The sequence below is a fragment of the Buttiauxella gaviniae ATCC 51604 genome (assembly GCF_001654835.1).
Classification (GTDB): domain Bacteria; phylum Pseudomonadota; class Gammaproteobacteria; order Enterobacterales; family Enterobacteriaceae; genus Buttiauxella; species Buttiauxella gaviniae.
The window spans coordinates 115344-172877 of record NZ_LXEP01000029.1 but is presented as its reverse complement, the minus strand read 5'-3'; the positions used below and the strand labels follow the sequence as shown (position 1 = coordinate 172877).

Below are 57534 nucleotides of genomic sequence, written 5' to 3'. Positions count from 1 at the left end.
AGGGAGGTAATTGAAAGGCTCATAAGCGGCTCCAGAGGACGATTCTCGCTAACTTAGCCCTTGATAGTCAAAAAGACAATTCAATTGTCAAAAAGACTAATATTATAATTGTCATTTTGACAATGAAAAGTTAAAAAAAACAAATATATTCATATTAATCAATATTATAAAAAGTTGGCACGCCATTTGTAATAACTCAAATACGAGCACCGTTTTTTCATTCTTTTTGAGGTACTGACAAATGGCAATTCAGGTTAAAAACAACATTCAATGGGTTGGTCAACGTGACTGGGAAGTGCGTGATTTTCACGGCACCGAATACAAAACGCTGAAAGGCAGTAGCTACAACAGCTATCTGATCCGTGAAGAGAAAACGGTACTCATCGACACTGTTGACCATAAATTCAGCCGTGAGTTTGTGCAGAACCTGGCTGCCGAAATTGACCTGAATAGCCTCGATTACATCATCATCAATCACGCTGAAGAAGCCCATGCGGGCGCGCTGACGGAATTGATGTCACGCATTCCCAACACACCGATTTACTGTACCGCCAACGGCGTGGACTCCATCAACGGCCACCACCATCACCCGGAGTGGAATTTCCACGTAGTGAAAACTGGCGATAGCCTGGACATCGGCAACGGCAAGCAACTGATTTTCGTTGAAACACCTATGCTGCACTGGCCTGACAGCATGATGACTTACATGACCGGCGACGCAGTGCTATTTAGTAACGATGCTTTTGGCCAACACTATTGTGATGAGCATCTGTTTAACGATGAAGTCGATCAGGCCGAGCTATTTGAACAATGCCAGCGCTACTACGCCAACATTCTGACCCCGTTTAGCCGCCTGGTCACTCCCAAAATCACCGAAATTCTCGGCTTCAATCTGCCGGTAGATATGATTGCGACGTCTCACGGTGTGGTATGGCGCGATAACCCAACACAAATCGTGGAGTTGTACTTAAAGTGGGCGGCTGATTATCAAGAAGATCGCATCACGATTTTCTACGACACCATGTCCAACAACACCCGTATGATGGCGGATGCTATTGCCCAAGGGATCAACGAAGTCGATCCGCGCGTGGCGGTGAAAATTTTCAACGTTGCCCGCCATGATAAAAACGAGATCCTCACTAATGTGTTCCGCTCCAAGGGAGTGCTGGCAGGAACATCCACGATGAATAACGTGATGATGCCGAAAATTGCAGGCCTGGTTGAGGAGATGACCGGCCTGCGTTTTCGGAATAAACGCGCCAGCGCATTCGGTTCCCATGGCTGGAGTGGTGGTGCTGTAGACCGACTCTCTACCCGCTTACAGGATGCCGGTTTTGAAATGTCACTAAGCCTAAAAGCGAAATGGCGCCCGGATATCGATGCGCTCGCAATCTGTCGTGAACACGGTCGCGAAATTGCCCGCCAGTGGGCGTTAACGCCGCTCGCTTCTGCGCCCTTTGTAGCACCGCAAGAAAGCATGGTTGAAAAGCCAGCCTGCGCCGATTTAGGCCCACAAATGCAATGCAGTGTTTGTCAGTGGATTTACGACCCACAAACCGGCGAACCGATGCAGGATGTCGCGCCAGGAACGCCGTGGAGCGAAGTGCCGGACAGCTTCCTGTGCCCTGAATGCTCGCTTGGGAAAGACGTATTTGATGTGCTGGCAACGGAGGCAAAATGAAGCATGGCATTGTGATTATCGGTTCGGGCTTTGCCGCCCGCCAGCTGGTGAAAAATATCCGCAAACATGACGCGCAGGTACCTGTGCGCATGATTGCCGCCGACAGCATGGACGAATACAACAAGCCCGATCTCAGCCATGTTATCAGCCTGAATCAGCGAGCTTGCGACCTCACGCGGCAACATGCCGGTGAATTTGCTGAACAGTTTGACCTGACGCTAAACGCCAACAGTTGGGTGTCAGGTATCGACACTCGCGAACGCCTGGTGAAATGCGGTGACCAGCAATGGCAGTACGACAAACTGGTGCTGGCAACGGGTTCCCGCGCCCTCCTGCCGCCAATTGAAGGCAAAGAGCTGATGCTGACGCTCAACAGCCAGCAGGAATATCTGGCCTGTGAATCAACGCTGCGCGAGGCTAAACGCGTGATGATTCTGGGCGGCGGTTTGATTGGCACCGAGCTGGCGATGGATTTTTGCCGCGCTGGGAAGCAGGTGATTCTGGTGGATAACGCCGCCAGCCTGCTCGCCTCGTTGATGCCTGCGGAGGTTAGCAGCCGTTTGCAGCAGCGCCTGAACCAAATGGGCGTCGAACTGTTGTTTAATCAGCGGCTTGAATCACTCAGCCAAACACCACAGGGAATTCATGCGGCATTGAGCAACGGGCGAATAGTCACCGTGGATGCCGTGGTAGCGGCGATTGGCCTGCGTCCAAACGTCGACCTGGCGCAGCACGCCGGGCTGGCGGTAAACCGTGGGATTCAGGTGAACCGCCAGTTGCAGACATCTGACGCGAATATTTATGCCCTCGGTGATTGCGCTGAAATCGACGGCAAAGTGCTGCCGTTCCTGCAACCGATTCAGTTCAGCGCCATGACGCTTGCCAAAAATCTGCTGGGAGCCGCCGACGGCCTGAATCTCCCCGCGATGCTGGTAAAAGTGAAAACGCCGGAGTTGCCGCTACATCTGGCGGGTGAAACGCAACGCCATGATTTGGCCTGGCAAATCAGCACCGAGCAGCAGGGTCTGATTGCCAAAGGCTATGACGAAGCACAGCAGTTACGGGCGTTTATTGTCAGCGAAGCGCACATGAAAATGGCGTTTGGATTGTTACGGGAATTGCAGGTTTAGCGGATGTTCATGCGGGTGGCGCTAGATATGATGTCAGCGCCGCCCGCGTGACGTTACTCGTCAAGAATTGGCGCAAAGCCACCATAGATCATACGTTTGCCATCAAATGGCATCGACTCGCCAAACTCTTTCATCCTTGGGTCAGACATCATCCTGGCATTGGCGGCATCCCGCACTTCTTTTGATGGATACTCAATCCAGCTAAACACCACTTCTTCGCTCTCTTCGGCTTTCACCGCCATGCGAAAATCAGTGAGTTTACCGTCAGGCACATCATCAGCCCAACACTCCACGACGCGTAGCGCGCCAAACTCTTTAAATAACGGTGCCGCTTTTGCGGCTAACTGCTTATACGCTTCTTTATTGGCTGCGGGAACCGCAACAACGAAACCATCAACATAACTCATTGTGAACCTCCACGGTGTGGGGAATACGGGTAGATAATTTCCACCCGTGATGATTACGATTGATAAGTTTAGTCGTTAAGAATGAACACTACCTGTTCATAATTTGAGCAGCATCTCATATTGGGTAATGGGATCCTGACGGTAGCCACTGCTCAGATAAAGCGGTGCCAGTTGCTCAGGAATAGCTGTTGCGGTGAATAATCCAGGGAAACGTTCACGTAATAGCGTAAGCAATTTTTTCGCCTGCCCTTTGCCACGTGCCATCGGGTCAACATAGAGCATCCGTAATCTGGGCTTAGGGGTTGTGGCAACCATTGCGTATGCAATGTCATTGAGAACGAATGCCTTGCCCGGTAATTTATATAGCGTTTCAGGTGCGCTTAACCACGGCAGATTCAGGCTTTCGTCCATCATCATTTTTTTCGCCATCACTAGCGGGTCGATTTCCTGCAATTCGCCGGTTTCTGTAAACTGCGGCGACTGAATGGTATCAAACCCGACCAATGTCTGCTGGCGAACAAACCCCATACGTTCATACAGTGACACTCCACTCTCGTTGCCAACAATAACTTCCAGCCAAAAGTTACGGTCACCACGCGCTCGCGCACCATCAATTAACTCGTGCATGAACTGTTTGCCAAATCCCTGCCCACGCAATTCAGGACGAATCGCGAATGCAGCAAGGCGACAGCTCTGCCCACGGCGCGTGATGAGCGCCAGCGCTTTTGGCTCACCATTTTGCGTCCAGACTCGGCTGTCATTGAGACTGAGATCTTCAGCGCTAAAACGTGAAGCAAAAGTTTCACCATCAATAGTGAAAGGGACCAGATACCCTTCAAAACAGTGGGAAAGAATTTCAGCCAACTGATGGCTATTCCAGTGCGCCGCCGCGTTGCTGATTACCTTGCTATTCATCGCTACCTCATCCAATGGGGGTTTGGCTTCAACATTAGGGTACGACGGTCGGTTCAACCAGGTTTTTTTGTGCTCTGGATGCAATACGGAACCATGGTAAACAGAGTTGGATAAGCGGGCCGATTGCCAGCGCGTACAACACCGTACCCACGCCAAATGTGCCTCCCATCAGCCAACCGGCCAGTAAAACCGTCAACTCAATCGCTGTTCGCACACTACGCACAGACCAGCCAGTACGGGCATTGATTCCAGTCATCAAGCCATCACGCGGGCCAGAGCCAAAACCCGCGCCGATGTACATTCCGGTCGCGATGGCATTCACCAAAATAGCGGCAAAGAGCAAGATGCTTCGTGCCACCAATGACTCAATCGGCGGCATTAATGCTAATGCCGCATCTGCGGCAAGCCCCAAAACAATCACGTTGCTTATCGTGCCCAATCCCGGTTTCTGCCGCAGCGGAATCCACAGCAACAACACCAATGCCCCGACACCTATCATCACCATGCCAATGTTGAGGGAGAAGATTTGGGCCACTCCTAAGTGGAATACGTTCCAGGGGTCAGCACCTAAATTGGCACGGACGAACATAGCCGTGGACACACCGTACAGCACCAGCCCGATGTAAAGTTGCAGCAAGCGACGAGCGATCATTATCTTCACCTCAGAGATCTTTTGTGGCTTTACTATTATGGAAAATGGTTACTATATTAAGGTCCAGTTAATACAAAGTGGATTGCTATGGCACAGCGCAGAACGGGCTCATCATCACTGGTGAAATTGCTGGGAAACTGGCATCAGGATTTACCGCGTACCCCGGTTTATCGGCAACTGGCAGATGGGCTGCGGTTATTGATTCTGGATGGACGACTGCCACTTGATGGCCGCCTACCAGGGGAGCGTGAGCTGGCAACGGCCCTGGGAATTAGCCGAACTACAGTGGCAACTGCGCTGGCACAACTACGTGATGAGGGATATTTGGCAAGCCGCCAGGGTTCAGGTTCCGTCACTATGTTGCCAGAAGGCACGCAAACCGTTTCGCCATTACCTGGGCGTGCCACCACACTGGATCTTTCGACCGCAGCACTGTCTGCCGGGCCGGAAATTCATCAAGCTTATGCTAATGCATTGATTGCATTACCAGAACACTTGGGTAGCACTGGGTACAACCAACAAGGCTTGCCTGAATTACGTCATGTCATTGCACAACGCTATGCCGATCGCGGGCTGCCAACGGATGCCGATCAGATTATGATAGTGAATGGTGCGCTAAGTGGTTTTGGCCTGGTTTTACGCCTGCTAACTGGCCCAGGCGACCGCGTAGTTCTTGATCACCCCACCTACCCCATGGCACTCACAGCAATAAAAGGCGCTTCATGCCACGCCGTTCCCGTAAGCCTGACTGAATATGGCTGGGATACTGATGGGTTAGCCGCAACCATTGCGCAAACATCACCCCGACTCGCCTATTTGCTGGCTGATTTTCATAACCCAACCGGGCACTGCATGGATGTTGCAACGCGTTCAGCCATAGCTGATATCGCTGCAAGGACACGTACCACCATTGTGGTCGATGAAACCATGGTAGACCTGTGGTATGACAATCCACCACCGCCTCCATTGGCCGCTTTCGACGCGTCAGATCGGATCATCACGCTGGGGTCTGCCGGGAAAAGTTTCTGGGGAGGCTTGCGATTGGGTTGGATTCGCGCCAGCTCTCGCACCATAGCCTCACTGATCCAAATTCGCGATTCGTTAGATTTGGGCTCGCCGATACTCGAACAGCTAGCCGCCATCAATCTGTTTAATGAGGCCGAAAACTTCCAGCCGCAACGCCGCGAAATGCTACGCCAGCAACGTGATGCCTGTGCGGAGGTCGTTAAAGAATTATTCCCGGACTGGAAAATGACGGTAATACCGCAAGGCGGTTTATCCTGGTGGATTGAACTGCCTAAACCACTGGCTACGGTTTTTGCGGCCAGCGCTGAGGGTATCGGTATCCGGATTGGCGCAGGGCCACGTTTTGGCGTTGAAGGTGCGTTTGAGCGTTATTTACGGCTACCGTTCACGCTGGAGACTACGCAAATGCGTGCCGCTCTCGAAAGGTTAAAACCGCTTTGGGATAATATGGCGCAGACTAGAAATGAGAGTTTGAAAAGATCTGTTGTTTAATTTTTCAAATTAACGGTTCACATTACTAAAATGTGAACCTTTTTCCCTTTAAAAGATGATTAATAACCATCCGGCAAATCCTTATCAATGGATATCAGCTTGCCACCTTTCATCGTGATATATCCACCTTCTTTTAAATCGGCCAACACTCGGAATACATGAGTACGGGATAACTTAGTGCGACTTATAATAAAACTTGCCAAACCTTCGGTTTCATTTGGAAAAGCGAGGGAACGGTAGAGATAACGGTAAAGCATAGGTTTAATGGTTTGGTAGCTGGTCAGTTGTTTTCTTTCCGCATGCAGATCAAGTGAAAAAATAGTCATAAAAATCAAAATACTTGAGAGAGCCTGCATGCTCTCAGCGTTCTGAAAGAAAATCTCATCAAATTTCTCATAAGAGATTTCAACGACTTTCACGGACGTCATGCACTTATATTCAAAAATCAACATTGGGCAATACCGCTCCATCAAACCAATGGGCATATAGTCAATGGCATTACCAATAGTGAGTTCGCTTTCTGCATGTAAAATGGCCACTGAGCCTTCAACAGGAACGTAAATAAAGCCGGGCGTTATGGCTAATTCATCTGTCGCGGCAAAAATGAGCTCTTTGCCATTGCTGCGGACATCATTAACCTGACTCTCTATATCCAGAGATTTATAACAACGATGAATATTTTCAAAACTGGCGCTCATAACACATCCAATATATATCATTAATTGTTATAGTGTAGCGCTATCAATAGAAAATGTCTGTACACAATGAAGAGAGTAATTTCGTCAATATATCAAAACAAATCGTAGTCCCATATGGCACTACTTCCAGGTTAATTCATCCATTAAAATTTCCTGTGTTAATCCACAGGTTATTTAAATTACCGAAAAATATCTTCTATCTTTTAGAATTTATTAATTTCAGAGGTTGAATTAATGAGATTGAATCTAATAGCCAAAAGCCTGATTGCTGCGGGGTTACTGACGACACTGTCAGTTAACGCAGCAACTCCAGCGTCCACTAACGATGCAACATCTGCAACAAAACAAGCCAATGAAGCGCTTTATCAGCAGCTCCCGTTCTCTGATCACACCGATTTCGTGAATGCTCATAAAGGCTTTATCGCTGCACTGCCGCAGGATGTGATAAAGGGCGAGCAAGGCAATGTTATCTGGAATCCACAGCAATACGCCTTTATTAAAGAGGGTGACAAAGCGCCAGCGACGGTTAATCCAAGCCTGTGGCGTCAGTCCCAGTTGATTAATATCAGCGGTCTGTTTGAAGTGACCGACGGTGTTTATCAGATTCGTAATCTCGACCTTTCTAATATGACCATCATTGAAGGTAAAACCGGGATTACCGTTGTCGACCCACTGGTTTCTGCTGAAACCGCGAAAGCCGGTTTGGAACTGTATTACAAAAATCGCGGCAAAAAACCTGTTGTGGCGGTGATTTTCACCCACAGCCACGTTGACCACTACGGCGGCGTGCGCGGTGTGGTTGATGAAGCCGATGTCAAAGCGGGCAAAGTGAAACTGTATGCTCCGCAAGGCTTTATGGGCTCTGCCGTCGACGAAAACATTATGGCGGGTAACGCCATGAGCCGCCGCGCAAGTTACATGTACGGCAACTTGCTACCTGCCAATTCTAAAGGCCAGGTGGGCGCGGGTCTGGGCACCACGACCTCTGCGGGTACAGTGACATTGTTGGCTCCAACCAACTACATCACGCATACCGGACAGGAAGAAGTGATCGATGGCCTGACTTACGACTTTATGATGGCTCCGGGTTCTGAAGCGCCGTCGGAAATGCTGTGGTACGTCAAAGAGAAGAAAATGATCGAAGCAGCGGAGGATGTCACTCACACGCTGCATAACACCTATTCTCTGCGCGGCGCGAAAATCCGTGATCCACTGGCATGGTCGAAATACATTAATGCCGCGATTGACCGCTGGGGCAGCGATGCCGAAATTATTATCGCCCAGCACCACTGGCCGACCTGGGGTCAGAATAACGTCGTCAACCTGATGAAAGGCCAGCGCGATATGTATCGTTTCATCAACGATCAGACGTTGCGCATGGCAAACGAAGGTCTGACGCGCGATGAAATCGCCGCGAACTTCAAACTGCCACCGAAACTGGCGAAAACCTGGGCGAGTCGAGGTTATTACGGTTCGGTCAGTCACGATGTGAAAGCCACCTACGTGTTCTATCTCGGCTGGTTCGATGGCAACCCGGCAACCCTGGATGAACTGCCGCCGGAAGAATCCGCGAAAAAATTCGTTGAATACATGGGCGGTGCGGACAGCATTCTGCAAAAAGCGAAATCTGATTACAGCCAGGGAAATTACCGTTGGGTGGCCCAGGTCGTGAGCAAAGTGGTATTTGCTGATCCAACCAACAAAGCGGCCCGCAACCTGGAAGCCGATGCGCTGGAACAGATGGGGTATCAGGCGGAATCCGGCCCATGGCGTAACTTCTATCTGACAGGCGCGCAGGAATTGCGTAATGGCGTGATTAAAGGCCCTACGCCAAATACCGCCAGCCCGGATACCGTTCGTGCGATGACGCCAGAAATGTTCTTCGATTACATGGCTGTTCATGTCAACGGTGAGAAAGCGGCGAATGCCCACGCGGTGCTGAACTTCGACTTTGGCAACCAGGGCGGTAAATACAAGCTGGAACTGGAAAACGGAGTGCTTAACCACACGCCAAATTCAGAAGCCAGCAACGCTGACGCAACGATTAATCTTTCCCGCGATACGCTCAACCGTATTATTTTGAAAGAAGAAACATTGCAGCAGGCGAAAGACAAAGGTGACGTAAAAATCACTGGTGATGCAGGCAAACTGGATGAGGTGCTTGGTTATATGGACAAGTTTAACTTCTGGTTCAACATCGTTACGCCATAAGCCATACACATAGATACGCTTTAACCCAGATGCTCTGTGACGCAAGTTGCAGGGCGTTTTTTGTTTTGTATTTTTTGAGTGTGAGCGAAGTAGAACAGAGAAAGGCATAAGCATGTTGAAGTTTACATGCGCCAGAATTGGGTGGGGGCCCTGCCAGCTACATCCCGGCACACACGTCATCTGCTGCGGCTGCTTCCTTCCGGACCTGACCGAATTCACAAATTAGTGTTGCGGGAGAACCAACAGGGCCCCCATTGAGAGCGCTAGTTACCTAACGCGCTGGCGCATTATCCATGTTGCCCTATGCAATTGCAAGCAAGGCGCGGTCATGTGTTGCTTTCTTGCGCACCCGCTGTTTTTCTTCCCTGTTTGATAACCGCCGATTATCCTAAACCCTGGCTGTTTTGGAGTTTGCTATGGACAACGATTCATTCCCACACCGGGTTTACCAAATTATCGCCGCTATTCCGGAAGGGTTTGTCACAACATACGGTGACGTAGCACGCCTGGCCGGATCACCACGTGCAGCAAGGCAAGTGGGAGGCGTACTCAAACGGTTACCCGAAGGTAGTAAACTGCCCTGGCACCGAGTGGTCAATCGTCATGGACAGATATCTCTGACTGGCCCGGATTTGCAACGCCAACGGCAAGCCCTGCTTTCAGAAGGCATTATGGTTTCTGGAGATGGGTATATAAATATGGAACGTTATCGCTGGAATTACTAAAGAGCGCCTCCGTAGAGGCGCTTAAACATCACAATCAGAACTGCGTTGGTGCAGGAACCGCTGAAGAAGGGTTCACCTGAGTCGGTGATGTTGAAGGCACTGTTGTTACCGCCCCGCCATTCGTCTGAACTGGAACCGCTGTTTGCTGAACAGGAACCAGTGTCAGATCCACTTTTGTCCCACCCTGATTAACAGCCGGTTGAATGGTATCGGTGATAAACATCAGTTTATCGTTCACGGTAATAGCCGCACTCAGGATAATGCGCGCGTTCGGCTGTATATCAGCCGGGTTATACGGCAGCACAAAACTGAATGGCGACTGTTTCCCTTCGGTACGCACCGCTTTTTGCGCTAACACTTTTGACGGAGCATCCGCCAAAGAGGCATCAGACAACGTAACAGTGAGTACCGCATCAGGCGGCAATGCAACTTTTTGACGAATCCAGACCGTACCGGAAACGTTAGGCTGTCTAATATCAGACTGCGCCGTTGCCGCTGCCGATGAGGTCGTTGCAGCAGGTGCAGGCGTTGGGATATCGGCACTTTTCTGCGCGCATCCCGCCATTGCAACAGCAATGGCTAAACCACTTAACGTGTGCACAAGTTTCATTGATTTGTTCTCCTTATTATCAATGCACCAGCAGGCCGTAGGCCCACGAGTAATGAGTGGTTAAACATGCTTATCACGCTAAGTGTGGCACATATAACTGATTTTTGCCCAAAACCGAAACACATCATCAGGTCGGGCCACTACGTGGCGAATGTTGGAAACCTGTTATAATCAGGCCAATTGCACGATTTTAATTTTTTATTGAGGACACTTTATGAGTCAGGCGCTCAGCAATTTGTTGGCATTACTCAATCTGGAAAAGATTGAAGAAGGTATTTTTCGTGGCCAGAGCGAGGACTTAGGTTTACGTCAGGTGTTCGGTGGACAAGTCGTTGGCCAGGCGTTATATGCCGCTAAAGAAACCGTGCCGGTTGACCGTCTTGTGCACTCATTCCACAGTTACTTTTTGCGCCCAGGCGATAGCCAAAAACCGATTGTTTATGATGTGGAAACCCTGCGTGACGGCAATAGCTTCAGCGCCCGTCGTGTTGCAGCGATTCAGAATGGCAAACCTATTTTTTATATGACGGCCTCTTTCCAGGCACCGGAGCCAGGTTTTGAGCACCAAAAAACCATGCCTGCGGCCCCTGCCCCGGAAAACCTGAAATCAGAAACTGAAATTGCGATGGCGTTTGAAAAGCTGCTGCCGCAAACGCTCAAAGAGAAGTTTTTGTGTGAAAAGCCGCTAGAGATTCGCCCGGTGGTGTTCCATAACCCAATGCAGGGCCACGTTGCTGAACCTGTACGCCAGGTGTGGATGCGGGCTAATGGCCAAATGCCAGCCGATTTGCGCATCCACCAATCTTTGCTGGGTTACGCTTCTGATTTTAACTTCCTGCCGGTTGCCCTCCAGCCCCACGGCGTCGGTTTCCTGGAGCCGGGTATGCAGGTTGCCACAATCGATCACTCAATGTGGTTCCATCGTCCGTTCGATATGAATGACTGGTTACTGTATAGCGTGGAAAGTACGTCCGCTTCGAGCGCACGTGGATTTGTACGCGGTGAGTTTTATTCACGCGATGGCGTTCTTGTGGCGTCAACGGTGCAGGAAGGCGTGATGCGCAAGCGCGGTTGAGATTGTGCCAGTTGACGCTTCGCTTAACCGACTTACGGTTTAGTCCGGGTTAATCCTGAAAGCATAAAAAAAGCGGAGCCTGTGCTCCGCTTTTTTATTTCATGTCTTACTTATGCGTTGTAAGCATTTTCACCGTGGCTGTTAACGTCCAGACCTTCGCGCTCATGCTCTTCAGGTACACGCAGGCCCACAGTCAGGTCGGCAACTTTGAAGCCGATGAATGCAACTACCGCAGACCACAGAATCGTCACACCGATACTTTCTAACTGCACCAGCACTTGATGGCCCATAGTCACACCTTCTGCGTAACCCACACCGCCAAGGGATGGAGCGGCGAAGATACCCGTCATGATGCAACCAACGATACCGCACACGCCGTGGACCCCGAACACATCGCAAGGGTCATCTACACGCAGCCATTTTTTCAGCAACGTCACGCCCCACAAGCCAGCCAGACCAGCAACGATACCGATAATCAATGCACCGCCGACACCAACATAACCACAGGCAGGAGTGATACCAACCAGACCTGCGATAGCACCGGAACACGCACCCAGCAAAGAAGGTTTGCCACGCAATGCCCACTCGCCAAATACCCAACCAAGAACCGCAGCTGCTGTTGCAACAACAGTATTCACAAAGGCCAATGCAGCAATTTCGTTAGCAGCACTTGCAGAGCCTGCGTTGAAGCCGAACCAACCGAAATAGAGAATTGCTGTACCGGTAAATACCATCGGCAGGTTATGCGGTTTGAATGCTTCTTTACCATAACCCACACGTTTGCCAATCAGGTATGCACCCACCAGGCCTGCTACTGCGGCGTTGATGTGAACCACTGTACCGCCTGCAAAGTCCATCGCGCCGTGAGTGGCCAGCAAACCACCACCCCATACCATATGTGCAATCGGCAGGTATGAAAGCGTCAGCCAAATTACGACAAAGATAAGCACAGCCGAGAAGCGAATACGTTCAGCCAGTGCGCCAACAATCAGGCCAACAGTGATACAGGCGAAGGAACCCTGGAACGCAACATGAATATATTGGTAGAAAGAACCAGTCAGCGCGGTGAGCTGGATGTTTTTGAGCATCACCCAATCGAAGTTACCGAAGAAACTCCCGCCGGCACCGAAGGTTAATGAGTAACCGTAAACCACCCAGAGTACACAAACCAGCGCAAACGTAACCGTAATCTGAGTCAGCATTGACAGCACGTTTTTAGAGCGAATCAGGCCGCCGTAAAACAGTGCCAGCCCAGGAATTGTCATAAACAGCACCAATGCGGTGCTAATCATCATAAAGGCGTTGTCTGCTTTATCGACCACAGCCGGTGCCGCAAGAGCAATTGATGGCGCAAGTGCCAGGGCTACAACGCCTAAGATAGAGGCTAATTTTTTCATTTTTTCCATCCCTTCACGAGTGGCAAGACGATTACAATGCAGCTTCGTCGGCTTCGCCGGTACGAATGCGGACGACTCGTTGCAACTCAGCAACGAAAATTTTGCCATCGCCAATTTTGCCGGTGTAGGCAGCTTTGCTAATGACATCAATAACTTCATCGAGTTGATCATCGGCAATTGCCACATCAATTTTCACTTTAGGCAGGAAATTGACGCTGTACTCAGCACCGCGGTACAACTCTGCATGACCCTTTTGACGACCAAAGCCTTTCACTTCAGTCACGGTCAGCCCTTGAATACCGATTGAAGACAATGCTTCACGAACGTCTTCGAGTTTGAACGGTTTGATCACCACGGTAACCAGCTTCATAGATCCCCTCCAGTCAGAATTGGGTAATAGCCTCTGCGATACAAATTAGATAAAGCAAAGGTCATGCCACATTTGAAAAAGAGATAATTTCAGCGCGCTAAGCTGCGCCAAATGGGGATTGTCAGGAGAGAAATTACGATGACTGGGATTAAGAAAGTTCTTAGAGAATAAAAACGCACCATTTTAGTGCATGGTGCGTTTCGCTTCTGCACCAATGGGGATAACCATTGGCTTTATGCGTGATTTTGGTGCATTACGCGGTTTCGGGTTCTTCGCGCGTGGCAGCGGCTAATTCTTCACCAGCCAGTTGTAGTTGGTACATCTGCCAGTAACGCCCTTGTGCAGCCAGCAATTCGCTATGTGTGCCACGCTCTACAGCCTGACCGCGGTGCAGTACCAGAATCGTGTCGGCATCGGTAATAGTCGATAAGCGGTGCGCGATAACGACCAACGTGGTGTGCTCACGGACAGCTGCCAGAGCTTGTTGGATTGCCTGCTCGGTGCCAGAGTCGATATTTGCGGTTGCTTCATCAAGGATCAGAATCTGCGGGGCATCCACCAGCACCCGAGCCAGCGCCAGTAGCTGTTTCTGGCCGACGGACAAATTATTCCCTTGCTCGCCCAGCCGTGTATGAATTCCATCAGCCATGGTTCGAGCAAGTTCCGCAAGCTGCACCGTCTCCAGCGCCTGCCAGACGGCATCTTCACTGATGTCACGCCCAAGCGTAACGTTGGCAAAGAAAGAATCCGCCAACACCACCGGGTCTTGCTGAACCATCGCGACACCCTGGCGCAGCACGCTATGACTCAAGGTATCCAGCGGGCGACCATCCAGACGGATTTCACCGTTGGTGAGTGGGTAATAACCCATCAGCAAGTTAGCAAGAGTACTTTTCCCACTGCCCGTATGCCCCACCAGGGCCACAAAACTGCGCGCTGGGACATCCAGATTAATGTCCTGCAATACCAGGCGATCGCCACGATAAGCAAAAGAGACGTTATCGACTTCGATATGACCGCTTTCAAGCGGGCGCTTGTCGTTGCCGTAATCCTGGCGCTTGCCGTCCATTAGCTCGAATACACGCTCACCAGCAACCACCGCCTGTTGCAGCATCGATTGCTGGGTGGTGAGTTCGATTAACGGCTCGTTAAGTCGCCCAAGATAGTTGATAAATGCGTACAACACGCCAACTTCAATGGTGCCAACCGAGGTAAAACCAAACAGCATCAGCAAGCCACACAGCACCATTGCAGAGAACAGGCTCAGCAACGGGCGCAGTAAAAAGCCATCAAGACGCAGAGTCTGCATTCGCGCCATGTAGTGCGAACGGCTCGCGGCATTCATGCGTTCGCCAAAACGGGCCTGCTGGCGAAACTGCTGGATAACGCTCATGCCATTAATGACTTCGTTGAAGCCATCGTTGATATCAGCCAGATAACTACGCACGCGGCGCACAATCGGCGTGCTGTATCGCTGATAAATAAACATCACGATAATCACTGCCGGGAAGATGCAAATCGCCACCGTCGCCATACGCCAGTCGAGTGTAAACATCGCCACCAGCATCGCACCAATCAATGCCGCACTACGTAATACGGTGGCGACCACCGTCACGTAGAGATCGCGGATCACTTCGGTATCGTTGGTGACGCGAGATATCAACTGCCCAACGGGTTGGGTATCAAAAGTGCTTAATGGCTGGCGTAGTGCAGCATCCATTACATCAGTACGTAATTTTTGCACTACGCCAACGGCTGCCTGGTTAAACAGCAATGCCTGCCAGTAGTGCAGGCCCGCAGCAGAAATCGACAGCAGCAAATACGCCGTCGCAAGCCCAGCCACGGCGGCAACCGGCATGCGATGTTCAGAAACCATATTATCAATGAAGTAACTAACAATAATCGGACCAGTCACCTCAGCAGCAGCCGCAATCCACAGCATCACAACCGCTCCTGCAAGCGGTTTACGCCACGGTGAACCATAAGCCAGCAGGCGTTTGATGGTTGGCCATTGCTGTATTGATTTACGCATTGGCAGGTTCCTCATCTGGCGTTGCTTCTGGCGCATCATCCAACGCCGCTTCCAATTGTTGATAGCGATACATATCGCGATACCAGCCAGGCTTACCCACCAGCGCATCGTGATTACCACGCTCCACCACCTGGCCGTGTTGCATTACCAGAATTTCACTGGCTTCGGTCAGCGCCGACAAACGGTGGGCGCTGATGATAACGGTGCGGTTTTCGCCCCACTGGCGCAGGTTATGGAGGATCTGGTATTCGGTGCGCCCATCGACCGCAGAAAGCGCGTCGTCAAGGATCAGGATCTCCGCATCGAGCAACAATGCACGGGCGATAGAAATACGTTGTTTCTGGCCGCCGGAAAGCATCACACCACGCTCGCCCACTTCGGTTTCATAGCCTTGTGGCAGACGTAAAATATCTTCATGCACACTTGCAAGCCTTGCGACATGTTCGATTTCTTCCTGTGTGGCACCCGGCTTACCCAGCGCAATATTGCTGGCGACCGTATCGGAAAACAGGAAAGGCGTCTGGTTGACTACCGCCAGGCGGCTACGCCATGAGTCGAGTTGCATCTGCGCCAATGGGATCCCGTGGAAGCAAATCTCGCCCTGGTCGATGTCAAAATGGCGCTGGATAAGCGACAGAATGGTGCTTTTCCCTGCACCGGTTGGCCCACACAGGCCCAACATTTCACCCGGTTTCAGGGTAAACGAAACGTTCTCAAGAGTCGGTCGCGCAGTTTGCGGGTAGTGGAACGCCTGAATATTGGCTTCCACCGTGCCGCGCCCGGCAGGCGCTTCTAGCTCTCCATCTTTCACTGATGGCGCTTCCTCCAACATGCTGCGAATACGGCTGTACGCTGCGCTACCACGCTCAACAATATTGAACATCCACGCCAGCGCCAGCATCGGCCAAATCATCAGACCGAGGTACATCACAAAACTTGTGAGCTGCCCAAGTGTCAGCGTGCCCTGAATTACCATCCAACTGCCGCCGCCAATCGCAAGCAGGTTTGCAGTGCCGATAGTGATGTAAATAGTTGGGTCAAAACGCGCATCCACACGGGCGACTTTCATGTTCTTCGCACCAGCATCTTTGGCTTCAGCAGCAAACAGCGCAGACTGCCTGTCTTCGAGCCCGAATGCTTTGATCATGCGGATGCTGGACAGGCTTTCCTGGGTACGGTCATTCAGCGTGGAAAATGCAGCCTGTGCCAGTTTGAAGCGCTGGTGTAGCTGGTCGCCGTAACGTTTGATGACCAGCGCCATAATCGGCATAGGCAGTAAGGCAAGCAGAGTCAATTCCCAGCTGATTTGCGTCGACATCACAATCAACACCGCGCAGCCCATCACGAGTGAGTCCACCAGCGTTAATACGCCCTCACCTGCGGCAAATACCACACGGTCAACATCGTTTGTTGCGCGCGCCATTAAATCACCGGTGCGGTGACGTAGGTAAAATTCGGGATGCTGACGGCTTAACTGGCGGTAGTAATCTTCGCGCAGTTCAACAGCCAACTGATAAGACGCCCCAAAAAGCAGCACGCGCCAGACATAGCGCAGCATGTAGACGATCACTGCGATGACCAGCATCACACCAATCCACATCAGCACGTCATTACCTGAGAGGCTCTGTTGGGTAACACCATCGACAATCACGCCCACCAGTTTTGGCGGCACAAGCTGCAAGATGGCAATAATAATAAGCAAGGCAACCGCCCCGAGATAGCGTCGCCACTCGCGGGTGAAGTACCAGCTTAATTGAGCAAATAATCGCACGCAGTCAGATTCCTGAGATATCGTCTGCCGATGCATGGCAGAAATTGAAGGCCGGGAGCGCGGGACTTAGCGCTCTAAAGGCAAAGCCGTGGTGTATTTTATCTGTTCCATGGCGAAACTCGAAGTCACATCGGTTAAACCTGGAATGCCGTTCACCAGCCGTTTGTAAAAATCATCGTACCGTTTCATGTCTTCTACCTGCACACGCATCAGGTAGTCGTACTCACCAGCCATACGCCAAAACCCCAACACTTCTGGCATTTCCGCAACGACCGAAACAAATTTGCAGTACCACTCACTACTGTGTTGTTGAGTTTTGATAAGCACAAAAGCCGTCAGCCCAAGGCCGAGTTTTTCCGGGTCTAGTAATGCTACTTTTGCCCGGATAACACCGTCGTCTTCAAGACGTTTCAGGCGCTTCCAGCAGGGTGTGGTGGTCAGATTAACGGCATCCGCGAGAGCCTGCAAAGAGAGGGTGCAGTCGTTTTGCAGCAAGGATAGCAGCTTACGGTCAATTTTATCTAACATGGCAGCATCCAGGAGAAAATTTTTCTCCATTGAATCGCCAATGAAGGCTAAAAGGCAACTTTTTTATCTTCTATTTGCATTACTCTAAGCACAAATAGACAAACGGACATCACTATGACCAGTACCTGGGTAAACCACGCGATTAGCGAAATTAACGCCGACTACCAACGCTCTGCCGACACACATTTGATTCGCCTGTCGCTGCCTGGTTTTCCCGGTATTCAGCTCTACCTGAAAGATGAAAGCACGCACCCGACGGGCAGCCTGAAGCATCGCCTTGCGCGTTCACTGTTCTTGTACGGCTTGTGTAACGGCTGGATCAAAGAAGGCACAACGATCATTGAAGCCTCTTCCGGTTCGACTGCGGTTTCTGAAGCCTATTTTGCCCGCCTGTTAGGGTTACCGTTTATTGCCGTCATGCCAGCCTGCACTGCAAAACGTAAAGTGGAACAAATTGAATTTTACGGTGGCCGCTGCCATTTCGTGGAAAGTGCGTGTGAAATTTACGCGGCTTCCGAAATGCTGGAACGCGAGCTGAATGGCCATTATATGGACCAGTTCACGTACGCTGAACGTGCGACTGACTGGCGCGGTAACAACAATATTGCCGACAGTATTTTCCGCCAAATGGAACATGAGCCTCACCCGGTACCAGATTACATTGTAATGAGCGCAGGTACTGGCGGTACATCGGCGACCATCGGGCGTTACTTGCGCTACCAGGGCCATCCAACAAAATTGACCGTGGTCGACCCACAAAACTCAGTCTTTATGGATTACTGGCAGCAACGTGATTGCAGCCTACGCAGCTCCATTGGCAGCAAAATTGAAGGGATTGGTCGCCCACGCTGCGAACCGTCTTTTATCCCGGATGTAATTGACGAAATGATGCGTGTGCCAGATGCCGCAAGCATTGCCACCATGCAGTGGCTGGAAACGATTCTCGGCCGCAAAGTAGGCGCATCAACTGGCACCAATATGTGGGGCGTTCTGCAGTTGGCAGCTCGTATGCGCACAGAAGGCCGCACGGGTTCAATTGTGACATTGCTTTGCGACAGTGGTGAGCGCTACCTGGAAACTTATTACAACGCAGAGTGGGTGAAAACGAATATTGGTGATGTGCTGCCAGCCCGAGCGGAAATCGAAAAGCTGCTTGAAAGATAAAGAAAAAAAGCCGGGCAAACGCCCGGCTGGCTTAAGGCCTTATCATTCGGGGGAATAAGTGAGGTTTGGTGTATCCAGCCAATGCGTCAAATAATGCGAAACAGCCTGTTTATTGCAGTGACCAATAACAGGTAAATGCGGTAAATCTTCTTTCAGTTGCGCCATCGCGTTGCCCATGATCAAACCATGACCCACGCTTGAGAGCATTTCGCGGTCGTTCATCGCGTCGCCAAACGCCATGCAATCTTTCATCGTTAAACCAAGGTGCTGGCTCAACACATTCAGCGCAGAACCTTTGTTACAGCCAACGGGTAACACTTCCAGGCAATCTACTGCCGAGAAACATAGAAATGCTTGCCCGCCCAAAGCCTCATCCAACTGAACTTTCAAACGAACAAGATCGTCGTGAGGGGCGCAGAAACAAATTTTGGTGACTTCATCGGAGGGGATGCGTTTGACGTCGACAATTTTCGGGCTAAAACCGCTATAAACGTGAGCATTCAGCATTTTGCCGACTTCATATTGAGTTAGCCAACCCGTGTCATTAAACACATGCAGACTCGCCTGAGTATCCCACTGCCCGTGGATAACCATTTCCGCCGCCTCAGGAGATAGATCCTGGCGATGCAGAAGATCGCCCTGCGTTGAGTGAATACGCGTGCCGTTGCCGGTAATCAAAAATGCTTCAAGGGATAGTTTGCTCAACACATGGCGCATTTCCAGCACATGGCGGCCCGTGGCAAACGCGAGGGTTATCTGGCGTTCATCCCGCAGACGGTTAAGGATACGCACGGTTTCTTCACCCAAAAGATGATTGGGCATTAACAGAGTACCATCCATATCAAATGCAGCCAGACGAGCCATGTTTACTCCGATTTGTGACGACTAAAACACTGAGGGCAGTATCGCCTGGCATATACGGAACTAATAGTGAATACTTTCTGAAAATTGTTCCGGGTTTACACCAATGAGACTGTTAAACCGATTAAACCAATTTCAACGCTTATGGCAGCCTTCGGTGGGAGAACCACAGCAAGTGACGGTAGCCGAACTCGCAGCACGCTGCTTTTGCAGTGAGCGCCATGTGCGAACATTGCTTAATCAACTTGAAGATTCGGGTTGGCTGACATGGCATGCACAGTCTGGACGCGGAAAACGCGGCACATTGAGTTTTCTGGTGACTCCAGAAAGCGTGCGTTCCGGAATGATGGAGCAAGTACTCCATAAAGGGCAGCATCAGAACGCGCTGGAACTGGCACAGATCGCACCAGAACAGTTGCGCCAATTGCTGCAACCGTTCCTTGGTGGGCAATGGCAAAACGATACGCCGACTTTACGTATCCCCTACTATCGCCCGTTAGAACCGTTGCAACCGGGGTTCCTGCCAGGTCGTGCCGAACAGCACCTTGCGGGCCAGGTCTTTGCCGGGCTCACCCGATTCACCTCGAACAGCGCGACACCGCAGCCCGATCTCGCTCACCACTGGCAAGTCTCCGAAGATGGCCTGAGCTGGTACTTTTTCATTCGCTCGACACTGCACTGGCATAATGGCGAACCGGTAGAAACCACGCAGTTACAGCAACGGGTGATGATGCTATTGACGCTCCCGGCGATGCGACGTTTGTTTATCAGCGTGAAAAGCATTGAGCTTGCCCATACGCAATGCATCCGCTTTGTTTTGCACACTCCCGATTACTGGCTGGCGCATCGTCTAGCCAGTTATTGCAGCCGCCTGGCACATCCTGAAGATACCCAAATCGGCTGTGGGCCATTTCGTATCAGCAGCTTTAAAGAGAACCTGGTGCGGATCGAGAGTTTTGAGTCTTATCACCTTAGCCACCCATTACTCAAAGCCGTAGAGTTCTGGATTACCCCGCAATTATTCGATACTGAATTGGGCACCAGTTGCCGCCATCCGGTGCAAATCGCCATTGGGCAGCAAGACGAGTTGGTTCATTTACGGCCTGTAAGCAACAGTATCAGTCTTGGGTTTTGCTATCTGGCGGTAAAACAAAACGGCAATTTAACACCGGAGCAGGCGCGCTTCCTGATGCAACTCATTCAGCAGCAGCGGTTGATTGAAAGCCTTCCTGTCGATGAGTCGCTGATCACACCAAGCAGTGAGATGATCCCTGGCTGGAAACTCCCCGAATGGCCATTTTCCGAAGCGATCACGCTGCCGCCGCAATTAACATTGATTTATCATTTGCCCGTTGAGTTGCACGTCATGGCACAGCAGCTTAAAACGCATCTGGCTGATTTGGGCTGCGAGCTCACTTTGATATTTCATGATGCAAAAAACTGGGCAGGATGTGAGGCGTTGGCTGAGGCCGATTTAATGATGGGCGACCGTCTGATTGGCGAAGCACCTGTCTACACGCTGGAACAGTGGTTACGCAGCGATGTGCTGTGGCCTGCAGTGCTTACTGAAAGCCAGTACAACCATTTGCAGGCAACGCTCGACCGCGTACAAATCCACCCGGATGAACACGCGCGCAGCACCGGTTTGCAGGAAGTATTCAGCGCACTAATGCGCGATGCGATAGTCTCACCGCTGTTTAATTACCGCTACCAAATCAGCGCGCCGCCGGGTGTCAACGGCATTGAACTCAACGCCTGGGGCTGGTTCGATTTTACCCAGGCGTGGTTGCCGCCACCGACGATGGCGTGAAGAAGCTGGGCAGCCATCTGCCCACGAGTTACCATAGGTTTTTAGCTATTTAACAGGATTACTCATGAAACGTGCAGTTGTCGTCTTTAGTGGTGGCCAGGACTCCACAACCTGCCTGATTCAGGCATTACACCAGTATGATGAAGTCCACTGTGTGACATTTGATTATGGCCAGCGCCACCGTGCTGAGATTGACGTTGCTCGTGAACTGGCGCTGAAACTGGGTGCTCGTGCGCATAAAGTGCTGGATGTAACGCTATTGAATGAACTGGCTGTCAGCAGCCTGACGCGCGATAGCATTCCGGTGCCAGGATACGATCCCGAAGAAAAAGGTATCCCAAGCACTTTTGTACCAGGACGCAATATTCTGTTCCTCACGCTGACGGCAATTTACGCTTATCAGGTTGAAGCCGAAGCGATAATCACCGGTGTTTGTGAAACGGACTTCTCCGGTTACCCGGACTGCCGAGACGAATTCGTAAAAGCCCTGAATCATGCCGTAAGTCTTGGTATGGCTCGCGATATTCGCTTTGAAACACCCCTGATGTGGCTCGATAAAGCAGAAACCTGGGCGTTGGCGGATTACTGGCAGCAACTAGACCTGGTGCGTAGCGGAACGCTGACCTGCTATAACGGCATTAAAGGCGACGGCTGTGGCGAATGTGCCGCCTGCAACCTGCGTTCTAACGGGCTAAACCATTTCCTGGCGGATAAACCCGGGGTAATGGCAGCAATGAAAAAGAAAACTGGCCTGAAATAAATATTAGTGGGCGTGGTCCGCTAATTGCCACGCCCCTTCATCGACTCTATTACTCCATCATTTGAACTAACTTCTCGCGCAGTTCCCCTTCCAGTGGAACCGACTTCTGAGTTTTCAAATCGATACAAACGAAAGTCAGTAGCACATCTGCAACGACCTCACCTTCTGGTTCAAGTTTAACCACCTGGCTCAAAACACCACTTTTACCATTGAGTTGTTGTAACGAACTTTCAATGCGTAGCAAATCACCAAGCACCGCTGGACGACGATAATTGATGTTGATATTCACCACAATGAACGCGATGTTGTGCTCCGTCATCCATTGGAATCCTGCCGTATTTTCCAGCCCTTCCCAGCGGGCTTCTTCGAGAAACTCAAGGTAGCGGGCATTGTTAACATGCTGATAGAAATCAAGATGGTAACCCCGAACTTTGATTTGTGTTTGCATAGCGCTAAAACCCTTTCACTGTAGTTTTAATATTAAGGTGAGGTAACAGGCCACACCAGACTGGTATGACCTGTTATTTAGCATAGCAAACTTTCCCGGCTGCGCGAGCAAGGAGCCCTAAGCGTTAAAGCTTAATGTGAGACAGATTACGTTCTACCAATGCACTGCCAATCCCTGGTACCTCTTGCAACTGTTCCAGTGCCTTGAATGGGCCGTACTCTTCCCGGTAACTCACTATCGACTGCGCTTTTTTCAGGCCAACACCCTTCATTGCTTGTGCCAAAGCTTCTGCGCTCGCCGTGTTAATACTTACCACGCCATCATCAGCATCGCTCGATTTAGCAGTTGCAACGGGAGTTACAGGGGTTTTATCGCTGCGCTGTTGAGCTTGGGCCGTATCATTTTTGACAGCAACTGGGGCCGCCAAAGCTTGAGTGCAGATGCTGGAACCAATAAATGCCACGGCAATGCACACGGCTTGTATTCCACTTTTGATTCCTATTTTCATGCTGTTCCTCCTTGTGTGTTGACAGCGAAGCCACCTTATCCAGGAAAAAAAACAGCTACAAATGGCAATCTTCAAATATGGAAAAGGCCGCGAAAGCGGCCTTTGAATGTTGCAGAGCGTTGCAATTAACTGCGAGAAATCTCGAGGTTAATTACTGCTGTTCGATGCTGTCACCCATCTTAATTTTCGCTTCTTTGCGCAAGTTGGTCATCAGCGCTTCGAAAGTGATCTGAGCGTTGTTCTGAGTGATGCCCTGAACCATCGCTTTTTTCTGTTCCGCCGGCATGTCACCAGGTTTAACTTGATCCAGAGCTAACAGAACCACATTACCCTGCATGTCATTTGCCACGCCGTAGGCTGGCTTATCTTTTGCCGGTAATGGCAGGTTGAAAGCAGCCTGGCTGATTGGGTCCTGGCCAGTACGGGTCAGCGTTTTCGCTTCACCGAAGCTCAAGCCAGCGGCTTTCATAGCTTCATCACCTTTACCCAGCTTCAGCGCATTCAGCAGTTTGTCAGCATCGAGCTTCGCTTGTTGCTCAGCTTTCTGATGTTTGACCTGTGCGATAACTTGCTCACGAACTTCAGCTAACGGTTTGATAGCTTCAGCTTTGTGCTCAGCGACACGAATAACAAACGCGCGATCACCATCTACTGTAATGATGTCGGAGTTCATACCCGGAGCGCCGTTCGCGCCGACCAGACCACCATTGAAAATAGCATCTGAAACAGGTTTGAAGTTCAGCTCAGCAGGTAAGTTGTCGTGGCCAAACCAACCGGTCTCGACAACTTTAACACCAGCAACTTTCTCAGCACTCGCCAGAGATTCGTTATCATTGCTCGCCGCATCGCTAACTTTCTGCTGCAACGCGTAGTAAGCATCAACCGCTTTCTCTTGCTTCACTTTAGCAGCAATAGCGTCTTTCACTTCTGCCAATGGTTTAGTTTGCGCAGGCTGAATGTCATCAAGACGAACAACGAGGAAGCCAACAGAAGATTTGATCACACCAGAAAGCTGGCCTTTGTCTTTCAGACCGGCATTTTTCAGCTCATCAGGTGTGGTGCCTGGCTCAAGCCAACCCATGTCGCCACCGTTACGGGCAGAGATAATGTCAGCTGATTTTTCTTTTGCCAGAGTAGCAAAATCACCGCCTTTGCTCAGTTCATCAAGAACTGCTTTAGCTTCGGCTTCAGTTTTAGTCTGAATCACGCTGTAACGGTTACGTTGAGGCTGAGTGAACTCGTCCTGATGCTGGTCGTAGTAAGCCTGAATATCTGTATCGGCTACTTCAACTTTCTGAGAAGCCGCATCAAGCATGATATAGCTCACCTTGAACTGCTCAGGCGCGACGTAGTTGTTTTTGTTTTGCTCGTAGCTGGTGTTAATTTCCTGCTCGGAAACTTCCTGCTTCGCAGCCAGTGCGTTTACATCAATTGTGGCTTCACGAACCACACGTTGCTGCGATACCAGTGCTGCCAGTTCGTCAGTTTCACCCGCCAGCATGAAATCAGTACCCACAACAGCATTAATCAGCTGCTGAGTGGTAAGTTGATTACGCAGTGCCTGAGCGTATTGATCCGCAGTCATACCCATGTTGCCGATGATGGCGGTATAACGCGCGTTATCGAATTTTCCGTTGTTCTGGAATGCGGGTTCTTTAAAGATGGCTTGTTTGATTTGCTCGTCACTAATGCCAAGACCAAGATGTTTGGCGTATTGGTCCATTAACGCTTCATCAATCATGCGCGACAGCACCTGTTGGCGCATCTGCTTCATGTAGCCTTCATTACCGGCTAGCACAGAAAACTGTTCGCCAAGCTGTTGCTGCTGGCGATTACGCTCACTAGCAACAGCATTTTCAAACTGACCACGGCTAATTTCCTGGCCATTCACTTTTGCGGCGTAGTTGGCGCTACCGCCAATCAAGTAGCCACTCACGCCAGTCAAAATGAATGACACGATAATGATCCCGAAAATTATCTTGATTACGAGGCTGTTTGCCGCCGTACGTAAATTGTCCATCATGGTGTAACAACACTCCACTGTAGTGTGAATGGTAAACCCAGCGCAGTCGCTAAATGGGCATCCCTGAATATGCGTACTGCTGTGCCGCTGCGTGCAAGCGGGTATTGTGACAAGAAAACGGGTTCAAATCATCAAACATGCGCAAAATTAGCCATCAGGCATAAAAAAAGGCACATCTAACGATGCGCCCTGACCTAACTTTACTAGCCTTGCCCTATACACCCATTATCCTTCAAGCTGCTGGGGCGTTGGCTGTACTCACTTACCCGAATCACTTACTGAAGTAAGCTCATCGGGATAAGCTCCCAGGCCGCCTACCTGCAACTCGAATGCTAACGGGTATTAGCTAGCGATAAATCAGTTAACGGCTTCTTTCAGCGCTTTACCCGCACGGAAACCAGGTACTTTTGCAGCAGCGATGGTGATTTCCTTACCTGTTTGTGGGTTACGGCCGGTACGGGCAGCACGTTCACGAACAGCAAAAGTTCCAAAGCCAACCAGTGCCACGTCTTCCCCAGATTGCAGAGATTCGGTAACAGAAGCAATCACAGCGTCTAATGCACGTCCAGCCGCAGCTTTAGAAATATCAGCACCTGCGGCAATTTTGTCTATCAGTTGAGATTTATTCACTCTTCTCTTCCTCTCTTTATAATTTATATCGCACCAGTATCCTTCAAAGTGCGACCGCGCAGCAGTTATATCAGGCCTGTCATGCCCTTACAACACCCGTTGTTAATGGCATGCATCACCAGCAGTCTAAAGTAGCGATACAAAAAAAAGCTGGCAAGTGACAATTCACCAGCCAGCTCTGATTTTATTTACCGAATATGCGTCAGGTCACTATTTTGCGGTCACAACCTGCATTCCGTAAGGTTCGTTCTGCAATGCAAGGGTCAGAACTTCCTCGATGCGCTTCACCGGATGAATATCCAGGTCGGCGAGAACGTTGTCAGGAATCTCTTCCAGATCGCGTTTATTTTCATCCGGAATCAGAACCGTTTTGATACCGCCACGGTGTGCCGCCAGCAGTTTTTCTTTCAAACCACCGATTGGCAGAACCTGGCCACGCAACGTAATTTCACCTGTCATAGCCACATCTGCACGAACAGGGTTACCTGTCAGGCAAGATACCAGTGCGGTACACATCGCAATACCCGCACTTGGGCCATCTTTCGGCGTCGCACCTTCTGGCACGTGAACGTGGATATCACGTTTTTCATAGAAATCAGCATTGATGCCTAATTTCTCTGCACGCGCACGCACCACGGTCAGTGCAGCCTGGATAGACTCTTGCATAACTTCACCCAGAGAACCGGTGTAAGTCAGCTTGCCTTTGCCCGGTACACATGCGGTTTCGATAGTCAGCAGATCGCCACCCACTTCGGTCCACGCAAGACCAGTTACCTGGCCCACACGGTTTTCGCTGTCAGCACGGCCATAGTCAAAACGCTGAACACCAAGGAAATCTTTCAGGTTGTCACCGTCAATTTCGATGTGTTTAAGCGATTTATCCAGTAGCAGTTGTTTAACTGCTTTACGACACAGTTTGGAAATTTCACGTTCCAGACTACGTACGCCAGCTTCACGAGTGTAGTAACGAATGATGCCTGTAATAGCGCTATCGTGAACAGTAATTTCGCCTTTTTTCAGGGCATTACGTTCAATTTGCTTCGTCAACAGGTGCTGTTTAGCAATGTTCAGCTTCTCGTCTTCGGTGTATCCGGAAAGACGAATAACTTCCATACGGTCCAGCAGCGGTGCCGGAATGTTCATGGAGTTAGACGTAGCAACAAACATCACGTCGCTCAGATCGTAATCCACTTCCAGATAGTGGTCGTTAAACGCCACGTTCTGTTCTGGATCAAGGACTTCCAGAAGAGCAGATGCCGGATCGCCACGCATGTCCGAAGACATTTTGTCGATTTCATCCAACAGGAATAATGGGTTTTTAACGCCCACTTTCGCCATTTTCTGAATCAGTTTCCCTGGCATAGAACCGATATAAGTACGACGGTGACCGCGAATTTCCGCTTCATCACGTACGCCACCCAAAGCCATGCGCACATATTTACGTCCGGTCGCACGAGCGATGGACTGACCCAGTGAGGTTTTACCTACACCTGGAGGCCCAACCAGACACAGGATTGGTCCTTTGAGCTTGTTAACGCGACTCTGTACTGCGAGATATTCCAGGATACGATCTTTCACGCGCTCAAGGCCGTAATGATCGGTATCGAGGACTTCCTGCGCCTGACGCAGATCTTTTTTCACTTTGCTGCGCGCATTCCACGGCACCTGCACCATCCAATCGATATAGCCACGAACCACGGTTGCTTCCGCAGACATTGGCGACATCATTTTCAGTTTTTGCAGTTCCGCTTCGGTTTTTTCACGCGCTTCTTTCGGCATTTTAGCCGCGTCGATTTTGCGTTTTAGCGCTTCGTTTTCATCTGGCGTGTCGTCCATTTCGCCGAGTTCTTTCTGAATGGCTTTCATTTGCTCGTTCAGATAGTACTCACGCTGGCTCTTTTCCATCTGCTTTTTAACGCGGTTGCGAATACGTTTCTCAACCTGCAGCAGATCGATTTCTGACTCCATCATGGCCATCAGATATTCAAGACGTTCGTTAATATCAGACATCTCGAGAACGGACTGTTTATCTGTCAGTTTCAATGGCATATGTGCAGCGATGGTGTCAGCCAGACGAGCAGGATCGTCAATACTGTTCAGCGATGTCAGTACTTCTGGCGGGATTTTTTTGTTCAGTTTGATATAGCCTTCAAACTGACCAATTGCGGTGCGCACCAGCACTTCCTGTTCGCGCTCTTCGATAGCTGGCGAATTCAGGTACTCAGCCTGAGCTGAGAAATGGTCACCGTTGTCAGAAAGCGTGGTGATACGCGCACGCTGTAAACCTTCAACCAGCACTTTTACCGTGCCGTCTGGCAGTTTCAGCATTTGCAAAATGGATGCGACGGTTCCCACTGAGAACAGGTCATTTACACCTGGCTCATCTGTCGAGGCTTCTTTCTGCGCCACCAGCATGATTTTTTTATCATGATCCATGGCCGCTTCCAGGCAACGAATGGATTTTTCTCGCCCGACAAACAGTGGAATTACCATGTGCGGATAAACCACCACATCGCGCAATGGCAATACGGGGATTTCAATGCGTTCAGAACGCTCAGGATTCATAGAGCTCTCTCTTAGTTAAGGTCCGCCTGGTGATGGGGCGATGTCCTCTGTTTATACCTTAAATCTTTCAATTTGCAGGAAGGCGTAAACAACGCACCTGCACTTGAAGGATGACAGGAATCATGGCATCACCAACAAGTAATTCAGTATATGGGGATGTTTCCCGAGCATTCAATGCCAGGAATGAAGGAAAAGCAAAAGGGGGATATAAATCCCCCTTTTTAGACTAACTGACTGGTTATTTTGGCGAATTATTCACCGGATGCTTGTTGCGCTTCCGGCTTGCCATAAATTAATAATGGCTTGCTTTGACCGTCGATGACGGATTCATCAATCACCACTTTCTCGACGTCTTCCATAGAAGGAAGATCGTACATGGTATCCAGCAATGCGCCTTCTACGATGGAGCGTAGACCACGAGCACCGGTTTTACGTGCCATTGCTTTCTTGGCAATTGCATCCAGCGCTTCGTCGCGGAATTCCAAATCCACACCTTCCAGATTGAACAACGCCTGGTACTGCTTGGTCAGGGCGTTTTTCGGCTCTTTCAGGATCTGAATCAGTGCTTCTTCGCTCAGTTCTGTCAGCGTAGCCACTACTGGCAGACGGCCGATAAACTCAGGAATCAGACCAAATTTGATCAAATCCTCCGGCTCAACCTGGCCTAACAACTGCCCTTCGGTCGCCTTCTGAGATTTACCTTTTACGGTCGCGCCAAAGCCAATACCTGAACCGGTTTCAACGCGGTTAGCAATAACTTTATCCAGCCCTGCGAATGCACCGCCACAAATAAACAGAATCTTGGAGGTATCAACCTGCAAGAACTCTTGCTGTGGATGCTTACGGCCACCTTGTGGTGGAACCGCCGCAACAGTACCTTCGATAAGTTTCAGCAACGCCTGCTGCACACCTTCACCAGACACATCACGAGTGATGGACGGGTTATCAGATTTGCGGGAGATTTTGTCGATCTCATCGATATACACGATACCGCGCTGTGCTTTCTGCACATCGTAATCACATTTCTGCAGCAGTTTCTGGATGATGTTTTCGACATCTTCACCCACGTAACCTGCTTCGGTTAACGTTGTGGCATCAGCCATGGTGAATGGAACATCCAGTAAACGTGCCAGGGTTTCAGCCAGCAGGGTTTTCCCGCTACCCGTCGGCCCGATGAGCAGAATGTTACTTTTGCCCAGTTCGATGCCGTTGGTGCTGTCGCCGTTACGCAGACGTTTGTAGTGGTTGTAAACCGCAACCGCCAGGACTTTTTTAGCCTGTTCCTGACCGATGACGTAATCATCGAGATGGTGACGGATTTCATGCGGAGTCGGCAGCGCACTACGTTCGCGGTGCGGAGCGACTTCTTTAATCTCTTCGCGAATAATGTCGTTACATAAGTCGACACACTCATCGCAGATATACACTGACGGCCCGGCAATCAGTTTACGCACTTCATGCTGGCTTTTGCCGCAAAAAGAGCAGTACAGCAGTTTGCCTGAACCGTCTTTGCGCTTATCTGTCATCGGTAAAACCTCTTTTTTGTTTCTGTGCACCGAACAGGACGGCGCAAGTGCCATTCTACGGCGCAGCCAATCGTAAGCGCGCTATGAGCCGTTGCTATAACAATAATAGTATACGGCTCACTATTTTCGGGCGTTAGCTACGGTGAGTCAGGATTGAGTCAACTAAGCCATACTCTACCGCTTCATTTGCTGCGAGGAAACGGTCACGCTCGGTGTCTCTCTCTATTTCTTCAAGAGATTTGCCCGTGTGTTGCGCCATAAGTTCGTTCATACGAGCTTTCACTTTCAGGATTTCGCGGGCATGGATTTCGATATCCGTAGCCTGGCCCTGATAACCGCCCAGCGGTTGGTGAATCATGACTCGTGAGTTCGGTAAGCAGAAGCGCTTACCCTTCGCCCCAGCGGTCAGCAGGAATGCACCCATAGAACAGGCTTGTCCCATACAGATGGTGCTGACATCTGGTTTAATAAATTGCATCGTATCGTAGATAGACATACCAGCGGTAATCACACCACCTGGTGAATTAATGTAGAGATAGATGTCTTTTTCTGGGTTTTCTGCTTCCAGGAACAACATCTGCGCTACGATCAGGTTAGCCATATGGTCTTCAACCTGGCCCGTCATAAAGATGACACGTTCCTTGAGCAGACGGGAATAGATATCGTATGAACGCTCGCCACGCGATGTCTGTTCAACAACCATCGGCACCAGGGCCATATGGGGTGCAAATTGATCTCTTTCGCCACTGTATGACATTTCCGTCTCCTGGAATAATTAAGCCTTCGATACCTGCAGCACTGATTCTACTTGAGGTGCCAGAAGAAGACTACGCTCCTGCTTACACCTATTACCTTATTCGGACGGATTATCAGTCAGGGATCCATTTTCGAGCCATGCCCTTATTTATGGGGATAAGCTTGCCCTGTTTCAAGCATAACAACCTTTTCTTGTTACGCTAACCCTGAAACTACGTTTTATTGATGGGTTTTCAGGGAGTCACTGATAAAAAAAGCCCGCCACCAGTAGGTGACGGGCTTGATGCAGCAATATTTTGGCGATGATGCCAAAAATTATGCTTACGCTTGCTGGTTCATCAGTTCGCTAAAGTTAGTGGCTTTCTCAGTCACTTTCGCTTTAGACAGAACAGCTTCAACAGCTTGTTCTTCCAGAGCAACATTACGCATGTTGTCCATCAGTTCTTTGTTTTTGCCGTAGAATTCTACAACTTCAGTCGGATCTTCGTAGGCTGAAGCCATTTCTTCGATCAGACCTTTAACGCGTTCTTCGTCAGCTTTCAGCTCATGGGTACGAATTACTTCGCCCAGCAGCAGGCCAACAACTACACGACGTTTAGCTTGTTCTTCGAACAGTTCACGTGGCAGTTCCAGCGCTTGTTTCTCGTTGCCACCAAAACGCTGAGCAGCCTGGCGACGCAGAACGTCGATTTCGCTGTCGATCAGTGCTGCTGGAACGTCGATGTTGTTCGCATTAACCAGACCGTCGATTGCTTGAGACTTGATGCGGTTACGCACTGCGCCTTTCAGCTCACGATCCATGTTTTTACGAACTTCGGTACGCAGACCAGCTACAGAACCATCTTCAACGCCGAAACGCTTGATGAATTCTTCAGTAAATTCTGGCAGTTCACGCTCTTCTACTTTCTTCAGAACGATGTCGAACTTAGCCGCTTTACCTTTCAGGTTTTCAGCGTGGTAATCTTCTGGGAAGGTCACTTCGATAGTGAATTCTTCGCCAGCTTTGTGACCAACCAGACCGTCTTCAAAACCTGGGATCATACGACCCTGGCCCATTGCCAGCACGAAGTCAGATGCTTTGCCGCCTTCGAATACTTCGCCGTCTACAGAACCGGTGAAATCGATAGTTACGCGGTCTTCTGCAGTTGCAGCAGCGTCTGAATCTTTCCAGGTCGCCTGTTGCTTACGCAGGGTGTCCAGCATTGCATCAACGTCTTCGTCAGTCACTTCAACAACCGGTTTTTCAACTTCGATTGCTTCCAGACCCTGCAGCTCAACTTCTGGGTACACTTCAAACTCAACCGCGTAGGTGAAGTCTTCGCCCAGTTTGTATTCGCCTGGAACGTAGTTCGGTGCGCCAGCTGGATTGATTTTTTCTTTGATGATCGCTTCAACAAAGTTGCGGCTCATCAATTCGCCCAACACGTCCTGGCGAACAGAAGCGCCATAGCGTTGTGCGATAACAGTCATCGGCACTTTTCCTTTACGGAAACCGTCGATACGGGCTTTCTTTGCCACGTTGACCAGCTCGCTTTTTACAGCGGTTTCGATGCTGTCTGCAGCGATAGTAATCGTGAGACGGCGGCCAAGGCCCTGAGTGGTTTCAACTGAAACTTGCATCTTGTTACCTCAAAAAATCACAGTGCTCGGTCAACTCTGGAAGCGCTCATTTGCACTCCGCAGAACCGGGATGCCTTCTGTATCAGAATCACATTCCCTGTCGTCAGAATCGTCCCGAAGACATTCCGAAAAATAAGACGCAGCATTATAGCGGCATCACCAAGGTGAGTCGAGAACGGCAACACAGTGTTGCTGCGGCCCTTTTCACAGTTCTTTTGGATTTTTTGCCCAAACCCTGGAATAACGAGGGCTATTTCAGACAAAACAAAACGGCCCGCAGGCCGTTTTATAAAACACGATTCATATACCGCAACATAAAGGAAAAGTTCCCTCAGTTGCAAGTCTGAAGGTTAACTTCAGGCGATTGACCCTGCTCCACGGCAAGGTGGGGAGGCAAGAAGAGTGTCATGCAACCCCTCCCATTCCTTAATGGTGTAGGTATGCAGTGCCAGCGCATGCACAGTTGACGAGAGTTCTGCACTCAAAGTGCCATAAATCATACGATGACGATTTAAAAAACGCTCACCCACAAAACGGTCGCTGACCAGAACCACTTTGAAATGACTCTCTGAACCTGCCGGGACATTGTGACGATAGCTTTCATCCGCAACTTCCAGGATCACGGGTTCAAACGCTGCCCTTAATTTTGATTCTATTTGCTCGCGCATCATCATGAACTTTCTCCTCGACTACGTAGAGATGCCACTCATCCCTTTAAATGTTAGCCGCTTTTAGCCGTTTTAATAACGGAATTACAACAATTATTTAGCTTTCGTCTGATTTTCTAAGCCAAGCCCCTGTAGATTAATGTGATTACGGCACTAATCGAGGGCAAAGTGGTCAGATAGCTTTGCAACCGCTCAGAAAAAGCGCAACGCGATGAAATTACGTGCGTTAACTACTTCCCCTGGGCAACCGCAGTGTTATGATGGCGTGATTTTTTATCTGCCTGCCCCTTGAGTACATTGAGATAGCGAACATGTTAAAAAAACTATTATTCCCGTTGGTCGCCGTATTTATGCTGGCCAGCTGTGCAACACCACCTACTACCATTGATGTTTCTCCAACGATTAGCTTGCCACAGCAAGACCCAAGCTTGATGGGTGTGACTGTCAGCATCAACGGTGCAGATCAACGTAAAGACCAGGCTCTGGCTAAAGTCACTCGTGATAACCAACTGGTTACATTGACTCCATCTCGTGACCTGCGCTTCTTGCTGCAAGAAGTGCTGGAAAAACAGATGACTGCTCGTGGTTACATGGTTGGACCAAACAGCCCGGTTGATCTGCAAATCATCGTAAACCAGTTGTTTGCTGACGTGTCTCAGGGCAGCGTGCGCTACAATATCGCCACTAAAGCTGACATCGTGATCATTGCGACAGCGAAAAATGGCAACAAGATGACCAAAAACTACCGTTCTAGCTATAACGTAGAAGGGGCGTTCCAGGCCACCAACAAGAATATCGCCAACGCGGTGAACTCCGTATTGACTGATACCATTGCTGATATGGCTCAGGACACCAGCGTTCACGACTTTATTAAGCAGAACGCTCGTTAATCAATACCCCACCAGCCCGCGTCATGCGGGCTGGCTGTAGAGCAAAGTATGCCCAATCACTATCTGCGTCTCTTCCAACAACCTAAGTCAGCCATCCTTTTGATTTTAGGTTTTGCATCCGGTCTTCCACTCGCCCTCACCTCCGGCACGCTACAAGCATGGATGACAGTCGAGAACATTGATCTTAAAACCATTGGTTTCTTCTCGCTTGTCGGGCAAGCCTATGTATTTAAGTTTCTGTGGTCGCCGATTATGGACAGATACACGCCGCCGCTGCTTGGGCGTCGTCGTGGTTGGTTGCTGATCACCCAAATTCTGTTGCTGGTTGCTATTGCAGGTATGGGTTTCCTTGAACCCGGCTCGCAGTTACGCTGGATGGCAGCATTGGCTGTTGTCATTGCTTTCTGCTCGGCATCTCAAGATATCGTCTTTGATGCGTGGAAAACGGATGTTCTTCCGGCTGAGGAACGCGGCACGGGTGCAGCAATCAGTGTGTTGGGTTATCGCCTGGCGATGCTGGTATCGGGTGGTTTAGCGCTCTGGCTTGCAGATAGATACCTTGGCTGGCAAGGCATGTACTGGTTGATGGCCGCATTGATGCTGCCTTGTATCATCGCTACATTGCTAGCTCCAGAGCCCACCGATGCCATTCCGGTCCCAAAAAGCCTTGAACAAGCTGTGGTCGCTCCACTGCGTGATTTCTTTGGCCGCAACAATGCGTGGCTCATTCTGCTGCTGATTGTATTGTACAAACTCGGGGATGCGTTCGCCATGAGTTTGACGACCACATTTTTGATCCGCGGCGTAGGTTTTGATGCCGGTGAAGTCGGTATGGTGAATAAAACACTGGGTTTGATTGCCACAATCATTGGCGCACTCTACGGCGGCATTTTAATGCAGCGCCTGTCACTGTTCCGCGCATTGCTGATCTTTGGCATTTTGCAGGGTGTCTCTAATGCTGGTTACTGGCTTCTTTCGATTACCGATAAGAATATGTTCAGCATGGCAGCAGCAGTCTTCTTCGAAAACCTCTGCGGTGGCATGGGTACAGCGGCATTTGTCGCGCTGTTGATGACACTGTGCAATAAATCGTTTTCAGCCACTCAGTTTGCGCTGCTTTCAGCATTATCCGCAGTAGGCCGCGTTTATGTTGGCCCGATTGCCGGTTGGTTTGTTGAAGCGCAAGGTTGGCCTACTTTTTATTTATTCTCTGTTATTGCCGCTGTTCCAGGCATTCTGTTGCTGCTGGTTTGCAAAACAACGCTGGAATACACCCAGAATAACGATAGTTTCATTCCGCGAAGCGAATTTTCTTCCGCTTATCGTATAGCTCTTCAGGCATTGATGTTAGGTTGTGCCCTCTTAGCTGTATGGCTGGTGGTATTAATTACCAATGCGACAGGCCTGACAAACTGGGCGTTCAACATTCAGTTCCTGGAGTGGGGAGCGTTGTTTGCAGTTGGTGGGATTTTACTCGGAGGGATACTTGATTATCTGGCGTTGCGAAAATCAGCTTTAGTGTAAAATTCGTCAGATTAATAAAAATAATAAATTTCGCTTAGTAACTATATCGTTCGATTAACACGCAAATATTGATGTAATGAATTAATTGGCGAAAGCAAGCCAGTTTTTTTGCATTATTAGCAGGAAAATTATTTTCTTCGCACCTTTAACCGATTCAGCCAGCCGGTCAAATAATTTGCAGCTCAATTCGTTTGTTAATTGATGCTATTTTGTTAAATTTATGTTTAGTAAAATGATTGGTTATACCAATTAACCTGTACTATTTATAGCAACATAGGTTTTCGTTATAACCCAGCAGGGTTGCGGGCTATCTCGATATTTTACAGTTTGTTGCATTCTATGTGACATTGTCGGCAGAACCCGGTAACACCACACTGACACTACGCCATTCATGTTTACAGTAATGTAACCTTCCCGTAAAATGCCTTCACACTTTAAACGACAATTAGAGCTCCCCGGAATTGAGGTCGTTAAATGAGACTCAGGAAATACAATAAAAGTTTGGGATGGATGGCATTAATTACAGGCACTTTTTTACTGAGTGGTTGTGATTCTGCACTTCTGGACCCCAAAGGACAAATTGGACTGGAACAACGTTCATTGATACTGACAGCTATCGGGCTGATGTTGATAGTAGTAATACCCGCTATCGCAATGGCTATCGGTTTTGCCTGGAAGTATCGTGCTTCAAACACAAACGCCAAATACAGCCCCAACTGGTCGCACTCGAACAAAGTTGAAGCTGTGGTCTGGACGATTCCTATCCTTATCGTCATCTTCCTCGCGGTACTAACCTGGAAAACCACACACGCTCTTGAGCCAAGCAAACCGCTTGTTCATGATGCGAAGCCGGTGACCATCGAAGTTATCGCCATGGACTGGAAATGGTTCTTCATCTATCCAGAGCAAGGTATTGCTACGGTGAATGAAATCGCCTTCCCAGCCAACACCCCGGTGGAATTCAAAATCACGTCTAACTCAGTGATGAACTCCTTCTTTATTCCGCGCCTGGGCAGCCAAATCTACGCAATGGCAGGTATGCAGACCAAATTGCACCTGATTGCTGATGAAGCAGGCACCTACGACGGTATTTCGTCTAACTACAGCGGTAAAGGTTTCTCTGGGATGAAGTTCAAGGCAATCGCCACCCCAGATATGGACACCTTTAACCAATGGGTTGCTAAAGCTAAACAATCTCCAGAAGTCATGAACGATATGGCGACTTACGAGAAACTGGCACAGCCTAGCGAATACAACAAAGTCGAATACTTCTCCGCTGTTAAGCCAGATTTGTTTAAAGACGTTATTAACAAATTCATGGGACACGGGAAGAGCATGGACATGACCCAACCGGAAGGCGAGCACGCAGCGCATGAAGGAATGGAAGGCATGGACATGAGTCACGCGGAAACCTCTCACTAAGGGGCCGAGGAATAATACGATGTTCGGAAAACTTACACTGGATGCAGTCCCATACCATGAACCCATTATCATGGTTACGGTGGCAGCAATTCTCGTCGGGGGACTGGCGCTAGTTGCAGCTATCACTTACTTCGGTAAGTGGGAATATTTATGGAAAGAGTGGTTCACTTCGGTTGACCACAAACGCCTCGGCATAATGTACGTGATTGTCGCAATCGTCATGCTTCTGCGTGGCTTTGCAGACGCCATCATGATGCGTAGCCAGCAAGTTCTGGCCTCCGCCGGAGAAGCAGGCTTCCTGCCACCTCATCACTACGACCAGATCTTTACCGCCCACGGCGTAATTATGATCTTCTTCGTGGCGATGCCATTTGTTATCGGCCTGATGAACGTTGTCGTGCCGTTGCAGATTGGTGCGCGTGACGTAGCCTTCCCATTCCTGAACAACCTGAGCTTCTGGTTCACCGTTGTGGGTGTGGTGCTGGTTAACCTGTCTCTTGGGGTTGGTGAATTCGCGCAAACCGGTTGGGTGGCTTATCCGCCGCTATCGGGCATAGAGTACAGTCCGGGGGTCGGCGTCGACTACTGGATATGGGCACTACAGCTCTCAGGTATCGGTACGACATTAACGGGTATTAACTTCTTCGTTACTATCCTGAACATGCGTACACCTGGCATGACTATGTTCAAAATGCCGGTATTTACCTGGGCTTCACTATGCACCAACGTACTGATTATCGCGGCATTCCCAATCTTCACCGTGACCGTCGCACTGTTAACCCTTGACCGCTACCTTGGCACCCATTTCTTTACCAATGATATGGGTGGCAACATGATGATGTATATCAACCTCATCTGGGCATGGGGCCACCCGGAAGTTTATATCCTGGTGCTGCCGGTGTTTGGTGTGTTCTCAGAAGTGGTTGCAACATTCTCGAAAAAACGCCTGTTCGGTTACACCTCTCTGGTGTGGGCGACCATCGCGATTACGGTACTGTCGTTCATCGTTTGGCTGCACCACTTCTTTACCATGGGAAGCGGCGCGAACGTAAACGCCTTCTTCGGTATCGCCACCATGATTATCGCCATCCCGACTGGGGTGAAGATCTTCAACTGGCTGTTCACCATGTATCAAGGCCGTATCGTGTTCAACTCCGCCATGCTGTGGACTATTGGCTTCGTTGTCACCTTCTCTATCGGTGGCATGACCGGTGTTCTGTTAGCGGTTCCGGGTGCTGACTTCGTACTGCACAACAGCCTGTTCCTGATTGCTCACTTCCATAACGTGATTATTGGTGGTGTAGTGTTCGGTTGCTTCGCAGGCCTGACTTACTGGTGGCCAAAAGCCTTCGGCTTCACGCTGAACGAAACCTGGGGCAAACGCGCATTCTGGTTCTGGATCATCGGCTTCTTCGTGGCATTTATGCCGCTGTACGTGCTGGGCTTCATGGGTATGACCCGTCGCCTGAGCCAGCAGATTGATCCGCAGTTCCACACTCTGCTGGTTGTTGCAGCTTGTGGTGCAGGGCTGATTGCTCTGGGCATCCTGTGCCAGCTGATTCAATTCTACGTCTCAATCCGTGACCGTGAGCAGAATCGTGACCTGACAGGTGACCCATGGGGTGGCCGTACGTTGGAGTGGTCAACTTCCTCTCCTCCTCCGTTCTACAACTTTGCCCACCTGCCACACGTTCATGAACGTGATGCATTCTGGGAAATGAAAGAGAAAGGTGAAGCGTACAAACAGCCAACGCATTATGAAGAAATTCATATGCCACGTAACAGCGCAGCAGGCATCGTTATTGCCGCGTTCGCTACCGTGTTTGGTTTCGCGATGATCTGGCACATCTGGTGGCTGGCGATTGTTGGCTTTGCCGGCATCATCATCACCTGGATTGCGAAAAGCTTCGACGAAGATGTGGATTACTACGTTCCGGTTGCGGAAGTCGAAAAACTGGAAAACCAGCACTTCGATGAAATTACCAAAGCAGGGCTGAAAAATGTCAACTGAAACTCTCACTCACGCTAACGCCCACGCCGCAGAGCATGGGCATCACGATGCAGGAACCAATAAAGTCTTTGGTTTCTGGATCTACCTGATGAGCGACTGCATTCTGTTCTGTTGCTTGTTTGCTACCTATGCCGTTCTGGTGAACGGCACCGCCGGCGGCCCGGCAGGGAAAGACATTTTCGAACTGCCATTTGTGCTGGTTGAAACTGCCCTGCTGTTGTTCAGCTCCATCACCTACGGCATGGCGATCATCTCCATGAACAAAGGCAACAAGAGCCAGGTTATTTCCTGGCTTGCGCTGACCTTCCTGTTTGGTGCGGGCTTCGTCGCGATGGAAATCTATGAATTCCATCACCTGATCAAAGAAGGTTTCGGTCCGGATCGTAGCGGCTTCCTGTCAGGCTTCTTTGCCCTGGTTGGTACGCACGGTCTGCACGTAACTTCTGGTTTGGTCTGGATGGCGTTGATGATGTTCCACGTTTACCGTCGCGGCTTGACCAGTGCTAACCGTACTCGCCTGATGTGCCTGAGCTTGTTCTGGCACTTCCTGGATGTGGTATGGATCTGCGTATTCTCGGTTGTTTATCTGATGGGGGCGATGTAATGAGTCATTCAAATGAACACGCTGGCGCCCACCACGGTAGCGTTAAAACCTATATGACTGGTTTTATCCTGTCGATCATCCTGACGGCAATCCCGTTCTGGATGGTTATGACAGGTACAGCGTCTCACGCCGTAATTCTTGGCGTGGTGCTGGTAAGTGCTGTGGTACAGATTTTGGTTCACCTGGTGTGCTTCCTGCACATGAACACCTCTTCTGAGGAGCGTTGGAACCTGGTGGCCTTTGCCTTTACTGCGCTGATAATAGCCATTCTGGTGGTCGGCTCTATCTGGATTATGTGGAACCTCAACCAGAACATGATGGTTCACTAAGAGCAGCCTATATGATGAAGCGGTACCTACAAGTAACTAAACCAGGAATTATTTTCGGCAATTTAATTTCTGTCATTGGCGGATTTTTACTGGCCTCAAAGGGCAGTATTGATTATTCCCTGTTTATATCCACCCTTGTTGGGGTGTCGTTGGTCGTGGCGTCGGGTTGTGTCTATAACAACTTCATTGACCGCGACATCGACCGCAAGATGGAGAGAACCAAGAACAGGGTTCTGGTCAAAGGCCTGATTGCGCCGAAAACCTCGCTGGTATACGCCACCTTGTTGGGTATTGCTGGCTTCATGCTCCTGTGGTTTGGTGCTAACCCGCTGGCCATGTGGTTAGGTGTGATGGGCTTTGTGGTTTATGTCGGCGTTTATAGCCTGTACATGAAGCGCCACTCCGTCTACGGCACCTTAATTGGCAGCCTGTCAGGTGCTGCACCGCCGGTTATTGGTTACTGCGCTGTAACCAATGAATTTGATGCCGGTGCTTTAATCCTGCTGGCTATCTTTAGCCTGTGGCAGATGCCGCACTCGTACGCGATTGCTATCTTCCGCTTTAAAGATTACCAGGCCGCCAACATTCCGGTGTTGCCGGTGGTTAAAGGGATTTCAGTCGCGAAAAACCACATCACGGTTTATATCATCGCTTTTGCTGTCGCAACGTTGATGCTGTCGCTGGGTGGTTATGCCGGATGGAAATATCTGGTTGTAGCTGCCGCCGTCAGTGTCTGGTGGTTGGGCATGGCATTACGTGGTTATAAAGTGGAAGACGATAAAGTCTGGGCGCGCAAATTGTTCGTCTTTTCAATCGTTGCTATCACCTCATTAAGCGTGATGATGTCGGTCGATTTCATGGTGCCAGATTCACAAAATCTTATGACTTACGTCTGGTAAGTTATGAACCTCATAAAAGGGCGCAATTGCGCCCTTTTTTATTAATGCCATCAAGCATTCCACATTGTAATATTTATTAAACAACCAGCCATTTACCCTCCCCTGCCCACGCACTACACTAAGGCCTGCTTTTTATCTGAGGTGGTAATGAACGATTACAAAATGACGCCCGTCGAGTTACGTGCGACGTGGGGTTTAGGCACGGTATTTTCACTGCGCATGCTCGGCATGTTTATGGTGCTACCGGTTCTTACTACTTACGGAATGGCGCTACAGGGTGCCAGTGAAGCGCTAATTGGTATTGCCATCGGCATCTATGGCCTTGCTCAAGCTATCTTCCAGATTCCTTTTGGTCTGCTTTCCGACCGCATTGGCCGCAAACCACTAATTATCGGCGGCTTGCTGATTTTCGTGCTTGGTAGCGTAATAGCAGCGCTGTCTGACTCTATCTGGGGCGTTATTCTTGGCCGTGCATTGCAAGGCTCAGGTGCAATTGCTGCGGCTGTAATGGCACTGCTTTCGGATTTAACCCGCGAACAGAATCGTACCAAAGCTATGGCTTTTATCGGCGTGAGCTTCGGCGTCACCTTTGCCATCGCCATGGTACTTGGCCCAATCATCACCCATAGCCTCGGCTTAAACGCACTGTTCTGGATGATTGCCGTATTGGCAAGTTGCGGCATTTTAATCACCCTCTGGGTAGTACCAAACACCAAAAGTCATGTGTTGAACCGTGAGTCCGGCATGGTGAAAGGCTGCTTTAGCAAAGTGCTGGCCGAACCAAAACTACTGAAGCTGAACTTCGGCATCATGTGCCTGCACATCATGCTGATGTCGACGTTTGTCGCACTCCCAGGTCAACTCGAGCAGGCTGGATTCCCGGCGTCTGAGCACTGGAAAGTTTACCTTTGCACTATGCTGATAGCTTTTGCTTCGGTGGTGCCATTTATCATTTATGCGGAAGTAAAACGCCGTATGAAACGCGTATTTGTCGGCTGTGTTGCATTACTGCTTATCGCTGAAATTGTTCTGTGGGGTTCCGGCCCGCACTTCTGGGAACTGGTGTTGGGTGTCCAATTGTTCTTCCTCGCCTTTAACCTAATGGAAGCTATTTTACCGTCGCTTATCAGCAAGGAATCTCCGGCAGGTTACAAAGGCACGGCGATGGGGATTTATTCCACCAGCCAGTTTTTAGGCGTAGCCATTGGCGGTTCACTGGGCGGATGGATTGACGGATTATTTGATTCACAGACGGTATTCTTGATGGGCGCATTGCTGGCAATGGTGTGGCTACTGGTAAGTAGCACTATGACTGAGCCGCCGTATGTGGCAAGCCTGCGAATTGAACTACCGGAAGATGTAACCGCAGACGAATCACTAAAACAGCGTTTGCTGGCTCAACATGGTGTGAGTGACGTGAATATTATCGCGCAGGAACGCAGCGCCTACGTGAAGATAGACAGTAAGCTAACGAATCGATTTGAGATTGAACAGTTGGTGAAAGGGGCGTAAAGCCCCTTTAAAAATCAGTCGCGGAAGTTTTTAAACTGGAACGGTTGCCCCAAATCACCACCACGAACCAGCGCCATTGCGGCCTGTAAATCGTCGCGAGATTTGCCGGTTACACGCAGCTCTTCGCCCTGAATCTGCACCTGAACTTTTGTTTTGCTGTCTTTAATCAGCTTCACAATTTTCTTGGCGATAGTCGATTCAATGCCCTGCTTGAGCTTCGCTTCAACGCTCCAGGTTTTACCGCTGTGCACGAACTCTTCCGGCACATCAATTGAAGCCCCTTCGATACCGCGCTTAAGCAGCTTGGCACGAAGAATATCCAACAGTTGGTTGACCTGGAAGTCAGACTCGCTGGCAACTTTGATGGACTGATTTTTCTCATTCAGTTCAAATGTTGCCGGCACATTACGGAAGTCAAAACGAGTAGCAACCTCACGTTCCGCGTTTTCAATCGCGTTACGCACTTCCTGGATATCAATTTCAGACACAATGTCAAAAGATGGCATGCTTTCTTCTCCCTCTCTTTTTGTTGCGTTGCATAATACCTGCTGGGTCGCGCAAAACAACCCGTTAAAGCAGGAGAGAGCCCTGTATAATATAGATTAAGCAAAACATCTGCTGCCAGGAGGCAAAATGAAAATCACCGTGCTAGGTTGCGGTGCGCTCGGCCAACTCTGGCTGGCATCGCTTTTTAAGCAAGGACATGAAGTCCAGGGATGGTTGCGCGTGCCGCAACCTTTTTGCCATGTCAATCTGGTTGAAACCGATGGTAGCGTGTTCAACCAAACGCTTATCGCCAACGATCCTGATTTTCTCGCCAACAGTGATTTGTTGCTGGTGACACTTAAAGCATGGCAGGTTTCTGGCGCTGTAAAAGTCCTGGTGGGAAGACTACCGGCAAACAGCCCAATTCTGCTGCTCCACAACGGTATGGGGACGCTCGAAGAGTTACGCAGCATACATCAACCCATTTTACTGGGCGTCACCACACACGCCGCACGCCGCGACGGTAACGTGATTATTCACGTCGCCAATGGCATAACGCATATTGGGCCAGGAAACGCGGCGGGCCACAATTTCAGCTATCTCGCCGATACCCTGCACAATGTGTTGCCCGAAATAGCCTGGCACGACAACATCCTGCCTGCCAGTTGGAAGAAGCTGGCGGTAAATTGCGTGATTAACCCTCTCACCGCACTCTACAATTGCCCGAATGGTGATTTACGCCAGCATCAAAATGAAGTCAGCGATATTTGCCACGAAGTCGCTATGGTAATGGAACGCGAAGGCCACCATACGACGCCTGAAGACTTAATTTATTATGTCGGCGAAGTTATCGAAAGCACAGCGGAAAACATCTCGTCGATGCTTCAGGATGTGCGGGTCGAACGCCACACCGAGATTGATTACATTACTGGTTATTTACTGCAACGCGCGCGCGCCCATGGCCTTTCAGTGCCTGTGAACAGCCGCTTGTATGAGCAAATAAAGCGTAAGGAGAATGAATATGAGCGCTCGAGCACTGGTTTGTCTGGCTCCTGGGACTGAAGAGACCGAAGCCGTCACCACTATCGATCTTCTGGTCCGTGGCGGTATTAGCGTTACCACAGCAAGCGTTGCCAGCGATGGGGATCTGACGATTACCTGCTCGCGTGGGGTAAAACTGCTGGCTGACGCGCCGCTGGTTGAAGTGGCGGACGGTGAGTTCGATATCATCGTGTTGCCGGGCGGCTTAAAAGGTGCGGAATGTTTCCGCGACAGCCCACTACTGGTTGAAACCGTGCGCCAATTCCATCTTTCAGGCCGCATTGTGGCCGCGATTTGTGCCGCAGCGGGTACGGTATTGGTTCCGCATGAGCTTTTCCCGATTGCAAATATGACTGGCTTTCCAGGGCTGAAAGAGACGATTCCCGAAGCTCAGTGGCAGGATAAGCGTATTGTGTGGGATCCGCGCGTCAACCTGTTAACCAGCCAGGGGCCCGGTACAGCCATTGATTTTGCGCTGAAGATTATCGACTTGCTGGTGAGCCGTGAAAAAGCCCATGAGGTGTCACAGCAATTGGTATTGGCAGCGGGAATTTATAGCTACAGGGATTATCAGTAAACGTGTTGTCGGATGTCGCTTTGGCTAATCCGACCTACGTGAAGCAGTTATTGAGCGGGTATGCAGAACGCAACCCGCCAACTGATTAAGCGCGATAAACCTTCACGTTCTCAAAACCTTGCTCACGCAGATACAGCGCCTGCAAACGACTCATCACACCGCGGTCGCACCACAGCAAATAGTTTTTGCTCTGATCCAAATCGCCAAATGCAGTGCTCAGCTTGTAGAACGGCATTGATGCCACTTCCACACCTTCTGGTTTGAATGGCTTATCGTCCTGCTCGTCGATAGAACGGATATCCAGCAGCACGTCATTCGGGCCAAATGCATCAACGGTTTCAACTTCCGTAACGACTTCTTTGCTCTGATTGGCGATTTCACGGATATCGATGTTGCTGGCTTCTTCAATCACGCGATCGAGGATGGAGAAGTCAAAGTTGGCTTCTTCAGCTTCAATCTTCGCTTTCACCGCTTTAACGGTTGGGCTCTTCGAGATAACACCGCAGTATTCCGGCATGGTACGCGCAAAGTCGGCAGTACCAATTTCACGAGCCAGATCGATGATGTGCTCTTTATCGTGAGAGATAAGCGGGCGCAGAATCAACGTATCAGAAACATTATCGATTAAACGCAAGTTGGTCAGCGTCTGGCTGGAAACCTGGCCCAGCGCCTCGCCGGTTACCAGTGCCTGCACGCCGTAGCGTTCAGCAACACGGGACGCAGCACGCACAAACATACGCTTAAGCACCACGCCCATCTGGCCGTCTTCGACTTTCTCGAGGATTTCGCCAACAACAGGTTCAAAGTTGATCGCCACAAAGCGCACACGGTGGGAGCTGCCAAAACGGTTCCACAGATAGTGAGCAACCTGTTTAACGCCGATTTCGTGCGCAGCACCACCGAGGTTAAAGAAGCAATAGTGCACGCGGCAACCGCGACGCATCAGCATGTAGCTGGAAACGCCGGAGTCGAAACCGCCGGAGATCAAAGACAGCACATCTTCTTGCGTGCCAATCGGGAAACCGCCGATGCCTTCATAGCGGCCTTTAACCAGCAGCAGGCGATCGTTTTCGATTTCCAGATTAACGGTAACTTCTGGTTTAGTCAGTTTTACGCGCGCAGATTCAATGTGTTGATTCAGGCCGCCACCAACATAACGTTCAACTTCAATTGAGCTGAACTCATGTTTACCACGACGTTTTACACGCACGCAGAAGGTTTTGCCTTCCAGTTGATCGCGATAAAGCTCCAGCGCCTGTTCGAAGATATTGTGCAAGTCGGTAAACGGCACATCTTCAACTTCCAGAATGTGGTGAATACCGGGAATGCGGGTCAACGCTTCACGAATGGCGATGCGCTGATTTTCATCTTTAGCGCGAACTTCAATGTTGTCCCAGTGGCGAACAACCGCCAGATCTTCATCGTAGTGTTTTAAAACGTTGCGAATGTTCCCGGTGAGCATCTTAATAAAGCGTATGCGCACAGATTGACTCTTGATGGTGATTTCCGGGAACAATTTAATGATAAACTTCATGGCGGCTTAGATTCGTTGATGAGCCAGGCATAATATGAATCATGCGGGCTGGAAGACTTAAAGAACTGCAACGGCGAGTTGCCGCTGCATCCGAGGCGCGCAAGTATATCACTAACCTCTGCTAACCAACATGCTCATGGTTACTTGCTTGTCAGTTTCCGCTACCATTGCAGAGTCGCAAAAATTATTAGAGTCAGACATTCACTATGCCGAAAAAAACCGAAGTCCCAGCCAGTTTTGAAACTGCGCTTGTGGAGCTTGAGCAGATTGTTACTCGTCTGGAGAGCGGAGATTTAGCGCTCGAAGAGGCGTTAAATGAATTTGAGCGTGGGGTGCAGCTTGCACGCCAGGGTCAGGTGAAACTGCAACAAGCAGAACAACGCGTACAAATCCTGCTAAACGATAGCGAAGACGCCCCACTCAAGCCTTTTACCCCGGATAACGAGTAAATGGATTTTAACCATCAGTTGCAGGCCCACGCCGAGCGGGCCAACGATGCGCTGCTGCGTTTTCTGGCACCGCTACCGTTTCAGAACACTCCTCTGGTTGAGGCTATGCACTATGGCGCACTATTTGGTGGCAAGAGACTGCGCCCTTTCCTGGTTTATGCAACCGGGGAAATGTTCGGCATAGCGCAAGAGACGCTGGATGCACCTGCTGCGGCAATCGAATGTATCCATGCTTATTCATTGATTCACGATGATTTACCCGCCATGGATGACGACGATTTGCGTCGTGGGCAACCGACTTGTCACATCAAATTCGGTGAAGCCAGTGCCATTTTGGCAGGAGATGCCCTACAAACGTTGGCGTTTTCTATACTAAGTGATGCACCAATGGCGGGCGTGGCGATTGCAGACCGGCTGGCGATGGTAAAAGAACTCGCAACTGCCAGTGGCGTGGCTGGAATGTGTGGCGGCCAGGCGCTTGATCTGGAAGCAGAAGGTAAGCATGTTGACCTGCAAAGCCTTGAGCGCATTCATCGCCATAAAACAGGGGCGTTAATTCGTGCCGCTGTTCGTCTGGGTGCATTAAGCGCAGGTGATGCAGGCCGTAACGCCCTGCCGTTGCTTGACCGTTATGCTGAAAGCATCGGGCTGGCATTCCAGGTTCAGGACGATATCCTCGACGTTATTGGTGATACCGCGACACTGGGTAAACGCCAGGGCGCCGACCAGCATCTGGGTAAAAGTACCTATCCGGCCTTGTTGGGGCTTGAAAATGCCAAAGCTAAAGCTTGGGATCTCTACCAGGATTCTCTCAGGGCGCTGGAAGGCCTGGCTCGCCAGTCGTTAGACACTACCGCACTGGAAGCGTTAGCGAGCTATATAATCCAACGTGATAAATAATTATTAACTACCCTTTGGCATTCAGGCGCAGGCTTGAAGGATGAAGGGTAAACACCACGATGAGTTTCTTAATGAGTTTTGATATTGCCAAATACCCGACCCTCGCACTGGTGGAATCAGCCCCTGAGCTACGCCTGTTGCCAAAAGAGAGCTTACCGAAACTTTGTGACGAGCTGCGTCGTTACCTGCTCGATAGCGTAAGCCGTTCCAGCGGGCACTTTGCCTCTGGCCTTGGCACGGTAGAACTGACCGTGGCGCTTCACTATGTGTATAACACCCCGTTTGACCAGTTAATCTGGGATGTCGGTCATCAGGCTTATCCGCATAAAATCATTACTGGCCGTCGTGACAAAATTGGCACTATCCGCCAGAAAGGTGGCTTGCATCCCTTCCCATGGCGCGCCGAGAGCGAATATGACGTATTGAGCGTGGGCCACTCGTCCACCTCAATCAGTGCGGGAATTGGTATCGCAGTAGCCGCTGGCAAAGAAGGCAAAGAGCGTCGCACCGTTTGCGTCATTGGCGATGGCGCAATCACCGCAGGTATGGCGTTTGAAGCGATGAACCATGCGGGTGACATTCGCCCAAATATGCTGGTCATTCTTAACGACAACGAAATGTCGATTTCTGAGAATGTCGGTGCGCTAAACAACCACCTCGCGCAACTGCTTTCGGGCAAACTCTACTCTTCGCTGCGTGAAGGCGGGAAAAAAGTGTTCTCCGGCGTACCGCCGATTAAAGAGCTGCTCAAACGTACCGAAGAGCACCTGAAAGGTATGGTGGTTCCGGGAACGTTGTTTGAAGAGCTAGGCTTTAACTATATTGGCCCGGTTGACGGGCATGATGTTGTTGGCCTGGTGAATACGCTGAAGAACATGCGTGACCTGAACGGGCCGCAGTTCCTGCACATCATGACCAAAAAAGGTCGTGGCTACGCGCCTGCTGAAAAAGACCCGATTAGCTTCCACGCAGTGCCTAAATTTGACCCGCAAAGCGGCACGCTGCCGAAAGCGGCGGGCGGCCTGCCGAGCTATTCGAAAATCTTCGGTAACTGGTTATGCGAAACCGCAGCCAAAGACGACAAACTGATGGCTGTCACGCCTGCAATGCGCGAAGGCTCCGGTATGGTGGAGTTTTCACGCCAGTATCCGTCGCAATATTTTGATGTCGCGATTGCCGAACAGCACGCAGTTACATTTGCTGCTGGCCTCGCCATTGGCGGTTACAAACCGGTTGTCGCCATTTACTCGACCTTCCTGCAACGCGCATACGATCAGGTGATTCACGACGTCGCCATCCAGAAGTTGCCGGTGTTATTTGCCATCGACCGTGCGGGCATTGTTGGCGCTGATGGCCAAACCCATCAGGGCGCGTTCGACATCTCCTTCCTGCGCTGCATTCCGGAAATGGTCATCATGACACCGAGTGATGAAAACGAATGCCGCCAGATGCTGCACACCGGTTATCACTACAACGCAGGCCCATCGGCGGTGCGTTATCCGCGAGGTAATGGTACTGGCGCTGAATTACAGCCGCTGGAGTCGCTGCCAATCGGTAAAGGTGTGAAGAAACGCGCTGGTGAGAAAGTCGCGCTGCTGAACTTCGGCACGCTGTTGCCGGAAGCGGAAGCCGTTGCCCAATCACTGAACGCAACGCTGGTCGATATGCGTTTTGTGAAGCCGCTTGATGAAGCGCTGATTCTGGAACTGGCTGCCAACCACGAATCACTGGTGACAATAGAAGAGAATGCGGTCATGGGTGGTGCTGGGAGTGGCGTCAACGAAGTGCTGATGGCCAACCGTAAAGTGGTTCCGGTGCTGAATATTGGCCTGCCGGATTACTTTATTCCGCAAGGCACTCAGGAAGAAGCGCGTGCCGCCATTGGGCTTGATGCTCAAGGCATGGAAACGAAGATCCGCGACTGGCTTAAATAATCCCCTGCTCCACTCCTGCTATGCTTAAAGGAACCTGAATAGTTGGAGTGGAAGTATGCAATACAACACGTTAGGAAAAACAGACCTCAAAGTTTCCCGCCTTTGCCTGGGTTGCATGACCTTTGGTGAGCCAGACCGTGGCAAACACGCCTGGACACTTCCTGAAGAGAGCAGCCGCCTCATCATCAAACACGCCATCGATAACGGCATTAATTTCTTTGATACCGCCAATAGCTATTCCGACGGTAGCAGCGAAGAGATTGTCGGGCGTGCTCTTAAAGACTTCATGCGCCGCGAAGATGCCGTACTGGCTACCAAGGTTTACCATCAGGTCGGCGATTTGGCTGAAGGCTTGTCACGAGCACAAATTATGCGTTCGATTGATGACAGCTTGCGCCGCCTGGGAACCGATTATGTCGATCTGCTGCAAATCCACCGCTGGGACTACAACACGCCTGTTGAAGAGACGCTTGAAGCGCTAAACGATGTGGTGAAAGCGGGTAAAGCACGTTATATCGGCGCGTCGTCCATGCACAGCTCCCAGTTTGCGCAAGCGCTGGCATTGCAGGATCAACATGGCTGGGCGCGTTTCGTCACCATGCAGGATCACTACAATCTGATCTATCGTGAAGAAGAACTCGATATGCTGCCGCTGTGCTACGAACAGGGGATCGCCGTAATCCCATGGAGCCCGCTTGCACGCGGCAAGTTGACTCGCCCATGGGGTGATACCACCGCGCGCTCGGTGTCTGATGAGTTTGGTAAAACGCTGTACGAAGGGAGCCGGGATAACGATGCGCTGATTGCTGAACGTCTGGCGAATGTCGCGGATGATAAAGGTGTGTCACGTGCGCAAGTCGCGCTGGCATGGCTGCTGAGTAAGCCGGGGATTGCCGCGCCGATTATTGGTACGTCGCGTGAGCACCAACTGGATGATTTACTGGGTGCGGTGGATTTAACGCTGAAACCTGAAGAGATTGCCGAGCTGGAAACGGTATACGAACCGCATGAAAAGGTAGGATTCAAGTAACTGTTCAATGCCCTTACACTCTCCATCAGGAGAGTGTAAGGGTTGTTTAAATCAGAACAAGCCAATCGGCCAGTGGTGACCAATCACATAGATTATTCCCGCGGAGAACACCCCGGCGACAATGTCATCCACCATGATCCCCATACCTCCATGCACGTTACGGTCAAACCAACGGATTGGCCACGGCTTCCAAATATCGAGAATTCGGAATACCAAAAAGCCTGCGGCAACCCAGCGCCAGTCGTTGATTGGCAGCGCCATCAGCGTAATCCACATGCCGATGAATTCATCCCACACTATACTGCCGTGGTCATGAACCCCCATATCACGTGCGGTCTGGTGGCACAGATAAACACCAATACAAATACCAAGCATGATGACCATGGAATAGAGCTGCCATGGCAAAAATGTCATCAGATACCAGAATGGGATCGCTGCAAGCGACCCCACGGTACCCGGCATTATTGGACTTAAGCCACTGCCAAAACCAGTGGCAAGCAAATGCCAGGGATTGCTGAGTTTGAGACGGCTTTTAGCCACATCTTTAGCGCGAGGCAAAGTGATCGTATCCTTTTAAATCCAGCGTAACCGGTTTGCCATTTTGCAAGAACTGCAGCCCTTCAGACTCAGGCGCAACCTGGCCGATGCAAGTAAATGGAATCCCAAGATTGCCAATAGCGACATCCAGGGCGCCACGATTGAGTTCCGGCACGGTAAAGCACAGCTCGTAATCTTCTCCGCCAGAAAGCGCCCATTGCAACCCGAGTTCAGCGCTGACGTTAGTTTTCAAGGCGGTCGAATATGGCAGAGCATCGAGATCTATGCGCGCTCCACATCCGCTTGCTTTAAGGATATGACCTAAATCAGAGATTAGCCCGTCAGAGAGGTCAATTGCGCTGCTGGCGAGATCACGCAAGGCCTGCCCGTGCAGCACGCGAGGAGTTGGGCGCAAATGGCGCTTTTTAAGATATGCAGCTTGCGCGGGATCTTTAACCTCTAAGCGATCCTGCAAAATGGCCAGGCCAGCTGCGCTGTCGCCCGGCGTACCCGTGACGTAGATCCAGTCACCTGGCCGCGCGCCACTTCGTTTAAGCGCACGCCCCACCGGCACGAGACCATGAATACCCAGCGTCATTGCGAGCGGACCACGTGTGGTATCACCGCCGATCAGCTGCATATCGTAGTATTCGAGTTGTTCAAACAGACTATCGCTGAAGGCTTCAAGCCAGCTTTCATCGACTTCAGGAAGGGTAATAGCCAGCGTCAGCCAGGCCGGATCGGCGCCCATAGCAGCCAAATCGCTTAGATTAACAGCCAGAGCTTTGTAGCCCAAATCGCGAGGATCGATATCCGGCAGGAAGTGGATGCCTGAGACTAGCGTATCAGTGCTTATCGCTAAAAGTTGCTTCTCGGCTACCGTCAGCAATGCACAATCATCGCCGATTCCGGTTTCCACATCGCGACGGGAACTGCTTACGCGATCAAAATAACGGGCAATTAAGGAAAACTCACCGCATGCCATTCGTTACGCCTCTGAATATACCCATCATTCTGCAAGCTGCAGGGGTGTTCGCTGCAACTTGAATGCTAACGGATATAGAATAAAAAAAGGCCGGGTATTCAGTATTCTTTAGGCTACAGCGTTGTTAGCTGTAGCTCAAAAACTCATGAATAATCACCGGCCAGAAGATTACTTTTTGCGGGGGCGAATCTGTGGAGCAGCTTTATCAAGCACACCATTGACGAACTTGTGGCTGTCTTCAGCACCGAAGGTTTTCGCAAGATCAATGGCTTCGTTGATTGCCACTTTGTATGGCACGTCATCACGTTTAGCCAATTCAAACAGTGCAATACGCAGAACCGCTTTTTCTACCTGACCCAACTCTTCGAGCTGGCGAGACAGGTAAGGCTTCATTAGCCCATCCAGATACGCGCTGTTAGTAGCCACCCCGACCAACAGTTCGCGGAAGTAGTTAACGTCAACGTCTTTGACGTCCTGTTCAGCCAGGAACTGGTATTCGACATCAGCGATGTCATTTCGAGATAACTGCCAGGAGTATAGCGCCTGAACGGCACACTCACGGGCACGGCGACGAGCAGCAGGTTTCACAGATTTCCCCTTACAAAAAATCAGGCCTTGATGGCTTTCAATACATTAATCATTTCAAGCGCGGTCAGTGCAGCTTCTGCACCCTTGTTACCGGCTTTTGTGCCAGCGCGTTCGATGGCTTGTTCAATACTTTCGGTGGTCAGCACGCCAAAGGCGACTGGAATACCACTTTCCTGCGCAACATGTGCCAGGCCATTGCTGGCACCACCAGCAACATATTCAAAGTGAGCTGTGCCGCCACGGATAACCGTACCCAGCGCAATCACCGCGTCATAATTACCGGTTTTTGCCAGTGCATCTGCCGCCAGTGGCAACTCGTAAGCACCCGGAACCCAGACCACGGTGATATTTTCATCTTTAACCTGGCCAATACGTTTCAGGGCGTCAAGCGCACCATCCAGCAGGCTGTCATTGATGAAGTTGTTAAAACGCGCGATGGTGATGGCGACGCGAGCGTCTGGAGTAGCAACGGCTGCTTCAATGATGTTCATATTCTTCCTTTACGGTTCTGTTTAGCCCCGTTAGGGGGGCGGATTTTATCATAAACTTTTCGTGCCCGCTTACGTTTTACTAGCGACTGTATCGCGGCGTTAAATGCAGGCACAAATCAGGGCCGACCTGACGGACTTCACTAAAGCTAAATTCTGGCGCATCGGCTAATTTTTCAAGCCCTGGCAGGTTACATAAGCCACGTGCGTCGTTACCTAATAATTTCGGTGCTACATACACAATCAACTCATCAACCAGACCAGCTTGAAGTAGCGCCCCACCAAGTGTTGCGCCCGCTTCCACCCAAATGGAATTCACCTGGCGTTTGCCCAGTAGCATCATCATGACGACCAAATCGAGATGACCGTTATGCTCTGGCACGATAAATTGCTCAACACCATTAGGCCATATTTGCTCATCTGCTTTACAACGTGCAAGCCAGGTTTCACCTGCCTGAGCGATAATTTTGTGGTGCGGCGTCACGAGATTTCCACGATCGAGAATAATGCGCGTTGGCTGGCGTAAGTTTTCTTCGGCGTAAACGGCCTGAGTCGCGCTGTCTAATTCATTCCAACGCACAGTTAAAGACGGATCGTCAGCCAACACCGTTGCACTGCTGCTTAGAATAGCTCCACTTTGCGCACGCAAGCGCTGCACATCACGGCGTGACTCAGGCGAAGTGATCCACTGACTTTCACCACTTGCCATCGCGGTGCGCCCGTCCAGCGACGCGCCAAGTTTAAGTTGGATATATGGGAAGCCAGTGCGCATACGTTTCAGGAAGCCACGGTTAATGACCTCAGCTTCGTTCATCATCAAACCATGGCTGACTTCAATGCCCGCTTCTTTCAGGCGGTACAAACCACGCCCGGCAACTTGTGGATTCGGGTCTTGCATCGCGGCAACCACACGCGAAACACCAGCCGCAATTAACGCATCGCAGCACGGAGGTGTGCGACCGTGATGACTGCATGGCTCCAGCGTGACATACGCCGTAGCACCTTGTGCTTTGTCACCCGCCATACGCAACGCGTGAACTTCTGCATGAGGTTCGCCCGCACGAAAGTGGAAACCTTCACCAACAATTTCGCCATCTTTAGCAATCACGCAGCCAACATTGGGGTTTGGCATAGTAGTAAAACGGCCACGCTTTGCCAATTGCAGCGCGCGAGCCATAAACTTTTCATCAAGCGACATCAGCATTAATCCTGTAAACGGGCAATTTCTTCGCCAAACTCGCGGATATCTTCAAAGCTGCGATAAACCGAAGCAAAGCGGATATACGCCACTTTATCGAGTTTCTTAAGCTGTTCCATTACCAGATTGCCGATCATTTTGCTTGGTACTTCACGCTCGCCTGTGCCACGCAATTGGGATTTGATGTGGTTTACTGCCATTTCAACGTCGTCAGAGCTCACTGGGCGTTTTTCCAGTGCTTTTAGAATACCGCTACGTAGCTTGTCTTCATTAAACGGTTCGCGAACATCATTACTTTTCACGACGCGTGGCATCACTAGTTCCGCCACTTCAAAAGTTGTGAAGCGTTCATGACAAACCAGGCACTGGCGGCGACGACGCACGGATGACCCTTCGCCGACAAGCCGGGAATCAATCACTTTGGTGTCTACTGCGAAACAGAATGGGCAATGCATGGCGCGTCCTGAAGGATTATTCAAATGAACAATAGTTTACCGCGAAGTAGCGGGAGTACAAAGGTAACGCCACATCATCCCAACAAATATGACTTTTCATTAGCGACAAGCTACGCTTAAATCAGGACAAAACCTCAAGGAAAAATTAGCGATGACAAAGAGTTACCTAAGAATACTCCTGGTTAGCAGCCTGGTGAGCCTCAGCGCCTGCGCGCAACAAACTGAAGTTCATCAAATGAAGAGTGAAGTGGGTTCACTGAATAAAGAAATGACAAAGCTCACTGACCAGACAATCAAGCTGACGCAACAAAATGCGCTGAATGCGAAATCAACTACTGGCGTCTACTTGTTACCAGGTTCTAAAACTCCGGCACGCCTGAATAGTCAGTTAGGTAATTTGCAAATGTCGCTGAGCAGCATGACTCCAGAAGCAAATGGCAGCCGTATGATGCTCGTTATCAAAGGCGAGTCCAACGATCCTCTGCCCGCTTTTACCGGCAAAGTAGAATGGGGACAAATTCAGGGCACTACGGATAACTACCAGGAAGTGAACGTCCAGTCACAGCAATTCAGTGCTCCTGCGAGCGTGCTGGCACCGAGCGATGTCAGTATCCCGTTGTTGCTTTCAGGACTTTCGCCTGAACAATTAGGTTTTGTGAGAATTCACGATATACAACCAGTCGACCCTTCGCAGGCACTACCAGCCCAACAATAGATAATTGCCCTCGCGCTTGCGGGGGTAACCCTCAGTAACATCTGCGTTTTTTGTTACAACTAAACAAATGAAACACGATCAGCACCTTTCACTTCAAAGAATAAATCTAGTGATCTTAATCACATATACCTGTAACAACGGACCATCTATTTGCTTAAATTTCAGAAGCAGGTAAAATCTCGCCCGTTTTTAATGTGCGCAATTGAGAACGCAATCGATTACGTACTTAACGATAATGTGAAATGAAACATATTTTTGTGAGCAGGGATTTCTATAATAGGCGCGTCAATAAAAAGCCAAGTTAATGGTTGATGACCTTAGGTGATAAAACACCTCCTGCCCTCACGGGATCCATGTAAAAAACAGTGGCATATAAAATGAAAAAAATTATTTTGGCGGCTAGCACCGTCCTGGCGCTTTCAAGCTCTTTCACGGCTCAGGCTGAAGAAACAAAAAATACCGAATATCTTTCTGATTGGTGGCACCAAAGCGTTAACGTTGTGGGCAGCTACCACACCCGTTTCGGACCACAAATCCGTAACGATACCTACCTGGAATATGAAGCTTTCGCTAAGAAAGACTGGTTCGACTTCTATGGTTACATGGATGCGCCAGTATTCTTCGGTGGTAACACTGATGCGAAAGGTATCTGGAACCACGGTTCTCCACTGTTTATGGAAATCGAACCGCGTTTCTCTATCGACAAACTGACTGGCACTGACCTGAGCTTCGGTCCGTTCAAAGAATGGTATGTTGCAAACAACTATATCTACGATATGGGTCGCAACAAAGATGGCCGCCAGAGCACCTGGTACATGGGTCTGGGTACCGACATCGACACTGGCCTGCCAATGAGCCTGTCCATGAACGTGTACGCGAAATACCAATGGCAGAACTATGGCGCATCCAACGAAAACGAGTGGGATGGCTACCGCTTCAAAGTGAAATACTTTGTACCGATTACTTCCCTGTGGGGCGGTAACCTGAGCTACATCGGTTTCACCAACTTCGACTGGGGCTCAGACCTGGGCGATGACAACTTCATGGATAACAACGGCAAGCATGCTCGTACCAGTGATTCCATCGCATCCAGCCACATCCTGTCTCTGAACTACGATCACTTCCACTATGCAGTTGTTGCCCGTTACTGGCACAACGGTGGCCAGTGGAATGACGATGCAAGCCTGAACTTCGGTAACGGTGATTTCAGCGTTCGCTCTACCGGTTGGGGTGGTTACTTAGTGGTTGGTTACAACTTCTAATAGCTGTCTGAATCCTTAAAAAGCCGATCCGCTATTTGCCGGTCGGCTTTTTTGTTTCTGGAAGACAGCCTTCATTTTCCTGCAACTGAATAAAATGATTTAAAGAATGGTCGGGCCGCTCCGAAAAATGCAGCCCCGTGGGGGCCACAGACAAACAGCGATCCAGGCGAAAACTGCGGTAATCTTCACGCGTTTCACACCAAGCTACCAGCAGCCAGACTTCTCCCCAAAATGTCAGCCCAAGCGGGTGTATATTGCGGCTCGACACTTTCCCCTTATGATCTTCATAGTCGATGCGCAGTACCTGAAGCTGGCCAATTGCGCGATGAAAAACATCAAACCACGTTTTGACCTGCGGATATTTATTAAAATCAGGCGAAAGGATGCGGCAGCGCTCCGCAACCGCCCGTCGCTGTGGGGTGAGTACACCAAGCAGCTTTTCTTCTGCCGTTCCGGCAGCCTGCGCCAGCATTTCACCGCTCCATGTTTGCAGCAGACGAATCGCGGCCACGAGCGCTTCCACTTCGTTCGCCGTAAACATCAGCGGTGGCAAATCATAGCCCGGTAATAATCGGTAGCCGCAGCCAGCCTCACCTTCAATGGGAACACCGGAAAGTGAAAGGTCGCGGATATCGCGATAAATGGTGCGTTCAGAAACCTCAAGGCGTTCGGCAAGTAACGCTGCCGTGGAAATACGACGCCCACGCAGGATCTGGACGATTTGAAAAAGGCGGTCTGCTCTTCGGCTCATGGCGTTATTTCAAAAGAGTAATGCCTGCCAGAATGTCCGGCAGGCGTTTGTCATTCAGTATATACCGGGAGTCAAACCGGTTGATGTAACCCGACACGATTCCCTTCACTGTCGACGATAAGCGCAAAAGTCCCAATGTCATCCGGGAGTTCTTGCGGGCCGAATACGCATTCGCCTCCGGCTTTAACCACACGCTCAAGCATGGCGGCTAAATCAGGTGCATGCAGATAAACAACGGTTCCCTGTGCAGCAGGTTTAAACGCATCGGATTTCAATAGTGCCCCGCCGGGATTCGGCTTGGTATGCGGGAAGATAGCCATCTCCATGCCAGACATACTTTCGCGGCGAAATTCA

General features: G+C 50.2%; 56 protein-coding genes and 1 other RNA gene (2 of these 57 running past the window's edge). 25 read left to right on the top strand and 32 right to left on the bottom strand.

All coding sequences use genetic code 11. The features are described from left to right. Positions 1 to 23 carry the 5' end (the start) of a nitric oxide reductase transcriptional regulator NorR gene (norR, locus tag M977_RS15695; RefSeq protein ID WP_064516679.1) on the bottom strand. It extends 1492 nt beyond the left edge of the window, so only the first 23 of its 1515 coding nucleotides appear in the window; its start codon is at positions 21 to 23; its stop codon lies off the left edge, out of view. A gap of 218 nt (positions 24 to 241) precedes the next feature. Here norR and norV point away from each other — a divergent pair, with 218 nt between their 5' ends. After that, on the top strand, positions 242 to 1681 hold the full coding sequence (norV, locus tag M977_RS15690; protein ID WP_064516677.1) for an anaerobic nitric oxide reductase flavorubredoxin: 1440 nt from the start codon (positions 242 to 244) through the stop codon (positions 1679 to 1681). Next, a complete protein-coding gene (norW, locus tag M977_RS15685) occupies positions 1678 to 2811 on the top strand; it encodes an NADH:flavorubredoxin reductase NorW (protein ID WP_064516675.1) in 1134 nt (377 codons plus the stop codon). Before norV ends, norW begins: the two co-directional genes overlap by 4 nt. 53 nt (positions 2812 to 2864) lie before the next feature. Here the strand turns inward: norW and M977_RS15680 are convergent, their stop codons facing one another. From M977_RS15680 to yczE, 3 genes are all read right to left on the bottom strand, one after another. After that, complete coding sequence (locus tag M977_RS15680; protein WP_064516673.1) at positions 2865 to 3218, bottom strand: DUF1428 domain-containing protein; 354 nt, start codon at positions 3216 to 3218, stop codon at positions 2865 to 2867. A 96-nt stretch (positions 3219 to 3314) separates the two neighbouring features. Next, complete coding sequence (locus M977_RS15675; protein ID WP_064516671.1) at positions 3315 to 4133, bottom strand: GNAT family N-acetyltransferase; 819 nt, start codon at positions 4131 to 4133, stop codon at positions 3315 to 3317. A gap of 34 nt (positions 4134 to 4167) precedes the next feature. Further along, complete coding sequence (gene yczE / locus M977_RS15670; RefSeq protein WP_064516764.1) at positions 4168 to 4782, bottom strand: membrane protein YczE; 615 nt, start codon at positions 4780 to 4782, stop codon at positions 4168 to 4170. A gap of 90 nt (positions 4783 to 4872) precedes the next feature. On the opposite strand from yczE, the gene yczR reads away from it, so the two are divergent. After that, positions 4873 to 6303 (top strand): MocR-like transcription factor YczR, encoded by a 1431-nt coding sequence (gene yczR, locus M977_RS15665; RefSeq protein ID WP_064516669.1) that lies wholly within the window; start codon positions 4873 to 4875, stop codon positions 6301 to 6303. Between the two features lie 59 nt (positions 6304 to 6362). On the opposite strand, the gene M977_RS15660 is transcribed toward yczR, so the two are convergent. Next, positions 6363 to 7001: a helix-turn-helix domain-containing protein gene (locus tag M977_RS15660; RefSeq protein ID WP_064516667.1), complete on the bottom strand. Its 639-nt coding sequence runs from the start codon at positions 6999 to 7001 to the stop codon at positions 6363 to 6365. Positions 7002 to 7235: 234 nt separating this feature from the next. Here M977_RS15660 and M977_RS15655 point away from each other — a divergent pair, with 234 nt between their 5' ends. Next, positions 7236 to 9212, top strand: coding sequence for an alkyl/aryl-sulfatase (locus tag M977_RS15655; protein ID WP_064516665.1), 1977 nt, complete (start codon positions 7236 to 7238; stop codon positions 9210 to 9212). 148 nt (positions 9213 to 9360) lie between these two features. On the opposite strand, the gene ffs is transcribed toward M977_RS15655, so the two are convergent. Beyond that, an RNA gene (gene ffs, locus M977_RS15650) (signal recognition particle sRNA small type) lies at positions 9361 to 9457 on the bottom strand. A gap of 171 nt (positions 9458 to 9628) precedes the next feature. Here ffs and M977_RS15645 point away from each other — a divergent pair. Then, a complete protein-coding gene (locus M977_RS15645; protein ID WP_064516663.1) occupies positions 9629 to 9937 on the top strand; it encodes an MGMT family protein in 309 nt (102 codons plus the stop codon). A 34-nt stretch (positions 9938 to 9971) separates the two neighbouring features. Here the strand turns inward: M977_RS15645 and M977_RS15640 are convergent, their stop codons facing one another. Beyond that, the gene (locus tag M977_RS15640) at positions 9972 to 10547 is read right to left on the bottom strand and encodes a YbaY family lipoprotein (RefSeq protein WP_064516661.1); all 576 of its coding nucleotides are present in this window, start codon (positions 10545 to 10547) and stop codon (positions 9972 to 9974) included. 214 nt (positions 10548 to 10761) lie between these two features. Here M977_RS15640 and tesB point away from each other — a divergent pair, with 214 nt between their 5' ends. Continuing rightward, on the top strand, positions 10762 to 11622 hold the full coding sequence (gene tesB, locus M977_RS15635; RefSeq protein WP_064516659.1) for an acyl-CoA thioesterase II: 861 nt from the start codon (positions 10762 to 10764) through the stop codon (positions 11620 to 11622). A gap of 110 nt (positions 11623 to 11732) precedes the next feature. Here tesB and amtB read toward each other — a convergent pair whose 3' ends face one another. From amtB to M977_RS15610, 5 genes are all read right to left on the bottom strand, one after another. Next, positions 11733 to 13019: an ammonium transporter AmtB gene (amtB, locus tag M977_RS15630; RefSeq protein ID WP_064516657.1), complete on the bottom strand. Its 1287-nt coding sequence runs from the start codon at positions 13017 to 13019 to the stop codon at positions 11733 to 11735. Between the two features lie 31 nt (positions 13020 to 13050). Then, on the bottom strand, positions 13051 to 13389 hold the full coding sequence (gene glnK / locus M977_RS15625) for a P-II family nitrogen regulator (RefSeq protein ID WP_034458018.1): 339 nt from the start codon (positions 13387 to 13389) through the stop codon (positions 13051 to 13053). Positions 13390 to 13642: 253 nt separating this feature from the next. Next, positions 13643 to 15421 carry a SmdB family multidrug efflux ABC transporter permease/ATP-binding protein gene (locus M977_RS15620; protein ID WP_064516655.1) on the bottom strand — a complete coding sequence of 593 codons (1779 nt, stop codon included), beginning with the start codon at positions 15419 to 15421 and terminating at the stop codon, positions 13643 to 13645. Beyond that, positions 15414 to 17192, bottom strand: a complete 1779-nt coding sequence (locus M977_RS15615; RefSeq protein ID WP_064516652.1) for a SmdA family multidrug ABC transporter permease/ATP-binding protein — start codon at positions 17190 to 17192, stop codon at positions 15414 to 15416. Before M977_RS15615 ends, M977_RS15620 begins: the two co-directional genes overlap by 8 nt. A gap of 66 nt (positions 17193 to 17258) precedes the next feature. Then, positions 17259 to 17720, bottom strand: a complete 462-nt coding sequence (locus M977_RS15610) for an Lrp/AsnC family transcriptional regulator (RefSeq protein ID WP_064516763.1) — start codon at positions 17718 to 17720, stop codon at positions 17259 to 17261. Between the two features lie 114 nt (positions 17721 to 17834). Here M977_RS15610 and M977_RS15605 point away from each other — a divergent pair, with 114 nt between their 5' ends. Continuing rightward, on the top strand, positions 17835 to 18884 hold the full coding sequence (locus M977_RS15605) for a PLP-dependent cysteine synthase family protein (protein WP_064516650.1): 1050 nt from the start codon (positions 17835 to 17837) through the stop codon (positions 18882 to 18884). 42 nt (positions 18885 to 18926) lie between these two features. Here M977_RS15605 and cof read toward each other — a convergent pair whose 3' ends face one another. Beyond that, entirely contained in the window at positions 18927 to 19748 is an 822-nt protein-coding gene (gene cof / locus M977_RS15600) for an HMP-PP phosphatase (protein ID WP_064516648.1), read from the bottom strand. Between the two features lie 103 nt (positions 19749 to 19851). Between cof and M977_RS15595 the strand changes: the two genes are divergently transcribed. After that, on the top strand, positions 19852 to 21555 hold the full coding sequence (locus M977_RS15595) for an SgrR family transcriptional regulator (RefSeq protein WP_064516646.1): 1704 nt from the start codon (positions 19852 to 19854) through the stop codon (positions 21553 to 21555). A 64-nt stretch (positions 21556 to 21619) separates the two neighbouring features. Beyond that, on the top strand, positions 21620 to 22315 hold the full coding sequence (gene queC, locus M977_RS15590; protein WP_064516644.1) for a 7-cyano-7-deazaguanine synthase QueC: 696 nt from the start codon (positions 21620 to 21622) through the stop codon (positions 22313 to 22315). Positions 22316 to 22364: 49 nt separating this feature from the next. Here queC and M977_RS15585 read toward each other — a convergent pair whose 3' ends face one another. The 9 genes from M977_RS15585 to bolA form a co-directional block, all read right to left on the bottom strand. After that, on the bottom strand, positions 22365 to 22763 hold the full coding sequence (locus M977_RS15585) for a YbgC/FadM family acyl-CoA thioesterase (RefSeq protein ID WP_064516642.1): 399 nt from the start codon (positions 22761 to 22763) through the stop codon (positions 22365 to 22367). A 124-nt stretch (positions 22764 to 22887) separates the two neighbouring features. Next, positions 22888 to 23259: a ComEA family DNA-binding protein gene (locus M977_RS15580; RefSeq protein ID WP_064516761.1), complete on the bottom strand. Its 372-nt coding sequence runs from the start codon at positions 23257 to 23259 to the stop codon at positions 22888 to 22890. Between the two features lie 163 nt (positions 23260 to 23422). Further along, the gene (ppiD, locus tag M977_RS15575; RefSeq protein ID WP_064516639.1) at positions 23423 to 25294 is read right to left on the bottom strand and encodes a peptidylprolyl isomerase; all 1872 of its coding nucleotides are present in this window, start codon (positions 25292 to 25294) and stop codon (positions 23423 to 23425) included. 357 nt (positions 25295 to 25651) lie between these two features. Beyond that, on the bottom strand, positions 25652 to 25924 hold the full coding sequence (gene hupB / locus M977_RS15570) for a nucleoid-associated protein HU-beta (protein WP_034457998.1): 273 nt from the start codon (positions 25922 to 25924) through the stop codon (positions 25652 to 25654). Between the two features lie 210 nt (positions 25925 to 26134). Beyond that, entirely contained in the window at positions 26135 to 28489 is a 2355-nt protein-coding gene (gene lon, locus M977_RS15565) for an endopeptidase La (protein ID WP_064516637.1), read from the bottom strand. Between the two features lie 251 nt (positions 28490 to 28740). Then, a complete protein-coding gene (gene clpX / locus M977_RS15560; RefSeq protein ID WP_034457994.1) occupies positions 28741 to 30015 on the bottom strand; it encodes an ATP-dependent protease ATP-binding subunit ClpX in 1275 nt (424 codons plus the stop codon). 133 nt (positions 30016 to 30148) lie between these two features. Next, positions 30149 to 30772, bottom strand: a complete 624-nt coding sequence (clpP, locus tag M977_RS15555; protein WP_064516635.1) for an ATP-dependent Clp endopeptidase proteolytic subunit ClpP — start codon at positions 30770 to 30772, stop codon at positions 30149 to 30151. A 320-nt stretch (positions 30773 to 31092) separates the two neighbouring features. Further along, complete coding sequence (tig, locus tag M977_RS15550; RefSeq protein ID WP_064516633.1) at positions 31093 to 32391, bottom strand: trigger factor; 1299 nt, start codon at positions 32389 to 32391, stop codon at positions 31093 to 31095. A 356-nt stretch (positions 32392 to 32747) separates the two neighbouring features. Then, the gene (gene bolA, locus M977_RS15545) at positions 32748 to 33065 is read right to left on the bottom strand and encodes a transcriptional regulator BolA (RefSeq protein WP_064516631.1); all 318 of its coding nucleotides are present in this window, start codon (positions 33063 to 33065) and stop codon (positions 32748 to 32750) included. A 305-nt stretch (positions 33066 to 33370) separates the two neighbouring features. Between bolA and M977_RS15540 the strand changes: the two genes are divergently transcribed. The 8 genes from M977_RS15540 (at position 33371) to M977_RS15505 (ending at position 42250) form a co-directional block, all read left to right on the top strand. Beyond that, entirely contained in the window at positions 33371 to 33949 is a 579-nt protein-coding gene (locus tag M977_RS15540; RefSeq protein ID WP_034457986.1) for a lipoprotein, read from the top strand. Between the two features lie 48 nt (positions 33950 to 33997). After that, positions 33998 to 35473: a muropeptide MFS transporter AmpG gene (ampG, locus tag M977_RS15535; protein WP_064516629.1), complete on the top strand. Its 1476-nt coding sequence runs from the start codon at positions 33998 to 34000 to the stop codon at positions 35471 to 35473. Positions 35474 to 35947: 474 nt separating this feature from the next. Then, positions 35948 to 36895: a cytochrome o ubiquinol oxidase subunit II gene (gene cyoA / locus M977_RS15530; RefSeq protein WP_064516627.1), complete on the top strand. Its 948-nt coding sequence runs from the start codon at positions 35948 to 35950 to the stop codon at positions 36893 to 36895. 19 nt (positions 36896 to 36914) lie between these two features. After that, the gene (cyoB, locus tag M977_RS15525) at positions 36915 to 38906 is read left to right on the top strand and encodes a cytochrome o ubiquinol oxidase subunit I (RefSeq protein WP_064516625.1); all 1992 of its coding nucleotides are present in this window, start codon (positions 36915 to 36917) and stop codon (positions 38904 to 38906) included. Continuing rightward, entirely contained in the window at positions 38896 to 39510 is a 615-nt protein-coding gene (locus M977_RS15520; protein WP_064516623.1) for a cytochrome o ubiquinol oxidase subunit III, read from the top strand. The genes cyoB and M977_RS15520 overlap by 11 nt, the downstream gene beginning before the upstream one ends. Next, the gene (locus tag M977_RS15515) at positions 39510 to 39839 is read left to right on the top strand and encodes a cytochrome o ubiquinol oxidase subunit IV (protein WP_034457975.1); all 330 of its coding nucleotides are present in this window, start codon (positions 39510 to 39512) and stop codon (positions 39837 to 39839) included. Before M977_RS15520 ends, M977_RS15515 begins: the two co-directional genes overlap by 1 nt. A gap of 11 nt (positions 39840 to 39850) precedes the next feature. Further along, the gene (gene cyoE, locus M977_RS15510) at positions 39851 to 40738 is read left to right on the top strand and encodes a heme o synthase (protein WP_064516621.1); all 888 of its coding nucleotides are present in this window, start codon (positions 39851 to 39853) and stop codon (positions 40736 to 40738) included. A gap of 147 nt (positions 40739 to 40885) precedes the next feature. Next, entirely contained in the window at positions 40886 to 42250 is a 1365-nt protein-coding gene (locus M977_RS15505; protein WP_064516619.1) for an MFS transporter, read from the top strand. A gap of 14 nt (positions 42251 to 42264) precedes the next feature. Here M977_RS15505 and M977_RS15500 read toward each other — a convergent pair whose 3' ends face one another. Next, positions 42265 to 42756, bottom strand: coding sequence for a YajQ family cyclic di-GMP-binding protein (locus M977_RS15500; protein ID WP_064516617.1), 492 nt, complete (start codon positions 42754 to 42756; stop codon positions 42265 to 42267). Between the two features lie 127 nt (positions 42757 to 42883). Between M977_RS15500 and panE the strand changes: the two genes are divergently transcribed. Further along, entirely contained in the window at positions 42884 to 43798 is a 915-nt protein-coding gene (gene panE / locus M977_RS15495) for a 2-dehydropantoate 2-reductase (protein WP_064516615.1), read from the top strand. Further along, the gene (yajL, locus tag M977_RS15490) at positions 43758 to 44354 is read left to right on the top strand and encodes a protein deglycase YajL (protein ID WP_064516613.1); all 597 of its coding nucleotides are present in this window, start codon (positions 43758 to 43760) and stop codon (positions 44352 to 44354) included. The genes panE and yajL overlap by 41 nt, the downstream gene beginning before the upstream one ends. An 85-nt stretch (positions 44355 to 44439) precedes the next feature. Here the strand turns inward: yajL and thiI are convergent, their stop codons facing one another. Then, positions 44440 to 45888: a tRNA uracil 4-sulfurtransferase ThiI gene (gene thiI, locus M977_RS15485; protein WP_064516610.1), complete on the bottom strand. Its 1449-nt coding sequence runs from the start codon at positions 45886 to 45888 to the stop codon at positions 44440 to 44442. A gap of 206 nt (positions 45889 to 46094) precedes the next feature. Between thiI and xseB the strand changes: the two genes are divergently transcribed. The 4 genes from xseB to M977_RS15465 all read left to right on the top strand — a co-directional run bounded on the left by xseB (position 46095) and on the right by M977_RS15465 (position 50201). After that, positions 46095 to 46337: an exodeoxyribonuclease VII small subunit gene (xseB, locus tag M977_RS15480; RefSeq protein WP_034493701.1), complete on the top strand. Its 243-nt coding sequence runs from the start codon at positions 46095 to 46097 to the stop codon at positions 46335 to 46337. Then, on the top strand, positions 46338 to 47237 hold the full coding sequence (gene ispA, locus M977_RS15475) for a (2E,6E)-farnesyl diphosphate synthase (RefSeq protein WP_064516608.1): 900 nt from the start codon (positions 46338 to 46340) through the stop codon (positions 47235 to 47237). It abuts the gene before it with no gap. A 71-nt stretch (positions 47238 to 47308) separates the two neighbouring features. Then, on the top strand, positions 47309 to 49171 hold the full coding sequence (dxs, locus tag M977_RS15470) for a 1-deoxy-D-xylulose-5-phosphate synthase (protein ID WP_064516606.1): 1863 nt from the start codon (positions 47309 to 47311) through the stop codon (positions 49169 to 49171). 55 nt (positions 49172 to 49226) lie between these two features. Then, positions 49227 to 50201, top strand: a complete 975-nt coding sequence (locus M977_RS15465; RefSeq protein WP_064516605.1) for an aldo/keto reductase — start codon at positions 49227 to 49229, stop codon at positions 50199 to 50201. Positions 50202 to 50252: 51 nt separating this feature from the next. Here the strand turns inward: M977_RS15465 and pgpA are convergent, their stop codons facing one another. The 6 genes from pgpA to nrdR all read right to left on the bottom strand — a co-directional run bounded on the left by pgpA (position 50253) and on the right by nrdR (position 54452). Further along, positions 50253 to 50759, bottom strand: coding sequence for a phosphatidylglycerophosphatase A (gene pgpA, locus M977_RS15460; RefSeq protein WP_064516602.1), 507 nt, complete (start codon positions 50757 to 50759; stop codon positions 50253 to 50255). Then, complete coding sequence (thiL, locus tag M977_RS15455) at positions 50746 to 51723, bottom strand: thiamine-phosphate kinase (protein ID WP_064516600.1); 978 nt, start codon at positions 51721 to 51723, stop codon at positions 50746 to 50748. The genes pgpA and thiL overlap by 14 nt, the downstream gene beginning before the upstream one ends. A 168-nt stretch (positions 51724 to 51891) precedes the next feature. Then, complete coding sequence (nusB, locus tag M977_RS15450) at positions 51892 to 52311, bottom strand: transcription antitermination factor NusB (protein ID WP_034457944.1); 420 nt, start codon at positions 52309 to 52311, stop codon at positions 51892 to 51894. A gap of 20 nt (positions 52312 to 52331) precedes the next feature. Continuing rightward, complete coding sequence (ribH, locus tag M977_RS15445) at positions 52332 to 52802, bottom strand: 6,7-dimethyl-8-ribityllumazine synthase (protein WP_034457942.1); 471 nt, start codon at positions 52800 to 52802, stop codon at positions 52332 to 52334. Positions 52803 to 52881: 79 nt separating this feature from the next. Further along, positions 52882 to 53997, bottom strand: a complete 1116-nt coding sequence (gene ribD, locus M977_RS15440; protein WP_064516758.1) for a bifunctional diaminohydroxyphosphoribosylaminopyrimidine deaminase/5-amino-6-(5-phosphoribosylamino)uracil reductase RibD — start codon at positions 53995 to 53997, stop codon at positions 52882 to 52884. Between the two features lie 5 nt (positions 53998 to 54002). Further along, positions 54003 to 54452, bottom strand: coding sequence for a transcriptional regulator NrdR (gene nrdR / locus M977_RS15435; RefSeq protein WP_064516598.1), 450 nt, complete (start codon positions 54450 to 54452; stop codon positions 54003 to 54005). Positions 54453 to 54603: 151 nt separating this feature from the next. Between nrdR and M977_RS15430 the strand changes: the two genes are divergently transcribed. Next, entirely contained in the window at positions 54604 to 55167 is a 564-nt protein-coding gene (locus M977_RS15430; protein WP_064516596.1) for a SadB/YajI family lipoprotein, read from the top strand. A gap of 377 nt (positions 55168 to 55544) precedes the next feature. Beyond that, positions 55545 to 56429, top strand: coding sequence for a nucleoside-specific channel-forming protein Tsx (locus tag M977_RS15425; protein ID WP_064516594.1), 885 nt, complete (start codon positions 55545 to 55547; stop codon positions 56427 to 56429). Positions 56430 to 56460: 31 nt separating this feature from the next. Here M977_RS15425 and M977_RS15420 read toward each other — a convergent pair whose 3' ends face one another. Both M977_RS15420 and M977_RS15415 read right to left on the bottom strand, forming a co-directional pair. After that, positions 56461 to 57180, bottom strand: a complete 720-nt coding sequence (locus M977_RS15420; protein ID WP_064516592.1) for a helix-turn-helix transcriptional regulator — start codon at positions 57178 to 57180, stop codon at positions 56461 to 56463. Positions 57181 to 57251: 71 nt separating this feature from the next. Next, positions 57252 to 57534: the 3' portion of a VOC family protein gene (locus tag M977_RS15415; RefSeq protein ID WP_064516591.1), read on the bottom strand. Its footprint extends 83 nt past the window's final position; only the last 283 of its 366 coding nucleotides appear in the window; its start codon lies off the right edge, out of view — the gene reads right to left on this strand; it ends in the stop codon at positions 57252 to 57254.

What these genes read in the sequence shown, in the direction of transcription:
- norV (WP_064516677.1), top strand. Translation starts at nt 242, where the DNA reads ATGGCAATTCAGGTTAAAAACAACATTCAATGGGTTGGTCAACGTGAC.
- norW (WP_064516675.1), top strand. Translation starts at nt 1,678, where the DNA reads ATGAAGCATGGCATTGTGATTATCGGTTCGGGCTTTGCCGCCCGCCAG.
- M977_RS15680 (WP_064516673.1), bottom strand. Translation starts at nt 3,218, where the DNA reads ATGAGTTATGTTGATGGTTTCGTTGTTGCGGTTCCCGCAGCCAATAAA.
- M977_RS15675 (WP_064516671.1), bottom strand. Translation starts at nt 4,133, where the DNA reads ATGAATAGCAAGGTAATCAGCAACGCGGCGGCGCACTGGAATAGCCAT.
- yczR (WP_064516669.1), top strand. Translation starts at nt 4,873, where the DNA reads ATGGCACAGCGCAGAACGGGCTCATCATCACTGGTGAAATTGCTGGGA.
- M977_RS15660 (WP_064516667.1), bottom strand. Translation starts at nt 7,001, where the DNA reads ATGAGCGCCAGTTTTGAAAATATTCATCGTTGTTATAAATCTCTGGAT.
- M977_RS15655 (WP_064516665.1), top strand. Translation starts at nt 7,236, where the DNA reads ATGAGATTGAATCTAATAGCCAAAAGCCTGATTGCTGCGGGGTTACTG.
- M977_RS15645 (WP_064516663.1), top strand. Translation starts at nt 9,629, where the DNA reads ATGGACAACGATTCATTCCCACACCGGGTTTACCAAATTATCGCCGCT.
- M977_RS15640 (WP_064516661.1), bottom strand. Translation starts at nt 10,547, where the DNA reads ATGAAACTTGTGCACACGTTAAGTGGTTTAGCCATTGCTGTTGCAATG.
- tesB (WP_064516659.1), top strand. Translation starts at nt 10,762, where the DNA reads ATGAGTCAGGCGCTCAGCAATTTGTTGGCATTACTCAATCTGGAAAAG.
- amtB (WP_064516657.1), bottom strand. Translation starts at nt 13,019, where the DNA reads ATGAAAAAATTAGCCTCTATCTTAGGCGTTGTAGCCCTGGCACTTGCG.
- glnK (WP_034458018.1), bottom strand. Translation starts at nt 13,389, where the DNA reads ATGAAGCTGGTTACCGTGGTGATCAAACCGTTCAAACTCGAAGACGTT.
- M977_RS15620 (WP_064516655.1), bottom strand. Translation starts at nt 15,421, where the DNA reads ATGCGTAAATCAATACAGCAATGGCCAACCATCAAACGCCTGCTGGCT.
- M977_RS15610 (WP_064516763.1), bottom strand. Translation starts at nt 17,720, where the DNA reads ATGTTAGATAAAATTGACCGTAAGCTGCTATCCTTGCTGCAAAACGAC.
- M977_RS15605 (WP_064516650.1), top strand. Translation starts at nt 17,835, where the DNA reads ATGACCAGTACCTGGGTAAACCACGCGATTAGCGAAATTAACGCCGAC.
- cof (WP_064516648.1), bottom strand. Translation starts at nt 19,748, where the DNA reads ATGGCTCGTCTGGCTGCATTTGATATGGATGGTACTCTGTTAATGCCC.
- M977_RS15595 (WP_064516646.1), top strand. Translation starts at nt 19,852, where the DNA reads ATGAGACTGTTAAACCGATTAAACCAATTTCAACGCTTATGGCAGCCT.
- queC (WP_064516644.1), top strand. Translation starts at nt 21,620, where the DNA reads ATGAAACGTGCAGTTGTCGTCTTTAGTGGTGGCCAGGACTCCACAACC.
- M977_RS15585 (WP_064516642.1), bottom strand. Translation starts at nt 22,763, where the DNA reads ATGCAAACACAAATCAAAGTTCGGGGTTACCATCTTGATTTCTATCAG.
- ppiD (WP_064516639.1), bottom strand. Translation starts at nt 25,294, where the DNA reads ATGATGGACAATTTACGTACGGCGGCAAACAGCCTCGTAATCAAGATA.
- lon (WP_064516637.1), bottom strand. Translation starts at nt 28,489, where the DNA reads ATGAATCCTGAGCGTTCTGAACGCATTGAAATCCCCGTATTGCCATTG.
- clpX (WP_034457994.1), bottom strand. Translation starts at nt 30,015, where the DNA reads ATGACAGATAAGCGCAAAGACGGTTCAGGCAAACTGCTGTACTGCTCT.
- clpP (WP_064516635.1), bottom strand. Translation starts at nt 30,772, where the DNA reads ATGTCATACAGTGGCGAAAGAGATCAATTTGCACCCCATATGGCCCTG.
- tig (WP_064516633.1), bottom strand. Translation starts at nt 32,391, where the DNA reads ATGCAAGTTTCAGTTGAAACCACTCAGGGCCTTGGCCGCCGTCTCACG.
- bolA (WP_064516631.1), bottom strand. Translation starts at nt 33,065, where the DNA reads ATGATGATGCGCGAGCAAATAGAATCAAAATTAAGGGCAGCGTTTGAA.
- M977_RS15540 (WP_034457986.1), top strand. Translation starts at nt 33,371, where the DNA reads ATGTTAAAAAAACTATTATTCCCGTTGGTCGCCGTATTTATGCTGGCC.
- ampG (WP_064516629.1), top strand. Translation starts at nt 33,998, where the DNA reads ATGCCCAATCACTATCTGCGTCTCTTCCAACAACCTAAGTCAGCCATC.
- cyoA (WP_064516627.1), top strand. Translation starts at nt 35,948, where the DNA reads ATGAGACTCAGGAAATACAATAAAAGTTTGGGATGGATGGCATTAATT.
- cyoB (WP_064516625.1), top strand. Translation starts at nt 36,915, where the DNA reads ATGTTCGGAAAACTTACACTGGATGCAGTCCCATACCATGAACCCATT.
- M977_RS15520 (WP_064516623.1), top strand. Translation starts at nt 38,896, where the DNA reads ATGTCAACTGAAACTCTCACTCACGCTAACGCCCACGCCGCAGAGCAT.
- M977_RS15515 (WP_034457975.1), top strand. Translation starts at nt 39,510, where the DNA reads ATGAGTCATTCAAATGAACACGCTGGCGCCCACCACGGTAGCGTTAAA.
- cyoE (WP_064516621.1), top strand. Translation starts at nt 39,851, where the DNA reads ATGATGAAGCGGTACCTACAAGTAACTAAACCAGGAATTATTTTCGGC.
- M977_RS15505 (WP_064516619.1), top strand. Translation starts at nt 40,886, where the DNA reads ATGAACGATTACAAAATGACGCCCGTCGAGTTACGTGCGACGTGGGGT.
- M977_RS15500 (WP_064516617.1), bottom strand. Translation starts at nt 42,756, where the DNA reads ATGCCATCTTTTGACATTGTGTCTGAAATTGATATCCAGGAAGTGCGT.
- panE (WP_064516615.1), top strand. Translation starts at nt 42,884, where the DNA reads ATGAAAATCACCGTGCTAGGTTGCGGTGCGCTCGGCCAACTCTGGCTG.
- yajL (WP_064516613.1), top strand. Translation starts at nt 43,758, where the DNA reads ATGAGCGCTCGAGCACTGGTTTGTCTGGCTCCTGGGACTGAAGAGACC.
- thiI (WP_064516610.1), bottom strand. Translation starts at nt 45,888, where the DNA reads ATGAAGTTTATCATTAAATTGTTCCCGGAAATCACCATCAAGAGTCAA.
- xseB (WP_034493701.1), top strand. Translation starts at nt 46,095, where the DNA reads ATGCCGAAAAAAACCGAAGTCCCAGCCAGTTTTGAAACTGCGCTTGTG.
- ispA (WP_064516608.1), top strand. Translation starts at nt 46,338, where the DNA reads ATGGATTTTAACCATCAGTTGCAGGCCCACGCCGAGCGGGCCAACGAT.
- dxs (WP_064516606.1), top strand. Translation starts at nt 47,309, where the DNA reads ATGAGTTTTGATATTGCCAAATACCCGACCCTCGCACTGGTGGAATCA.
- M977_RS15465 (WP_064516605.1), top strand. Translation starts at nt 49,227, where the DNA reads ATGCAATACAACACGTTAGGAAAAACAGACCTCAAAGTTTCCCGCCTT.
- thiL (WP_064516600.1), bottom strand. Translation starts at nt 51,723, where the DNA reads ATGGCATGCGGTGAGTTTTCCTTAATTGCCCGTTATTTTGATCGCGTA.
- ribH (WP_034457942.1), bottom strand. Translation starts at nt 52,802, where the DNA reads ATGAACATCATTGAAGCAGCCGTTGCTACTCCAGACGCTCGCGTCGCC.
- ribD (WP_064516758.1), bottom strand. Translation starts at nt 53,997, where the DNA reads ATGTCGCTTGATGAAAAGTTTATGGCTCGCGCGCTGCAATTGGCAAAG.
- nrdR (WP_064516598.1), bottom strand. Translation starts at nt 54,452, where the DNA reads ATGCATTGCCCATTCTGTTTCGCAGTAGACACCAAAGTGATTGATTCC.
- M977_RS15430 (WP_064516596.1), top strand. Translation starts at nt 54,604, where the DNA reads ATGACAAAGAGTTACCTAAGAATACTCCTGGTTAGCAGCCTGGTGAGC.
- M977_RS15425 (WP_064516594.1), top strand. Translation starts at nt 55,545, where the DNA reads ATGAAAAAAATTATTTTGGCGGCTAGCACCGTCCTGGCGCTTTCAAGC.
- M977_RS15420 (WP_064516592.1), bottom strand. Translation starts at nt 57,180, where the DNA reads ATGAGCCGAAGAGCAGACCGCCTTTTTCAAATCGTCCAGATCCTGCGT.